Genomic DNA, 57,084 nt, shown 5'->3' on the forward strand with positions numbered 1-57,084 from the left:
AAGGCTACCCCAGCCACCTTTTCAGAAATACGAAAAATGAAGAAAAGCAATATAGAAAGGCTTGTGGCAGAGGCTGCCAGTATGGGGATTGATACTTCTGCGGAAAATGTGAGAAATTTATTGGAAAGACAAAAACAAAAACTTCATAATTTTGAAAATGAAAATCTGATAGAAAAAACAGAACATTGATTGTTCAAAAAAAAGGCTTATACGGAAAAAAGTATAAGCCTTTTTCTTTATGAAAAATATTTACTTTGAAAGTAGTGCGTCCCAGCCTTGTGCGGTAAGTGGCGTGAGCTGTTCGCTCCCTCTTAGTACCAAATAATTGCCTTGTTCTAACTCCGTAGCATGACCAATAATAGTAAAATCTGGGTGGTTTCTTATCTTTTCATAATCGTTTGGAGAAATGGTGAATAAGAGTTCATAGTCTTCACCACCGTTAAGGGCTGCCATTGCAGGGTTTAGATTAAACTCATCTGCCGTAGTTATAGTAAGAGTATCCATAGGAATTTTCTCTTCGTACAGCCTAAAACCTACTTTGCTTTGATCTGACAAGTGCAGTATCTCCGAAGCCAATCCGTCAGAAATATCTATCATTGAGGTTGGAGTGATGTCCAGTTCGGTTAAAGTCTTTTTGATGTCTGTTCTTGCTTCGGGCTTTAGTTGGCGTTCTAGGATATAGTCGTAGCCTTCCATTTCGGGTTGCATATTAGGATTAGTTAAGTACACCGAATGTTCTCGTTCTAGAATTTGAAGCCCCATATATGCACCACCTAAATCTCCCGTAACTACTAATAAGTCGTTAGGTTTAGCACCGCTTCGTTTGGCTAATTCATTTTCGTTTGCGAGTCCTATGGCTGTAATGTTCAATATAAGTCCTGCTTGGGAGCTGGTAGTATCGCCCCCCACAAGGTCCACATTGTAGTGTTCGCAAGCTAAAGCGATACCTGCATAAATTTCGTCAAAAGCCTCTACAGGAAAACGGTTGGAAGCCGCCATAGAAACCAATATTTGTGTAGGTGTGGCATTCATAGCGGCAATATCACTTAGATTGACTACAACAGCCTTATACCCTAGGTGCTTTAGTGGAACATAACCTAAATTAAAATGTACGCCTTCTGCTAAAACATCGGTGGAAATAACCACTTTTTTATTTTCTGGATTGATGATAGAAGCATCATCCCCTATGCCCAGTTCCGAAGAGGAGTTTTTTAAACTAAATTTATCGGTTAAATGTTTTATCAGTCCAAACTCTCCTAATTGAGAAACTGGAGTAAGTGCCATTTTCTTTTCTTCTAACATAATGAAGTTTAAAAATTAAGATTGAAAAACAGAAGGGTTTATATTTTCTGGTCTGAAAGGAAGATTTTTGATGTCTTCTCTACTTAGCGTTTTGGTGTTTTCTGTTTTATACGGTGTTAAACTTACCAAAATATCATCAGGTGGTGTAGTGGTTTTTCGTAGCATAGTGTCTATCCATACGCCCACTACTTCCGAAGTTGCACAATGGGTGCCGTCAGGCAGATAAAACTTGTGAGTAAAAGCATAGATGCTGGCATCTTCTGACACGCCCGAAACCTCCAACGAAACATAAACCGTTTGGTCTGCGTAAATTTCTTTAAAAAACGAATACTTTTCGTGAAGAAGTACGGGGCCAATTCCCCAACGATTAAGCTGTGCAAGTCCCATTTTATGTTGGTTCATAAAAGCCATTCTCGTTTGGGCACAATACTGCACATAGGCGGAGTTGGCAAGGTGTCTGTTGGCGTCTATATCGCTCCAACGCACTTCAAATTTATGGTAGAATACTGACATTTTTAATTTTTTAAGGTCAAAGGTAAGAAAATTTAAAGTAAAACGGTTTTTAGCAATACTTCGTATAAAGGTATTTTATAGTACAACTACTGTTGTATTTGCTTTAAAGTTTTTGAATTGTAATAAGCTCTATATTCGCATAGGTTACTTCTTCTTTTTCAACATTATAATCAATACGGTTAATGTATATCGTTATACGGTAGCCCTCAAGGTTTTTTGTGAATGCCATTTCTTCCACTTCGCCCGAAGGAGTGTTTTTAGCAAACTCAGTAATATCTGGTGCAAAATTTACTTCTTTGTTATCTAGGCTTATGAGTAGGCTACTATTTACTTTTAATGATTTGTTTTCTATTGTTAGTTCGGCATTGTTATCATATTCAGTACTTAGAATCCAGCCTTTGCCGTCAAAAGGTATCGCTTGTGTTCTGTCTTTTAAGTTGAAGTATTTATATTCATTACCTCTTTCAGTAATGCTTCCTGTTTCATCATTTATAGTGGTAAAATCGTCATATTCTACAAAAGAAGGGTACTCTTTGTTTAGGTTTTTAATGTGTTTTTCATCAAGGTATTGGGCGAGTTCATCTTTTGCATTTCGGTTAATTAAGTACCTTCCTGCATCACTAATTTCATAAAAAACAGAACGCTTTATCACTTTATTAAAATTGATTTTGCCATTCACGAGCAGTCCGTTTTCAGACAATACCTGATGTAAACGGTTTAGCTGGCTTCTCTTAGATGCTGAAAATACATTGAAGTAAGGGAAAATTAACGCAAAGATTAAAAATGCCATCAAACTTTTAGGGATAAACGATATGGAAGTCTTCTTTCTAAAAATGAAATAAAAGGTGCACAAGGTAATCCATATCGCCATTAAAAGGACAAAATATCTAGACTCTGTAACTCCATAATCAAACAAACGAGTGAAAATCGCCACAAATAGTAATACTAGCATTGGCACAAGCGAGAAGTAAAATATTTTGGAGAACCATTTAACCCACGATTTACTATTTTCATTTTTTAGTGGGTGTACCAAAAGTAAGGCGAATATCCCCACTAAAGAATAGCTAATCACAGTGATAGATACCAAGCCTTTAGGGAGTTCCCATAAGAAAATAATTTTAGCAGCATACAGGTACATCATCACTAAATAGATGAACAGAAGAGGGATAAGTATGTATTGGGTGAAGAATTTGAGTGCGATAGGGAATTCTGTTACAGTATTAGTGTGCTCTTCTTCTCTGCTTCTTTCTTCAAAAAGAAGGAAAATAATGGTATTCCCTAAAATGGATATGCCAGAAAATAAGATAGGATATATTTTATAATTACCATTGATGCCAAATAAACTATTAAAGATATTGATAGCTGAAAGAATTCCAGCCGCTAGAACACCACTAAAAATAGAGGACAGTACGAAGTTAACAAACAAATTTTTGTTATAGTTCCAGAAGGAGTATTCATTTTTAACTTTTGGTAAAAAAGGAGCCACCGAAATAAATAAATGGATAATCACAGCCACCGGAATGATTGTAAAGGTGAAGTTTTCGAACTGAGAGTAATCATCGGGAAATGTAGCGTAATATCCCACTAATAGCACAACACCCAAGATATTAAGAAGCCTTTTTTTACCTATAACATCACTTAGCTTTTTTAGAGAAAAGAACAAACCTATCCCCGTGGCAGAAACAAAGGCAATAACTGTCATATTATAAACAAAATCGGACTTTGTATCCCAAATAATAGCCGTAATGATAGCAATATAAGAAATGAGTGCCGAAAGTAGTACCATTGGGTAGTTGGCAACTACTTTCTTTAAATTTTTGAGAGCGTTATTAAGTAGTTTCATAATTAGATTAAATTAGATAACAAATGTATTATTTTTGTTTTTAGTGGCAAAGTCTGATAATTCACAGGTTTGTTACTGCCGAATTTAATCTGTATTTTTGAGCAAAATTCACAAAAGATGTTATTTACAGGGCAAGTACTCAAGATGTCTGCACAGCTGGCAGAACCTATCCAATATTACCTTAATCTATCTAATGATTTACTGCATATCAACGCTTTGTTTAATCGCAGGTTGAGTATAAAACATATAGGGTTTCAGTGTGTGGAATGTGGGAACGATGAGCCTGTGTACCAGATGGGGTTTTGTAAAAAATGTTTTTTTGAAAGCCCTTACGCTAGTGAAACTATCCTAAAGCCTGAACTTTCTAAAGCCCACTTAGATATAGAAGAAAGAGATATAGAGGTGGAGCGGAAAATACAGCTACAACCACATTTGGTTTATTTGGCTTATACGGGAGAGGTTAAAGTAGGAGTTACCAGACAAACACAAGTGCCTACCAGATGGATAGACCAAGGGGCAACAAAGGCTCTACCCATAGCAAAGACGGAAAACCGCTACGAAGCAGGAGTTATAGAAGTAGCTCTTAAAACTCATTTATCCGATAAAACCAATTGGCGAAAAATGCTCTCTGATGATGGTGCTAGCGAAGTGGATTTGTTTGCGTTAAGAGAGGAAGTTGTTGGTTTATTCCCAAAAGAGAGTCAAAAGTTCGTGATAGAGTCTGAGCTTTATAGTTTAAAGTATCCTTATACGCCCTTAGAAAAAATTACCTCTATAAATTTAAGTAAGGCAAGAGAATATCAAGGTATTTTAAAAGGAGTTAAAGGGCAGTACTTGGCATTTGAAGATGGTAGTGTAATGAATGTTCGTTCCCACGAGGGCTATGTGGTAGAACTTGAAATAAAAGATTAGCTTAAAAAAGGTTTGAAAAATAAAGTGTCGTCTTCAGTTGAAAGCAACCGAGTTGTATTTCTCATGATATGATAGTTTTTATCTGCCATTTTGTCATAATAATTAGTATATTTGCGGATTAGATTATCCTGAGGGTAATATTTAATACAATAGACTATGCAAGAGAAATATATAGACGAAAGTCGTCAGGGAGAGGCTTACGCCATAGCAGAAAAGGAGGGTAATTCCAAGAAACTTTTTTTAGAAAGTTATGGTTGTCAGATGAATTTTTCTGATAGCGAAATCGTGGCTTCTATTTTAAATGATGAAGGCTACAATACCACTCTAAAGGTAGAAGAAGCAGATTTAATTTTGCTTAACACTTGCTCTATTAGAGAAAAAGCAGAGCAAACAGTAAGAATGCGTTTGTCTCAGTTCAAGAATTTGAAAAAAGAAAAACCAAGTCTTACGGTGGGGGTTTTGGGCTGTATGGCAGAAAGGCTTAAAACCAAATTTTTAGAAGAGGAGCAGCTGGTGGATTTGGTAGTTGGTCCCGATGCATACAGAGATTTACCAAACCTACTTAAAGAAACCGAAGACGGTAGAGATGCTATCAATGTGATTCTTTCTAAGGAAGAGACTTATGCAGATATTAACCCTGTGAGGTTGGGTGGCAATGGAGTTACGGCTTTTGTAACCATTACTAGAGGTTGTGATAATATGTGTACTTTCTGTGTGGTGCCGTTCACTAGAGGGCGAGAAAGGAGTAGAGACCCACATTCTATTATTAAAGAATGTCAAGAGTTATGGGAAAACGGCTATAAGGAAATTACTTTACTAGGGCAGAATGTAGATTCTTACCTTTGGTACGGTGGCGGTCCTAAAAAAGATTTTGATAAAGCCACAGAGATGCAGAAAGCTACGGCGGTGGATTTCTCTCAACTCTTAGAGATGGTGGCAAAGGCGGTGCCAGAGATGCGTATCAGATTTTCTACTTCTAACCCTCAAGATATGAGCTTGGAGGTGTTTAGGAAAATGGCTCAATATCCTAATATTTGTAAGTATGTGCATTTGCCCGTTCAGACGGGAAGCAACAAAATGCTAGAACTAATGAACAGACAGCATACTAGAGAAGAGTACCTAGAGCTTATTAGAGAAGCCAGAAAAATAGTGCCTGATGTGGCTTTCTCTCAAGATATGATAGTAGGTTTCTGTAATGAGACGGAAGAAGACCACCAAGATACTTTATCTCTTATGAGAGAGGTAGAGTACGATTACGGTTATATGTTCGCTTATTCAGAAAGACCAGGGACGCCTGCTCATAAGAAGATGGAAGACAATGTTCCTGCAGAGGTTAAAAAACGCCGTTTGCAGGAAGTAATAGATTTGCAGGGAGAGCTTTCTAGAAAGAGAATGAAAGGTTATGTAGGGCGTCATCATGAAATTCTGATAGAAGGAGAAAGTAAAAAGGATAAAAACCAATGGAAGGGAAGAAACTCCCAAAACGCGGTTTGTGTGTTTGATAAGAAAGAAGGGCAGAAGATAGGAGACATAGTTTCTGTTTTTGTCTACGATAATACGCAAGGCACACTTTTGGGGAGAGTGAACTAAGTTTTTTAACCTTTAATTTTTATCAGAGATGTCAGAGCTACAAAATATAAAGAATAGATTTGGGATTATAGGCAATTATCCCGTACTCAATAGAGCCTTAGAAAAGGCCATACAGGTAGCACCCACGGATATTTCGGTTTTGGTGATTGGAGAAAGTGGGGTTGGTAAAGAGTTTATTCCTAAAATCATTCACTCCGAATCACGCCGGAAGCATCAACCTTATATCGTGGTAAACTGTGGGGCTATCCCAGAGGGTACTATAGATTCCGAGCTTTTTGGACACGAAAAAGGGGCTTTTACAGGGGCAACTTCCACACGAAAAGGCTATTTTGAAGTGGCAGACGGCGGAACTATCTTTTTAGATGAGGTAGGAGAGTTACCTTTACAAACACAGGTTCGTCTGTTGCGTGTATTAGAAAGTGGAGAGTTTATGAAGGTAGGGTCTTCCCAAATACAGAAAACTAATGTGCGTATTGTGGCGGCAACCAATGTTAATATGTTGAGTGCAATACAAGATGGGCGTTTCCGTGAGGATTTATTTTACCGTCTGAATACGGTGCAGATAGACATGCCACCACTTAGAGAACGCAAGGGAGATATCCATTTGCTTTTTAGAAAATTCGCAATTGACTTTGCAGAAAAATACCGTATGCCTGAACTTAAACTTACTGATGATGCGGTAAATTATTTAGAACAATATCCTTTCCCTGGGAATGTGAGACAGTTGAGGAATTTGGTAGAGCAGATGACGGTGGTGGAGCAAAAAAGAGAAATAGATGCTGTAAGATTGGCAGAGTATATTCCTACGGAAAATAAATTACCTGCTTTAGTTCAGAAGAATACAATGGGTGGTTCGGGTTCCGATTTTAGTTCCGAGAGAGAGATTATGTATAAAATACTCTTTGACATGAGGAACGATATCAATGATTTGAAATCATTAACTTCGGAGCTGATAAAAAATAGAGGAAATTCTGATTTTAGCCATCACGAGAAGAGCCTTATCAATAGAATTTATACACCAGATACAGCGGCGGTTAATACGGGGTCTTTACTTTATTTTGAAAATCAAAATAGTGGTATAGAGTCTGGTATGGTAGCCCCCGTGCAAAATGATGTGGAAATTGAAGATATAGAGGTAGAAGAAGCTAAGCCAGAATCTTTATCTTTGCAGAACAATGAGAGAGAGCTTATTGTAAAAGCACTAGAAATGCATAACGGAAGACGAAATAAAGCGGCGGAAGCATTAGGTATTTCTCAACGAACACTTTATCGTAAGATTAAACAATATGATTTAGAAGACTAAATTATGAATATTATCTATCATCAAATGAGATTGAGTAAAATATTATTTTCATTTTTGAGTTTCTTGTTCCTAACAAGTTGTTATAGCTTTACGGGGAATTCTTTGACACCGGAAATGAAAACAATACAGATAAAAACATTTCCTAACAATGCGGCTTTGGTTAATCCAGAGTTAAGTCAGCAGTTTACCATAGCTTTACAAAACAGGTTTTTGCAGAGAACCACCCTTAAAGGAGCCACTCAAAATCCTGATTTGATGATAGAAGGAGAGATTGTAGATTATCGCCTTAACGAGCCAACTACAATATCTACAGGAGTGTCCACACAAGGTGGAGTGATGCAAGCAGCTCAAAACAAACTAGTAATTAGTGTTAAGGTAAGGTATGAAAATAAAATAGACCCTCAGCTTAGTTTTGATAGAACTTATACCGATGAAGCGGTTTATAATAGTGATTTAGATATTACTCAGATAGAAAGTTCTCAGGTTCAAATCGTGAATGAGAGAATCATCAATAAGATATTTAACGACATAGTAGCCAACTGGTAAAATTATGAATGCTAGAATTTTAGAACTTATAAAACAGCCTCAGCTTATTCAGAAAGACGATGTGGCTTTGCTAGATAAAGAGCTTAAAAATCAACCTTATCTACAGTCGTTAAGGGCTTTGAAGTTGATGGGTACTCACAAGTTTTTCCCTGAAAATTACAATTCGGTTTTATCAGAAACAGCCGCTTTTACCACAGATAAAAAGATATTATATCAGTTGATTTTTGGTAAACCGAAAAAAGTAGAGGAGGCTCAACCTTTGGTTTCTGAAGAAGTATCTGTTGAGAAGGTAGAAGAAGCGGTAACTCCGAGTGAGACCAATGTTTTATCTGAAAACACAGAGGAAATACCTGTGGCTATGGGGATTGTTTTAGAGGAGGAAGAGTTAGAAGTGGTAAATTTTGATGAAGCTACGGAGTTACAATCATCATTCACTGATGAGGTTCAGAATGATGAAAAAATAGAGATTGTAGAAGAAGTCAATGCTCAAAAAATAGAGGTAGATAAAGAGGAAGTTTTTGAGACAGATAGAAAAGAGGAAGAAGCTACAAGTTTAAGTTTTCAAGAAATGGAAGCATTTTTACCAAACATTAAATTTAAAACACCCGATACCGAATTAAAGATTGAAAGCAACATAAAAAGCGAAGTGGTTAAAGGAAACATAGTAGAAGAACAAAAATCTGTTGTAACGGAGGAAACACCCTTAGAAGTTTTAGTAGAATCTATGGAAGATAAGTTAAACGACAGCCGCCCTCAGCTAGAAGAAAATTTAGTTTCAGAGTGGAAGCCTATGTCTATTGAAACGCATTTGCCCGATGCTTTGATAGGTAAATCCAAACCATCTCTAGAATTTAAGGAGGAGGTGAAAGAAGAGCCTATCTTGGTGGAAAACAATAATACAGAAATTCTGGTAAAGGAGGAAACTCTAGAAGATTTAGGGGAAGAATCGGAAGAGAGACAAGCTTTAAATGTTTCCTTTTTTAGCGATACTCCAGCTCCGATAGATACTGTTATTGCTGCTGAAAATCAACAACTAAAGGTTGAAGAAAGTAATATCCCAAGTTTCATCAATACTTGGCAAAATTGGCTCAAAATAGATAGGACGGCGGTTTCTGAAGTTGATAAAAAATCTCAAATTATAGACAAGTTTATAGAGACTAATCCTAGCATTGCTAAGGTAGATAAACACACACCTATTAAAGAAGAAAAAGAGTTTGTAATCAAAGAAAAAGGTGATGATATTTCTCATCTAATGACGGAAACCTTAGCTCAGCTTTATGTAGAACAACATCTTTATACTAAGGCTATTGAGGCTTATGGTATTTTACAAAATAAATATCCAGAAAAGGTTGATATTTATGCAGAAAAAATAGAAGAAATTAAACAAATGAGAATGGGTGGAAGAGCTTAGATTTCTCTAAGTATTACTTTTTGCAAAGTTTTATAAAATCTTCTTCTACCAACTGATATTTTTTAGGCATTTCTGCAGATACCCAAAATATCATAGCATGAGGTGTAGCTCCAAATTTTTGATGAAATAATTCTTTATTAAGGCGATAGCATTCTCTTAGGAGTCTTTTCACTCTGTTTCTATCGGTAGCTTTTTTGAAATAGCGTTTAGATACAGAAACCCCTATTTTACTTGCTTCTGCATCAGTAAAAATAAGCCTAATGTTTCCACAAGTTTGCCATTTTCCTTTTTCAAAAAGAGTGGTAATATCTTTTTTAGACTTTAATTTTTCAGATTTAGGGTAGGTGTAACTCATGCGTCTTTTTTAGTAAGGTGATTGATAACTTCAGCTGCTGCGTGGAGACCAAATAATGCAGGCATAAAGCTAATAGTGCCATAAAAAGATTTTTTGAAATTAGCCCCATCAGTCATTTTAAGGCTGTCCTCTTTTTGTAATTCGGTAGAGAATACACATTTAATACCTTTATTGATTTTCTCCTTGCGAAGTCTTTTTCGTATTTGCTTGGCTAAAAAACAGTTATTGGTTTTACTAATATCTCTCACCATTACTTTGGAAGGGTCTGTTTTGCCACCAGCTCCCATAGCACTCACTATTTTTATTTTATTTCTTTTAGCAGCTAGGATAAGAGAAAGCTTTGGCGAAACACTATCAATGCAGTCCAAAACATAATCAAACTTTTCTTTGGTGAGAATGGACTCCATTCGTTCAGGAGTGAGAAACTCATTGATGGCTGTAAGGTCTAAGTTAGGATTGATGTCTTTTAATCTCGCATAAACCAATTCTACCTTAGGCTGGTTTACGGTAGAGTGTAACGCTGGAAGTTGCCTGTTGATGTTGGTAATATCTACTGTATCTCCATCTATTATCGTCATTTTTCCTACGCCAGCTCTTGCCAAAAATTCTGCAGCAAAAGAGCCTACGCCCCCCAACCCTACTACTAAAATATTGGCGTTTTGTAGTTTATTTAGTCCGTCTTGTTTTATTAAAAGTTCTGTTCTTTCCAGCCAGTTATTTGTCATAAATTTAATTTTAAAACATTTAGAATGTTGTCTTCAATCCTACTTTTAAGTTCTTGTATAGAAAGCTGTTTAAGCTCTGCAGCTTTTATATAAACTTGCTCTATATTATCAGAAGAGTCATCGGTTTCTAAAAAAATCCTTTCTAAGGGAGTTTCTATAAAAACATTTTGCAAAGATAAATTTTTAAAAAGAGCTGTGCCAAAAGAAAGATAAAAACCTTTTTCTAAAAGCATATCTGCAATATTTTTATTCTTATTAAACCCGTGGAAAATAACAGGAATATCAAGGTTTTTACAGAGTCTAGCAATTTCATTATGGCGTTTTACACAGTGGATAATTAGAGGCTTCCTTAGAGTTTTTGCTAGTTCTATATGAAGTTTAAAAACCTCGGTTTGTAAATGTTCATCAATGGGAACTAAAGCATCAAGTCCGCATTCTCCTATGGCGATACATTTCTCATGTTGAGCAATTATTTTTATGTTGAGCAATGTTTTTTCATAATCAGATGTAATATCCATTGGGTGAATTCCTGTAGAAAAATAATCTTGATGAGAATAATTTTCTTTAGGAAGATTGTAAATACCAAATTTGGTTGGGTTATGGTGATGAAAATTGAAAAACATGCCAACGAAGATACTAAAATGAGAATATATCTAATATATTTTTTCTAATTTTGTAGTAAATGAGCTGTGTATGAATCAAAACTTTACTCAAAAACAAATTAATATTCTTAATGCTGCAGAGGAGCTAATAGCAAAGAAAGGATTTGATGGAGTATCCGTTAGGGAAATAGCAAAGAAAGCAGGAGTAAATGTGGCTATGATTTCCTATTATTTTGGGTCAAAAGAAAAAATGATGGTTTCTCTTTATCAGTACAGGGTAGAGAAGACGCGAGAGATGTTTAGCCTTTTTACCCAAACTATCGCCAAGGCAAGTCCAGAAGTTCAGATTTCAGAAATGGTCTCTTTTATTGTAAAGCAGATGCTGAAGTTTAATTACTTTCATGGATTTGCAACCCAAGAGATTGGTTTTAATTCTAATTTAGCTGTTTTTTTACAAGATTTTTATGAGTTATGTACGCATAGGCTAGAGGAGGCAATACAAAAAGGCATTGCTATAGGAGTATTCAAAAAAATAGCTAAGCCAGAAGAAATATTAGCAAGTCTTATTGGGACGGTATTGTTTGCTATTAGAAATCAGTTTTTTTATAGAAGTTACTTACCAAAAGGAGAAGCGTATTTACCTGCATTGGAGAAAAAAATGGAACATCATCTTAAGACAATGCTTTACGCAATTTTAGGTTATGAAGAATAAAAAAATCCCTATCTTAAACAAGATAGGGATTTTTACTGTATAATATTTTGAAATTTGGTTTAGAAAGAAACTTCACTAGTATCATTTCCTCTAGAGAAATTCATGTTCTTTTGATTACCCTTGTAGGATATATTAACAAGGTTAAGTTGTTTAGGATAGGCTTCCAATAGTATGGCATTCTTTATTTTAATTGTACTGATGGAAGCTACATTATTTATTTCATAGTAAATCCAAACGCTTTCACCACTTACTTGGCTACCAGTAAAGGTAATTGCTTGAGGCTTACCATTGATAGAAATAGCAACCTTAGAGTTGATGTATTTTTTCAATTCAGCTTCAAAAGCGGCTGTTCTTGCATCTACTTTAATTACATCAGTAATGTGAGATGTATTTAGTTTTGTAGTAAACTTTAAAGTGTTGTTACCATCTATATAGTCTACTTTAGTCATTGTAGAGTAAAACTCACTAGGGAAGAAACTCATTACAAAACTCACTAAAGCGAAAATACCTAATATGTTTAAAAACTTTTTCATTATAATTGTTTTTTGTTATGTACTATAATCTCAATAATTATGCCAATACTAGAAATTGACACTAATGGCATATTTCTCATAAAAAGCTTTAATGTGTGCTACAGCTTCTTCGGCAGTATCTACCATACGGAATAGGTTGAGGTCTTCTGGAGAGATGAGTTTATTTTCGAGTAAAGTATCTTTAAACCAGTCTAATAATCCGCTCCAAAACTTAGAACCTACTAAAACGATAGGAAACCTTCCTATTTTTCGAGTTTGTATTAATGTAAGTGCTTCGGATAGTTCGTCTAGTGTTCCAAAACCTCCAGGCATTACGATGAACCCTTGTGAGTATTTTACAAACATTACCTTTCTTACAAAGAAATAATCAAAAGTCATGTTGTAATCTTTGCTGATGTAAGGATTAAAGTGTTGCTCAAAAGGAAGTTCAATGTTTAGCCCAATAGATTTTCCATTTGATTCAAAGGCACCTCTATTCCCCGCTTCCATAATCCCAGGTCCGCCACCCGTGATAACTCCAAACCCTAGTTCTGTTATTTTCTTCGCAATATCTACGGTCATTTGGTAATAAGGGTCGTCTTCTTTTAGTCTGGCAGAGCCAAATATAGAAACACAAGGTCCTAATTTTACCATACTTTCGTAGCCGTTTACGAGTTCGGCCATTACTTTAAATACCATCCAACTGTCTTTGGTAATACTTTCGTCCCAAGTTTTAGGGCGGAAACTATCACTTATACGGTTGTCGGTAGAGTCGTTATTATTACTATTATTGTCTATCATAAAAAATATTTTTCTGCTTCTGTTATGGCTTCAGGCTTGCCTACATCTATTAGTAGAGCATCATGCTCATAGCCTATAATTACTTTTTCATTCATTAGGTCTAAATACTCATCAATAATAGAGAATTTGCCTTTTCGTTTAATTCTTGAGAAAATCTCCGAGGAAATACAATGTATTCCACTAAATGCCAACTCTTTGAGTGTATTATTGGTTTCAGAAAGTTTTAGTTCTCCAGTATTTTTGTTAGTCCAACCACACAAAATTTTATTTTGGTCAAAAAGGAGTTTTCTAGAACTTTTTCTATCTGATACGGCAAGAGTTACCATTCGGTTTGACGATAAATGAAAATCTACAAACTTTGTAATATCAAGATTGGTTAGAATATCTGCATTCATCACCAAAAAGTGAGACTCTTTCTCTAAGAAGGGTCTTGCAAACATCATACCACCGCCAGTTTCTAAGAGTTCATTGGTCTCATCAGAAATTTCTATGTTGGCGTCAAAATAATTATTTTCTTTGAGAAAGTCTAAAATTTGATTTCCAAAATGGTGTATGTTAATCACAAAATCATTGATGCCAAATGATTGCAAATATTTGATATTTCGCTCCAAAAGTGGAATACCATTCACTTTAGCGAGTGCTTTTGGATGCTGGTCTGTAAAGGGTTTTAATCTTGTGCCTTTGCCTGCTGCAAAAATCAGTGCCTTCATATAAAGTTATATTAGTTGGTTTTCTATAAAATCTAGAATATCATTGGCTACTTCTTTTTTTGATTTTAAATCAAAGGAGCTGGTTGAATTTGAAGTAATAATGCTGACTTTATTGGTGTCTTTTTTGAATCCCGCCCCACTATCTTTAAGGGAGTTGAGAACAATCATATCTAAGTTTTTCTTTTCCAATTTAGCTTTGGCGTTTTCTTCTTCATTTTGTGTTTCTAAAGCGAAACCTACCAAAATTTGATGTTTTTTCTGTTCTCCCATTGTTTTGAGAATATCAGGGTTTTTAACCAATTCTATAGTAAATTGCTCTTCTTGTTTTTTTATTTTTTCGGAAGCCACAACTTTGGGAGTGTAATCGGCAACGGCGGCACTCGCAATGGCAATATCTACATTATTATAGTGTTTAAAAACTTCTTGATACATTTCTTTTGCGGAAGTTACCGAGTGTAGTTCTATATCAGGGTGATGTGCGATTTCGTTAGAAGGTCCAGAGATAAGAATAACCTTTGCACCTCTTTGTGCGGCAGTTTCGGCTAAAGCGTAGCCCATTTTTCCAGAGGAATGATTGCCTATAAATCTTACGGGGTCTATAGCTTCGTAGGTTGGTCCAGCCGTGATGAGTACTTTTTTCTGATTGAATTTTGAAGCAGAGTTTTGATTCTCAAAATACTGATGGATATGATTGAAAATAGTGCAAGGTTCGGCTAATCGTCCAATACCAACCAAACCACTTGCAAGTTCGCCTTCTTCTGCAGGAATGATGTGGTTACCAAATGTAGTTGCTAAATCTAAATTTCTTTTAGTAGAAGGGTGTTGATACATATCCAAATCCATTGCAGGAGCAATAAATACAGGGCATTTAGTCGACAGATAAGTGGCGATTACAAGATTATCACAAATCCCGTGAACCATTTTGGCTAAAGTGTTTGCGGTACATGGGGCAATAATCATAATGTCAGCCCAAAGTCCTAGTTCTACATGGTTGTTCCATTCTTCGTCTTCCGAAATAAGTTCAGATAAAACTTCATTCTTGGATAAAGTGGCTAAAGTTAATTTAGAAACAAACTTTTCAGCAGAGGGAGTTAAGATGACTTTTACATCGGCTCCTGCTTTAATGAAATCTCTGACTAATAAATTAATTTTATAAGCAGCTATTCCTCCTGAAATAGCTATTAGGATTTTTTTGTTATTCAAAATCATGTCATATTTCCGCTTAGAACAACGAATATAGTTTTTTTATTTCAATGTAGAAAATGCAAATAAAAAAAACGCTTCCTTGTTGTAGGAAGCGTTAGCGTATGTAACCCATTTTTAAGATTTTTCTTCTCTCTTTCGGAAATAAACTTCGCCATCTAACCATTCTCTCACAGCAATAGAGGTAGGCTTAGGTAGTTTTTCGTAAAGTTTAGAGATTTCTATCTGTTCTCTATTTTCAAAAACTTCTTCCAAAGTAGCATTGTGTACAGCAAATTCGTCTAACTTATTGTGAAGTTCAGTACGAATTTCCGCATTTATTTGCTCGGCTCTTTTACCCATAATTACTATAGCTTCGTAGATAGAGCCTACTTTTTCTTCTATTTTATCACGGTTATAAGTAATAGTGTTTACTTCTGCTTTAGAATCTTTTACACTCATTTTCAGTGGGTATTTTTATGGTTTAAGTCCGCAAAGATAAATAATTATATATAACAAAAAAAATGTTTTTTGAGGAAGCCTTATTTAGTTGCTTTTTCCTTTTCTTCTCTTTCCTTTTCTTTAGCCTTTAGTTCCTCCCTTTTCTGTTCTACTAACTTTTCTAACTTGGCAAAGTTTTCTAGTTCAGCATCTAGCTTTTTTCTTAGGGTTACGGCTGTTTTAGCAATATCGGTATCAGGATAATTTTTTTCCATAAGATGGGTGTAAGCTACCGCATGCTCTAACCTTTCTCTTTTAAGTTCAAATTTAGAGTCTATCGCTAGTTTGGCTTTTGCGTCCATAAGCATGGTTTCTATTTTTGGACGAAGTTTTGTAGATGGGAAATCATCCAATACATTTTCAAAACTAATAATAGCTGATTTTAGTTCTAGCATTTTGTAGTATTGACGAGCATTTTCATAAGCCTTAAATTCTAGCTTGTAAGAAAGTTCATCAATAAGCTCGTTGATGTTTTTAGCTCTTTCGGAATTAGGGTAGTTATTTAAGAAGCTTTGTAATTCGTTTATTGCTAGTTCTGTATCTTTTTGGTCTAGGTTGTAGTCCATAGAGCCTTGGTAGTAACATATCGCAGACATATAAGCGGCTTCTTCCTTTCTAGGGTCGGTAGCCAAAGCACTATTTACCGAAAACTTTTTAAATTGATGTCCTGCAATTCTGTATTGCTTGTCGTAATAGTTAGCGTAGGCAGATTTGAATAAAATATCGGAAGCTTCATCTGTACCAGAAATTAGATTCTGAACTCTTTCGTATAAACTTAGAGCTTCTTTCCATTTCTTTTTGGTGTACATTTCATTAGCCGTTTTTAGAATCAGATCTTTATCAGCACTTTTCATTGCTAGGTCGTATTGTCTGTTACAAGATACCGAAAGCAGAGCTAATGAGAGTATGAGAATGTATTTCTTCATTATTTATTTAAATTATATAATTTGCAAAAATAAACCTTTTTTACTAAATCCTTCCTTTTTATGAAAATTTAACATAAGGCAATAAAAATGACTATTTGTAGAGTTTTTTGATAATAAAATACAGCAATTATGTACCTTTGTACTCAATTAAAATTGAATAAATGGAGAAGAAAACTTACCTTGTTACAGGAGGAAGCGGTTTTATTGGTTCTCATCTTGTGGAAGCTTTATTGAAAAACGGACATTTTGTCATCAATGTTGATAATTTTGATGATTTCTACAACTATAAAACAAAAATAAATAATACTCTAGAATCTTTAGGAATAACAACAAATTTTGACTTTGAAAATAAAAATTTGGATATTAAAAAGTTAGCTTCTTTGGTTAATAAAGGTAATTATAAGTTTTATTATCAGGATATTAGAGATAAAGAAGGACTAGAAAAAATCTTTAAAAATCATCGTCCCGACGTGGTGATTCACTTGGCGGCTTTGGCAGGTGTCCGTCCTTCCATAGAAAGACCTTTGGAATATCAAGAAGTAAATATTAAAGGTACGATGAATATTTGGGAAGTGGCTAAAGATTTAGGTATTTGTAAATTTGTAATAGCTTCTTCTTCTAGTGTTTACGGTAATAATGAAAAAATTCCATTTTCGGAAGAGGATAATGTGGATAGACCAATTTCGCCTTATGCAGCCACTAAAAAATGTGTGGAGGTTTTAGGGCATACTTACCATCATTTGTATGGTATGGATATGGTTCAGTTGAGGTTTTTTACAGTCTATGGTCCTAGGCAACGACCTGATTTAGCAATACATAAATTCGCTAAAATAATTAAAGATAATAAGCAAGTGCCATTTTACGGCGATGGCAATACGGCTAGAGATTATACCTTTGTTGATGATATTATTGATGGTATAATGAAATCTATAAAGTATGTAGAAGAGAATGCAGGAGTGTATGAAATTTTCAATTTAGGTGAAAGTGAGGTAATTCCTCTACATAAGATGCTGTCAACCATAGAGGAAGAGCTAGGCGTTAAGGCTACTCTTAATAAATTACCAATGCAGGCAGGAGATGTGCAAAAAACCAATGCAGATATTAGAAAGGCACAACAGAAAATAGGCTATGCACCAACTACAAACTTCCAAAATGGCATAAAAAAGTTTGTGGAATGGTTTTTGAGAAAGTAGTCGCAAGTATTTATAAATTAACCTTTAATTATAACTTTAAAGATAAAGAATAATTCACTTTATTTTTTATTTTTGCAAAAAATATAGAATATTATGTACTGGACATTAGAATTGGCATCTTATTTAAGTGATGCCCCTTGGCCAATGACAAAAGCGGAGCTTATAGACTACGCTATTAGAACAGGTGCTCCAATGGAAGTAGTAGAAAACCTTCAGGCGATAGAAGACGAAGGCGAAATCTACGAGAGCATAGAGGAAGTATGGAGCGATTATCCTACGGACGAAGACTTCCTTTGGAACGAAGACGAATATTAAAATTAAACACAATTGTGAAACTTGCAGCATTACGGCTGTAAGTTTCCTTTTTAAGTTACTATCAAAAAAGCACCAGCATTATAGCTGAAAAATGAACAATTAGATTATGAGTTTTTTAAACACAATCCTTAAAAGTTTCCTCGGAAATAAAAATGAAAAAGACCTTAAAGAGGTAAAGAAAGTAGTTGCTAAAATAAAAGCTGTTGAACCAGAAGTAGGAAAACTTTCGGACGATGGTTTGAGACAAAAAACAGAAGAATTTCAAAATAAAATTAAAGAAGCAACTTCTAAAATAACCTCTCAAGTAGAAGAGCTTAAGGAGAAAATTAAAACCTCTAAAGATGTTGATGAAAAAGAAGCTTTATTCAACAAAATAGAAGAGCTTAAAAAAGAAGCCTATCAGATAGAAGAGAAGGTACTTACAGATATTCTTCCTGAAGCCTTTGCGGTTTTAAAAGAGACGGCACGAAGATGGGCTCAAAATGGAGAAATTAGAGTAAAAGCTAACGACAGAGATAGAGCTTTAGCGGCAACTAAAGACTTCGTTGTGATAGAAGGTGATGAGGCGGTTTGGTTAAATCATTGGGATGCTGCAGGGACTAAGGTGCAGTGGGATATGGTTCATTACGATGTTCAGTTTATAGGAGGTGTGGTGTTACACGGTGGTAAGATAGCAGAGATGGCGACTGGGGAGGGTAAAACTTTAGTAGGTACGCTACCTATTTACCTTAATGCCTTACCAGGAAGAGGTGTGCACGTGGTAACAGTAAATGACTATCTTGCGAGAAGGGATTCCGCTTGGATGGGACCATTGTACGAATTCCACGGACTTAGTATAGATTGTATTGATAACCATCAGCCTAACTCTGATGCTAGAAGAAAGGCTTATCAATGTAACATTACTTACGGAACTAATAACGAGTTTGGTTTCGACTACCTAAGAGATAATATGGTAAATTCGCCTAACGAAATGGTACAGGGTGAACTTAACTATGCTATCGTAGATGAGGTGGATTCGGTATTGATAGATGATGCTAGAACGCCTTTGATTATATCAGGTCCAGTGCCTCAGGGAGATAGACAAGAATTTGATGTACTTAAGCCTTCCGTAGATAGGATTGTAGATGTTCAGAAGAAAACGGTTTCTGCAATATTCCACGAAGCAAAAAAACTAATTGCTCAAGGAAATACTAAAGAAGGTGGGTTTAAACTTTTACAAGCGTACAGAGGTTTACCTAAAAATAGACAACTGATAAAATTCCTTTCAGAAACGGGTAATAAAGCTCTTTTACAGAAAGTAGAAGCGCAATATATGCAAGATAACAATCGTGAAATGCCAAAGGTAGATAAAGACCTTTATTTCGTGATTGATGAAAAAAATAATCAGATAGACCTTACAGACAAAGGCGTTGAATATATGTCTCAAGGAAACTCTGACCCTAATTTCTTCGTTCTACAAGATATAGGAACTGAATTGGCAGAATTAGAAGCACAAAACTTACCTAAGGAGGAAGAGTTTGCCAAGAAAGAGGAGTTATTTAGAGATTTTGCTGTAAAATCAGAGAGGATACACACGCTTAATCAACTTCTGAAGGCATACACCCTTTTTGAAAAAGACGACCAATATGTGGTGATGGACGGCGAGGTGAAGATTGTAGATGAGCAAACAGGGCGTATTATGGAAGGTCGCCGTTATTCGGACGGGTTACACCAAGCCATAGAAGCCAAAGAAAATGTAAAGATAGAAGCCGCCACTCAAACTTTCGCTACAATTACCCTTCAGAACTATTTCCGTATGTATAACAAGCTAGCGGGTATGACGGGTACTGCCGAAACAGAGTCAGGCGAATTCTGGGAAATCTATAGATTAGACGTGGTGGTTATCCCAACCAACCGTCCGATACAAAGAAATGATAAACACGATTTAGTATATAAAACCAATCGTGAAAAATATAATGCTGTAATAGAAGAAGTGGAGAAATTAACTTCAGCAGGAAGACCTGTTTTAGTAGGTACGACTTCGGTAGAAATTTCGCAACTACTTTCTAAAGCATTACAATTAAGAAAAATTCCGCACCAAGTTCTTAATGCTAAACTTCACAAAAAGGAGGCAGAGATTGTAGCCGAAGCAGGAAGGGCAGGTGTTGTAACCATAGCAACTAATATGGCTGGTCGTGGTACCGATATTAAACTAAGCAAAGAAGTAAAAGATGCTGGAGGTTTAGCCATTATTGGTACAGAAAGACACGATTCTCGCCGTGTGGATAGACAGTTGAGAGGTCGTGCAGGAAGACAGGGAGACCCAGGTAGCTCACAGTTTTATGTGTCGTTAGAGGATAATTTAATGCGTCTTTTCGGTTCAGAGAGAATTGCAAAGATGATGGATAGGCTTGGGCATAAAGAGGGCGAAGTAATACAGCACTCTATGATTACGAAGTCTATTGAAAGGGCACAGAAGAAAGTAGAAGAAAACAACTTTGGCATTCGTAAAAGGTTGTTGGAGTACGATGATGTAATGAATAAGCAGAGAGATGTGATTTATAAGAGAAGAAAGAATGCACTCTTTGGAGACCACTTAAAGTATGATATTGCTAATATGATATTTGATGTGTCTCACTCTATTGTTAATCAAACCAAGATGCACGGAGATTACAAAGATTTTGAGTTTGAAGTTATTAAATACTTTACTATGGAGGCTCCTGTATCCGAGGCTGATTTCAAAAATAAAACAGTTAAGGAACTTACCGATGTTGTCTTCAAAAAGGCTCAAGAAGATTATGAAATGAAACTTAATCTACTTAAAGAAAAGTCGTTCCCTATTATCGAAAATGTGTACCAAAATCAAGGTAATATGTTTAAGATGATACAAGTACCTTTTAGTGATGGTACTAAGACAATGACTATTCTCGCAGATCTTAAAGAAGCATACGAAACGCAGTGTGATAGTCTTATCAACGATTTTGAGAAAAACATCTGCTTATCTATTATTGATGAGAATTGGAAACTTCACCTAAGAGAAATGGACGATTTACGCCGTTCTTCCCAAGGAGCAGTTTATGAGCAGAAAGACCCATTGGTGATTTATAAACAAGAGTCTTTCCACTTGTTTAGTGAGATGGTAGATAAAATCAATAAGGAAATTATTTCTTTCCTTTATAAGGGAGAAATACCAGCATAGAGCACTTGGTATTACCATTAAAATGGGACTATATATTATATGTAGTCCCATTTTGTTTTGTTCATGCTTTATTGAAGAAGAAAAGATTTATAGCCAATATTTGCTACTATCATGAGGTGCATCAAATGATTCATCCCAATCTTTTTCAGCTTCTTCGTAGCTAATATTAAATTCTTTTGCAATATCCTTGATAAGGTCATCAATTTCATAATCGCCTTCAGGATGTGCAGCGTATACTCTTATGGGAATATTTAAATTGAGGTCTTGTACTCCTAAAATTCTTTTGCTAGGATTATGGAAGGGATAAGGATTACCTTCGTCATCTAGTTTGCTTCCTTTAATAACATGAATCAGGACAACATTTAGATCAAAATTGATGTATTTTTCCTTGATATGAAAATAGCCCTTTAATCCTATAGGATCTTTAGCGTCTCTTAATTCTCCTCCATAACGTATCATTTTATCCCAAGGTACAGTATCTCTATAGGTATAGTTGAATAGGTCTAAAGTTTGTAGATTAAGAGGGTTTCCTTGTAGGGATTTAGTATTCTTAGCCATAAAAAAGTGTTGATGTATTGGTGCCATTTTTTCAGAAACAAACTCTTGGTTAACGACTTCCCCTTTTTTATTATAATAAGTTATCTCAAGACCATATTCGTTTCCTTGTATGAAACGAATGGGTTCTTGGGTACTAGGGACGACATCTCCCTTTTCATTAATTTCATAAGAAATTTCTTGTACAGATTTGAAATATTTGGTTTTAGGATTTATAGGATCTCCGTGAAAATTTGCTCCATGGAGGTGCCCTTTGGTGAACTTAAAAGTTACTTTAGCCCATTCTTCGTGCCCTTTATCAGTAGTTTCGTCGGTTGGTGCAAGTGGAGAGTCGTCCCTATTACAGGATTGTACATTTATCACACTAACGATAAAAATCAATACCATAACTAAATGGTTGAATGAAAATTTCTTTTTCATAAAAAATAAAAATTAAATGGTTAAAAATTAATAATGGTTTTTAATTGGAAATCTATTCCTTTAGCATGAACAAAATATCTAAAATGGTCAGTATAATTTTTATATTGTTGGTTGGTAAGATTGCTAATGCCTAGTGCTACAAAACAGGTGTTCTGTTTGGTGTAGTAGAATTCGGTTGCAATATTAAATCCAAATGTATGATAAGCACTAGGAGGTGGCATTAGATCTTGTTTGGGATTGTATCTTTTCTGCTGTGTGGTGTACTGATGTTCAGCAGTAATGTATAGATAATTGAGTAGGTTAGAGGGTATTTGCCATTTCCACTGTTGGTAAAGAGTAAGAGGAGGAATCATTGGCAAATAGTCTTTAGTCTTAGCATCATTAGCATAGACTACAGATACATTTGTTTTATAACGCAAATGAGATGATATTTTCCAGTCTAGGGAAATGTCCCCACCTCTAAAAAAAGCATTACTCTGAACCATCTGGAAGATAATAGAGGGTCCAGAAAAAAGATATTTATAGTTACCACTAGGGATACTGTAAATATATCCATTTATTGGTTGTAAAAAAGTAGATACATCAATTTTGAGATTTTTGTGGAGGTAGCCTATTTTTTGAGATATTTTAAATCCTTTTTCAGATTCTAAATCTTCTTTGCCAATATAAAAAATAGGGATACCGTGTTGCTTGCCATTTACATACATTTCATAAGGTTCTGGACTTCTCCACGCTAAACCAAAATCTAAAGAATAGTTCCATCTTTCAGCCAGCTTTTTTTCTACCAATAGATTGTATGAAAGGTTAGAAAAAGTTCTTTTACTACCGTATAAGTTTCCTAAAAAATTATAGCCTAGTGCATTTGTTTTGCGGTAGTCATATCTTAGTCCCAATTCTGCTCTCCAAGAGTTTTTAAAATATTCTGAAGTAAAGAAAGCTGCATAATTATGAAGAAGATAATTAGGAATAGTTGGAGGGACGCCCGTTCCTGGAATATTGGTGTTTTCTTGATAATGATATTGTAGTCCAATGCTTCCTTTTAGATTTTTGAAATAAGTTGTATTCCACATACTTTCAATTAAGTGTGAGTCTAAATTAAGATGTTGAGTAGGAATACTTGTTCTGTCTAGTCGCCTAACATCAAATTCCTTTCGGTAGTTGTTTTGATAGCTGTAATCAATAGTTACAAAATTTTCTGTATCAAAATTTAATTTTGAATCAAACTTTAGTGTAAGGTGAGTTGTATTTTGTTTAGGGGCATTGATGTTGTAAGAAAAAGCACTGGTTTTTTCGGGGGCACTATCGTTAATTTTTTGACTAAACTCTTCTATATTTCCTGTTAATGAACCATAAAAGACACCCATTTCGGTATAAAATCGGTTGAAACTTAATTCTCCAGAAAAGATGCCCTTTTTGTAACCTATCATTCCCAAAGTATTAAGTTGTCGGTAGCCTGTATTGTTCACATAATAATTAGCTGTTTTATAGTCGCCAGAATAGTGGTAGCTCTGTTGTATTTGCCATGCCCAAGTATTTTTTATAGAACTCCTAACAATGGTATTGATAATAGACTTCCCGTCATTAGAGTTTCCAGAAATACTTACGGAGCCATTCAAGCCATTATGAAAAGATAATGGTTTAGGGGATAATAGAATAACGCCACCTAAAGCTCCACTACCATAGCGAACGCTCCTTGCCCCTTTTATAATTTTTACATCTTGGTAAGCCGTAATATCTACCTCTGGTGCATGATGATCTGACCAGTCCTGATTTAATAATTTTACGCCATTATGTAGTATCAAGACACGATTACTAGATAGCCCTTCTATAATTGGTTTAGAAACATTAGCACCAGTTTGTACGATGCTGACGCCAGGAGTATTTTTTAACATTTCGGCTAGATGACTTCCTGTATATTCTTTTATTTTCTGTATTGGGGCGTTTAGAGCTGCTTGTTTTCTATTTTCGTTGATACTAACTGTATCTATTGTTTTTTCTTTTGGGGTTTGGGCAATGCCTACCACCCACGAAAAGAAACATAAAAGGAGTATTCCTCTCATTTTTTCTAAATTCATTTGGAATGATTTACCGTAATACAAACCACCATAAAATAATGGTAGCTTATACCCAAAGTTTTACAAAATTTGATTAAAACCGATAGGGGCTACCTTTATAGAAAAGGTAACACACTGTAATAACTAAGCTAGTTTTAGATGAGGAGGTCCTCTATTAGAATGAGTGAAAGTATATTTTACTATCTGCCACTTTCTATAATCTGCTATTTTTTTCTCCCTTTTATGTTTTAGGAGTGAGGGGATATTTACCAGCTTAGGCAAAACAAAGTAAGAGGCAGAGAAAAAAGATTTGTAATGTTTCTGTGTGCTAAAATGAGAGTGATGATTGCAGATCCCTTTTAAGCACTCGTTGTCTTCTTGATTTCTTTCTTGATGATTACTGATGTTATGAATATAGGTATCCAAAGACCACTCTCCACCGAAAATCAGAATTTTTGTGGAGAGTGTAAAAATTAGTATTAAGTAGATAAATGGATACTTTTTTAACATTCCTGTCCGCAAATATATAAATTCTTTTGCGATATTCAGGAGTCGGTTTAGCTAATAGATATATGTTAAATGGCAGGCTGTAGAGTGATTATACTTTTAGGGTAAGTTATGATTTAAAATGTGATTTTGTTTTAAGTATTTGATTTTTAATTAATTTTAATTGATGGTTCTTTGTTTCCTGAATTTCGTATGCTGTAATTGTCAGTAAAAAAATAAAATTGTACTTTTATCCTCCTAAAAATATAAATTATGACAGTTTCGGATTTGTCTAGCCGTATGGCTTTGGGAATAGATATAGGAGGTACTGATACTAAGTTTGGTTTAGTAAATCATAGAGGAGAAATCCTAGGAAAGGGTAGAATAAAAACAGACTATGATGAGATAGATGATTTTATAAACGCTCTTTATAAAGAAATAGAACCTATACTAGAACAGCATAATGCTAAAAGCCAATTAGAAGGTATAGGCATAGGAGCGCCTAATGGCAACTACTATAAAGGCACCATAGAAAATGCCCCCAACCTTAAATGGAAAGGGATAGTGCCTTTGGCAGAGAAAATGACAGCAAAGTTTGGTGTGCAGTGTAAGGTAACCAACGATGCTAATGCAGCAGCTTATGGCGAAATGATGTTTGGGGCCGCAAGAGGGATGAAAGATTTTATCATGATAACTCTAGGCACTGGGGTCGGGAGTGGAGTTATTGCTAACGGTCAGCTAGTGTACGGTCACGATGGTTTTGCGGGGGAACTAGGGCATACCATCGTAAAGCCAGGGGGAAGAAAGCACTGGAGCACAGGCTCGGAAGGGAGCTTAGAGGCTTACGCATCTGCAACAGGCATTGCGATAACGGCTAAAAAGATGAGGGCGGAGTTTCCAGAATCTATACTTAATAACTACCCAGAAGAACAGATTAACGCTAAAACAGTACACGAGTGTGCTTTGGCAGGAGACCCTACGGCAATAGAAGTTTTTAGATATACGGGGCAAAAGTTGGGGGAAGCATTGGCTAATTTTGTAATGTTCTCTTCTCCGGAGGCTATTTTATTATTTGGTGGGGTTATAAAGGCAGGAGATTTTATCTTAAAACCAACAAGGATGCATATGGAGAGAAATTTGTTACCTATATTTAGAGGTAAAGTAAAATTAGTTTTTAGCGAACTAGACGAAGCAGATGCAGCGATATTAGGTGCGAGTTCTCTAGTTTGGGAGAAGTAGCTTCATACTACATATAGACGTTGTCAATGGATGGTTTATTATTGAGCCATCCATTATTATTTATAATTAAACTATCTTTGCAAAAAATTGGGCTCCAAAAGTTGGAGTAACCCATTAATAATTTTTTATTGAACATTTTTTGATATGTCGAATATTGTAGCCATAGTGGGGCGTCCTAATGTAGGAAAATCCACTTTATTCAATAGGCTTCTAGAAAGGAGAGAAGCTATAGTAGATTCTGTAGCGGGAGTTACAAGAGACCGCCATTACGGTAAATCCGAATGGAACGGAGTAGAATTTACCGTAATAGATACAGGAGGATATGATGTAGGCACTGATGATATTTTTGAGGAAGAAATTCGTCATCAGGTACAATTAGCAGTAGATGAAGCGACTTCTATTATATTTATGCTCAATGTGGAAGAAGGTTTAACGGATACCGACCAAGAAATTCATGAGCTGTTAAGAAGGTCTAATAAGCCTATTTATATTGTAGTAAACAAGGTGGATTCGGCTAAGGAAGAATTACCAGCAACGGAATTTTATCAGTTGGGTATAGAAAAATATTACACACTTTCTTCTGCTACAGGTTCTGGTACAGGAGATTTGTTAGATGCGGTGGTGGCTGATTTCCCAACAACTGAATACAAAGACCCTTTTGACGGCTTGCCTAGAATTACCATTGCAGGGCGTCCTAACGTAGGGAAATCTACGCTTACCAATGCTTTATTAGACAATAAAAGAAATATTGTAACAGATATTGCGGGGACAACAAGGGATAGTATAGAAACCATCTACAATAAATTCGGACACGAGTTTGTGTTGGTAGATACGGCGGGTATGCGTAAAAAGTCCAAAGTGAGCGAAAACTTGGAGTTCTATTCTGTAATGCGTTCTGTTAGAGCGATTGAGCATTCCGATGTGGTAGTCATTATGGTAGATGCAACACAAGGTTGGGAGTCTCAGGATATGAATATTTTTGGTATCGCACAGAAAAATAGAAAAGGCATTGTGATTTTGGTTAATAAATGGGATTTGGTGGAGAAAGAAACCAACACAATGAGAGATTTTGAGAATAATATCAAAAAAAGAATTGGTCAGTTTAGTGATGTGCCTATTTTGTTTATTTCTGCTCTTACCAAGCAAAGGATTTTGAAAGCGGTAGAAGTAGCTATGGAAGTCTATGAAAATCGTAAAAAGAAAATCAAAACTTCTAAGCTCAATGAGGTAATGCTACCTGTGTTTGAACATACGCCGCCTCCAGCTATTAAAGGTAAATACATTAAAATTAAATATTGTGTGCAACTTCCTACACCATCACCACAGTTTGTGTTTTTCTGTAATTTACCACAGTATGTTAAGGAGCCATACAAACGCTTTACGGAAAATCAGTTGCGTAAGGAGTTTGGTTTCACAGGGGCACCTATAGAAGTTTATTTCCGACAAAAATAAAATCATAAAAATAATAAAAAGAGTAGCGGTTATTAAATTGGCTACTCTTTTTGTGTGGAGTTAAATTTTAACATTTTTTTTAATATCAGATGATTTAAAGTGAGTCTAAATTTATATCTTTGTAAACTTAAATAATTTTATCACAAACACTACAAATAAAATGGGGTTATTTGATTTATTTACGCAGGAAATTGCGATAGATTTGGGTACAGCTAACACACTAATTATACATAATAACAAAATTGTTATAGACCAGCCTTCTATTGTGGCTATAGATCGACAGTCAGGGAGACCTATTGCTGTGGGAGAACAGGCTAAACATATGCAAGGTAAAACGCACGAAGATATTAGAACCGTGCGTCCGCTTAAAGATGGAGTAATTGCAGACTTCCACGCTTCTGAGCATATGATAAAGGAATTTATTAAGCAAATTCCAGGGATTAAAGGTAAACTATTTCAGCCTGCGTTGAAGATTGTAATTTGTATTCCATCAGGAATTACTGAGGTAGAAAAGAGAGCGGTAAGAGATTCTGCTCAAAAGGTTAATGCTAAAGAAGTAAGGTTGATTTACGAGCCAATGGCGGGCTGCAATAGGTGTGGGTATAGATGTGCAAAAGCCTGAAGGTAATATGATTATTGATATAGGTGGTGGTACTACCGAGATTGCAGTAGTGGCATTAGGAGGTATCGTTTGTGATAAATCTGTTAAGATTGCAGGAGATGTATTTACTAATGATATTGCTTACTATCTTAGAACACACCATAATTTATTCATAGGGGAAAGAACTGCAGAAAGAATTAAAATAGAAGTTGGTTCTGCTGTTGAAGAGCTTGATATAGATATAGAAGATATTCCAGTACAAGGTAGAGATTTAATTACGGGTAAACCTAAAGAGATTATGATAGGTTACAAAGAGATAGCTCGTGCCTTAGACAAATCTATCATTAGAATAGAAGATGCGGTAATGGAAACTCTTTCTATGACCCCACCAGAACTAGCGGCTGATATTTATAAAACAGGTATCTATTTAGCGGGAGGTGGAGCATTGTTAAGAGGTTTGGCGGATAGGCTTCATAAGAAAACAGGACTTCCTGTATTTGTTGCTGAAGACCCTCTAAGAGCAGTTGTAAGAGGTACAGGGATTGCTCTTAAAAATATGGATAAGTTTAATTTTCTTATTAAATAATTAAAATTTAGAGTACTTCCTCTATGGGATATCTGCTGAGGTTTTTTTCTAAAAATGCTTTATTTGTATTTTTTGTTTTTTTACAAATAGTAGCCTTATTTCTTATTTTTACTCGGAATTCTATGCAACAATCCTTTTTAGCAGGACAGGTGGCATCGTTTAATTCTTGGGTTTCAGGATATATAGATGAAGGAGCCAACTATTTAAAACTTAAACAAATAAATGATGAATTAGTAGAGCAGAATAAAGCTTTAATGGAGCAGGTATATGGTAAAAACTACAAGAGTGTCCCTAGAAATATCAGGGTGAAAGATGTGGATAAAAATTCACAGATTTATCATATTATTGATGCTGATGTGATGAGCAACACCATCATTAGAAGAGATAATTATTTCACTATCAATAGAGGAAAAAATCAAGGAGTGCAGTCTAAAATGGGCGTTATCGCCTCAAATGGAGTAGCAGGTATTGTAATTAACAGTATGAATAATTACTCTATTGTACAGTCTGTGCTTAGTGTGAACAAAATGAGGGTGAATGCGGCTCTTAAAAATACGGGTTATTTCGGAACTCTTACTTGGAGAGGAGATGACTCTAGAGTGATGCATTTATCAGATATTCCGAAGTATGTGCCTATAAAAGTGGGAGATACGGTGGTGACTGATGGAAAGTCTGATGTTTTCCCAGCAGGTGTGTCTATTGGAACTATAGCAGGTTTTCAGGTAGATACTAAAACGGGATTCTGGGATATAAGCGTAGAGCTTGGTCAGGATATGGGGAATGTTAAAAAAGTATTTGTTGTAAAAAATCTACAAAAAGTGGAATTACAACAAGTGCAGGATAGTTTAAACGCTGTGATAAAGAAAGATGATAAGTAGAAATATTTTTACAGATATACTGTTTTCGGTTATCCTAGTAACAGCTCAGATATTTTTGTTTAATAAAATCTCTATAGCGGGGGCTTATACTCCTGTGGTTTACCCTGTACTTATTATGTTTTATCCATTCTATCGAAACCTTTATGTATTTCTAATGGTAGGTTTTCTTTTAGGGTTAGGAATAGATGCTTTTTTAGGAACATGGGGTATCAATGCTTTGGCGATGACGATTATCGCTTATTTTAGAACGCTTATTTTCAAAACCTCAATAGATAACGAGGCTACAGATAGTTTTTCATTTCAAAATATACAGTGGACACAATTTTTAATGTATATTTTCTTTAGTATATTGATACATCAGCTATTGGTACAGTTTATAGAGTTTTTTAAACTGAACAGAATTTTAGAAATATCCCTTAATGTTTTAATAACTTCGGTTATTTCATTTGTGTTTATTTTGCTGTATGTTTTAATATTTAAAATCAAGCAAAAAGTTTGAAACCTTTTTACAAAATTAGTATTGCTTTATCACTTATCGCTGTCATTTTTATAGCGAGGTTGGCTTATTTACAATTATTTACAGATAGGTATGCACTAAACGCTGCGAATACCTCCATAAAGACAGAATATATTATCCCTCAAAGAGGAATTATATTCGATAGGAATGGTAAAATTTTGGTTGGGAATAAACAATCTTATGAGATTTCGTTTACCCAAGCACTTATGAGACCAGATTTTGATACTATTGGTTTCTGTAATTTGGTTAGAATTAGTAAGCAAGATTTTATAAAAAAAATCAAGGAGATAAAAAAAGAAAAATACTACTCCAAAGTACAGCCAATGACTTTTATGAAAAATCTTTCTAGAGAAGAAATGGCTAGAATTCAGGAACTTATTTTTAAATATCCAGCGTTTAATATCGTTACTCGTCCACAAAGAAAGTATGAGGTAGCTACTTCGGGTAATTTACTTGGTTTTACGAATGAAGTTAATCAGGCGGATATTAAGAAGGACTCTTTGTATTATCTCCCTGGAGACATCATAGGGAAATCAGGCGTGGAGAAATCTTATGAAAAGGAACTTAGAGGAGAAAAAGGAGTACAATACATACAAAAAGATATTAAACTAAGAAGTGTAGGACCTTACAAAGATGGGGAATTAGATAAAGAAGTAGTTACAGGAAAAGATTTAACCCTTACTATAGATTATGATTTGCAAAGGATTGCAGAGGAAATGCTGGTAAACAAGCGTGGAGCAATAGTTGCTTTAGACCCTAAAACAGGGGAAATATTAGCTTTAGCAACAGGTCCAGATGTAGATCCTTCAGCTTTTACAGGTCCAGATAAAAATAAAAATATTTATAGGCTTCAGACGGATAAGTTTGATATGCCCATGTTTGACAGGTCTATTCAAGCGGCTTATCCTCCAGGCTCAACCTTTAAATTAGTAACAGCTCTGGCAGCGATGCAAATGGGCGTGATGACTCCAAACACCGTATTCCCTTGTGGAGGAGGGTTTAATTATAGAGGATTAAGGATTAAAGGTCATGGTGGTGCAGATCCTCTGATACCGTCAATACAAGTGTCTAGTAATTGTTACTTTTCTTATGCCTATTTAGCGATGGTTAACAAATATCCAGGTAATCCATCTAAAGGGGTTGATGAGTGGAAGGAAATTATGAATAGCTTTGGGTTGGGTGTGTATCTGAATAACGATTTGGCGGTGGGAGCTAAAGGGCAAATCCCTAGTGGAGAGTTTTATGAAAAAAGAATGGCTTCTATCTACAAAGCGAGTGGTAGAACGGGAGATGCTAAAAAATGGGACCCTCTAGCTACGGGAGCTGTCTTTAATGGAATGGGGCAAGGAGATATACTTCTAACACCTTTACAAGTAGCCAATTTTACAGCAGCGATAGCCAACAAGGGTTGGTTCTACACACCTCACATTGTAAAATCAGTAGATGGTAAACCTAATCCAGACCCTAGATTTAAGAAGAAACATAAAACTCTGGTTCAAAATAAAGCCTTTTATGATGCGGTTCTCAAAGGAATGGAAGCTGTGGTACTTAGAGGGACAGGTAGAGGCTTGAAATCCAATGATTTTACTCAGATGGCAAAAACGGGTACAGCACAGGTACCTCAAGGTAAAGATAACTCTATTTATACTATGATAGCTCCTGCCGAAGATCCTAAAATTGTAGTGGCAGCAGTGATGGAGCACGCAGGTTTTGGGGCTACATGGGCAGGTCCTGCTTGTACAATTATAGCGGAAAAATATTTAACAGGAGAAATTAAAAGAGAACATCTTTATAGAAAAATGGTTTCCTCTAGCTTTATGCCAGAGTATAGAAGACAATGGATACAAGATTTAAAACGAAAAGGCTTGTATAAACCTAATACAGATAGCTTAGCAATTGTGAAGTTGCAAGATAGTCTTAAAATTAATCTTCCAGAGAAAAAGAAACAAGAACTAAAACTAAAAATAGATTCTTTAAAACTTAAAAGCGTAAAAAATGAACAAAGCAGAAGGAATAGATAAACTTGGGATAGGGCTCTACATTCTTATCTGCATTTTTGCTATATTCAATATCAATAGTGTAGATGAAGGATTAGGAAAAAAACAACTTATTTTTTTTGGAATCTCTCTGTTTGTTGGGTTTATTATTTTCGTTACAAGGTCTAAGTTTTTTGAGAATTTATCGGGCATTTTCTACATACTTGGTGTTCTTTTGTTGATAGGATTGTTTCCGTTTGGAACCGAAATTTTAGGACAAAAGAACTGGTATAAGTTTGGCGGAATAACCATGCAACCTGTAGAATTTGCTAAAATTGGTACAGCTCTGATGTTGGCCAATTATGCCTCACACCCTGATTTCAATCTTAAAGATAAACGGTCGTTTCTCACAGCATTTGCTATTATAGCAATACCAGGGGTGGTGGTGCTTATGATTCCTGATGTTGGGTCTTTACTCGTTTTTATGGCTTTTGTGATAGCACTTTATAGAGAAGGGCTTACAGGGTGGTTTTTCGGTGGTATTGGTATTTTTGCTTTAGTGTTTTTAGGTTCGTTGTATTTAGAAATAAATTTGGAAATAAACCCTATTTATGCTGTTATCATTACGTTTGTTTTTTTAGCTTTACTCCTATTTTTTAATCAGAATAAAATTAAATGGATTCCCGTTAATATTATTGCAATTGCTTTAGGATTTTTGCTGTTGGGAGGAATGGCATATTCTTCCAAAATGATACTGGAAAAATTGCCTAAACATCAGAGAGAAAGAATAGAAGTGCTTTACAAAGGCGAGCGAGCTTTTAGAGATACTTCGGGGTATAATTTGTTGTATTCCAAAACGGCTATTGGTTCTGGAGGTTTTACTGGTAAAGGCTATAAGCAAGGTTCGGTAACACAAGGTAAATTTGTGCCAGAGCAAGAGACCGATTATATCTTCTGTACCGTAGGCGAAGAATGGGGGTTTCTAGGTAGTATTTTGCTAATTATTTTTTATGCTATTTATATTGGCAGAATATATTATTTAGCAGAACAACAAAAAAGCACTTTTAATCGGGTATTTGGTTACAGTTTTGCCTCTATTTTATTGTTGCACTTTTCTATCAATATAGGGATGGTAATGGGGTTGTTCCCTACGGTTGGTATTCCGTTGCCGTATTTTAGTTATGGAGGAAGTTCTTTGCTAGCGTTTTCAATTATGACGGCAATATTCTTTAAACTCAACTATACAGATAAGAATAGCTTGGTATAGGTTTTGTTAATCTTGGTTAAAAAATCTAGGTTTCACACAAATTTTATTATCTTTGAAGAACTATTAAAAATGATTAAGATGAAGTTTACAAAAATTTTAGCTGTTGGGGCAATGGCACTTGCAATGACCTCGTGCGTCAGCAAAAAGCAGTATGATGCCTTAAATCTTAACTACAAAGACTGCCTAGAAAGTGCAGCCGAGCGTCAAAGAGAAATTCAAGATTTAAAGTCCTCTAATGCAGGATTAACAAGTCAAAATGACCTTCTGAACAGACAAAATGAAGCTCTTAAGTCTTCGCTAGATGCTTGTCTTTCTAATAGTGGAAAATCTTCTGCAAATATTGATAAATTGGTTGGAGAAATTAACGCGTCTAATGCTTATATTAAGCAACTTATTTCTACTAATGCAAGAAATGATAGTTTAAATTTAGCATTATCTAACAAACTTAAGCGTTCGTTAGATAATGTGGCTGACCAAGATGTTCAGGTAAAGGTACTTAAAGGAGTGGTAATGATTTCACTTTCTGATAAAATGCTTTACAGATCAGGAGATTATAATATTCTTCCAGCGGCACAAGAAGTGCTAGGAAAGGTAGCTAAAGTGATTAACGACTACGATAAATACTCTGTTTTAATCGAAGGAAACACGGATAATGTACCACTTAACTCTGCGAGTTTACCAAAAGATAACTGGGATTTATCAGCTTTAAGAGCAACTTCTGTGGCTAAAGTATTGCAAAATCAGTTTGGGGTAGATCCAAGTAGAATTACGGCTGGAGGACGTAGCGAGTATAACCCTAAGGCGACTAATATGAGTGTGTCTGGGCGTGCAGAAAATCGTAGAACAGAAATCATCATTATGCCTAAACTAGATGAGTTTATGAAGCTTATGGACATCGCTCCAGTGAAAAGATAAATTATCTCATATAAAATTTTTAGCACCTCACTAATTTTATCTATATTAGTGAGGTATTTTTTTAATTAAAATTAAATTATTCAGAAACTTATGGGTTTTTTTGAAGAACAATGTCCCGATATGGATCGCTATTTGGAACTGCATACATCTAGTGAACCTGAAATTCTTAGAAAATTAAGGAGAGAAACTTATCAGAAAACGACACAGCCTCATATGATTTCAGGCGTTCAGCAGGGGAGGTTGTTGTCTATTATTTCTCAACTTTTGCGTCCTAAATCGGTGCTAGAAATTGGGACGTTTACAGGATACGCTACTTTGTCAATGGCTGAAGGTTTACCTGACGAAGGTAAAATCACTACTTTAGACATCAATGAAGATTTAGCCTATATCCCAAAGAAATATTTTGAAGAAAGCATCTATTCTGACAAGATAGATTTTAGGCTAGAGAACGCTTTGGATTATCTTAATTCAACCCAAGAAATGTTTGATATGGTTTTTGTAGATGCGGATAAGGGTAATTATGTTAATTATTTCAATGCTGTGAAAGATAGACTAAATTCGGGTGGCGTTTTGATGTTTGATAATGTACTTTGGTACGGTAAGGTTTTAGAGGAAAATTCTAAAGATAAATCAACGCAAGTTATTAAAGAATTAAACGAAATCTTAGCAAAAGACCCCGATTTTGAAAATCTAATCTTACCTTTGCGAGACGGTTTAAATTTGGCAAGAAAAAAATAAAATCATGAGTAGAGCGGTTGCGAGTGTTTCGGTAGTACCCGTGCGTTCAGAAAGTTCTGATAGGGCAGAAATTATCACTCAAGTATTGTATGGAGAGTCTGTGGAGATTCTTTCTCAAGAAGGAAATTGGGTGCATATAAAAATAGATTTTGACGGCTATGAAGGTTGGGCTGATGCAAAACAGTTTAAAATAATTTCAGACGAAAATATTAATGAAAGTAAAAAAAGTCTTGTTAAACAACCCTTTTTGGAATATGGTTTTGGAGATGAAAAATTACTTTTATCCATTGGCTCCGAAATAGAGTCAGGTGTAGAGGAAACCACGATTACAAATACTAGAAATTTCATTGAAGATACTGCCCAAAAGTTCTTAAATGTACCTTACCTTTGGGGTGGGCGTAGTTTTTTTGGGATAGATTGCAGCGGTTTTACTCAAATTGTTTATAAGGTAAGTGGCATAAAAATCCCGAGAGATGCTTATCAACAAGCGGAAGTAGGGCAAGTGTTAGATTTTATAGAAGAGGCACAAGCGGGAGATTTAGCTTTTTTTGAAAATGAAGAAGGCAGAATTACCCATGTAGGCATTATGCTAGAAGACCGAAAAATAATTCACGCTCACGGTAAAGTAAGGATAGACGAGTTGGATTCCGTAGGGATTTTTAATAAAGACCAAAACAAACACACACATAAACTCAGATTTATTAAAACGCTTTTATAAATGTTGTTTAAAGGCTTAGATATTATAAATGTAATATTATTGCTACTACTCTTTGTAAGGGCAATAAAGGCTTACCCTAAACTACCTCAAAAAATACCTACCCACTTTAATTTATATTTAGAGCCTGATGCTTGGGGATCCCGTGTAATGATATTTTTCCTACCAGCTTTGGCAGGGTTTATTTTGAGTTTATTTATGGTGGTGTTGCCTGAATCTGAACCTAACCTTATCGTACCCATTACACCAGAAAATAGAGAAGTGCAGTTGTATATGGGAGATTTGATGACGAAGTTACTTTTATTGGGAATTTTGGTTTTTAAACACGTTCTTCTTTCCATTACAATTTGTACAGAACCAGCGTGTAGAAAACAGTTTAAGCCTTACATTATTATTTGCTTTATAAGTGTATTTGTTGTTCCTTTCGTTTATATGGTATTATCTTACATCTATAGATAAAAATGAAATTTTTATACTTCATATTTATACGCTTACTAATTATTGGTTTTAGGTTGGGGAGTGTTTTCAATTCAAAAATCAGAAAGGGTTGGGAGGGACAAAAAAAAAGCAATACTATTGTTAAAAATGCCTTTTCTCCAAACGATAAAGTGATTTGGATGCACGCCGCTAGTCTAGGTGAATACGAGCAAGGCTTACCTGTATTGGAAGGATTAAAGAAAAAATATCCCGATTATAAAGTATTGGTTACCTTTTTTTCTCCTTCTGGTTACGAAAATGTAATTAAAAAGAAAACTATCGCAGATGCCATTTGTTATTTACCTTTTGACACTAGAAAGGGAGTAGCCTCTTTTTTAAATCATTTCCAAGTGGAGTTTTTCTTTACTGTAAAGTACGACTATTGGTACAATCTACTTAGTGAACTTAAGCAAAAGCATGTAAAAACTTTCGTGGTTTCGGCATTATTTTATCCATCTCAAGTGTTTTTTAAACCTTATGGAAAATGGATGGTGGCGGAATTAAAAAAGAATATAGATTGGTTTTTCCATCAGACTAAAGATTCGTTGGCTTTAGCTCAGGGGATAGGTTTATCTCAATCATCTCTTTCAGGGGACACTCGTTACGATAGAGTAAAGGCGACTAAAGCTAATTTTGAAGAAATACCATTGATTAAAAAGTTCAAAGACCAAAGCCTATTACTCGTTTTCGGAAGCTCTTGGGAAGCCGAAGAAATCATCGCTGAAAAGGTTACAAAAGTTAACAATGAAGTTAAACTCATCATCGCCCCACACGATTTAAAACGAGTGTCTATACTTAAGAAAAAGTTTCCTCAAGCATTGTTATATACAGAACTAAATGAGCAAGAGTTAGAGAACAATAAAGAAAATAATATCCTTATTATAAATACTATAGGGCTACTTTCTAGAATTTATGCTTATGCGGATATAACGGTGGTGGGCGGCGGTTTTCATAGTGCGGGGCTGCACAATATTTTGGAATCGGCTGTTTTTGGAAATCCTGTTTTGTTCGGAGATAAATATCGTAAAAACCCAGAAGCCGACGCACTTATTGAGTATGGAGGAGGTAGTTTTTTTTCTACTCCAGAAGAGGTGGTTCAATTTATTCAATCTTTAATTTTAGATGAATCTTTGAGGGCAAGAATGGCTAATAATGCAGAAGTTTTCATCTCTAATCAGCCTAAAGCTACGGAACATATCCTGTCTAAATTTTAATTTATCTTGTTTTTTCGTTAAAAAATAAAGCGAGGTTTTGTTGTTTTAAATATAATTGTTAGATTTGTCTAACTTTTTAAAAAGACAAATGTAACTTTATATGAGACGAACATTATTTTTATTAGGTAGTTGCTTTAGTATAAGCGTTTTTTCTCAAGAGGTAGACTCTGCTAAATCTTCTAAAAATATAGAAGAAATCGTAATGACGGGTACGCTAAAGGCGGTAAGTAGAGATAAAAGCCCTGTGCCGGTAGAGGTATTTTCTGCAAAATTTTTTGAAAAGAATCCCACTCCCAGTATTATGGAATCGGTGGAAATGATTAACGGTGTGCGTCCGCAACTTAATTGTTCCGTTTGCAATACGGGAGATATTCATATCAATGGGTTAGAAGGACCATACACTTTGATTTTAATTGATGGAATGCCGATTGTAAGCTCTCTTTCCACAGTTTACGGGCTTAATGGTATCCCAAATAGTATGATAGAACGGGTGGAAGTGGTTAAAGGTCCCGCTTCGTCCCTTTACGGTTCGGAAGCAATGGGAGGTATCATCAATATCATTACTAAAAACGCACTTACTGCACCGCGTTTAACGCTTAATCTTAACTCCACTTCTTGGGGCGAACACAATACAGACATTGGCGGTAAATTTAGATTAAACGATAAGGTGTCCTCTTTATTAAGCCTTAATTATTTCAATTTTCAAAATAAAATAGATAAGAATAAGGACAACTTTACCGATGCGGCATTACAAAACCGAATTTCAGTATTCAATAAATGGGATTTCCAAAGAAATGAAGGAAGAGTGGCGAGTTTGGCTTTAAGGTATCTTAACGAAGACCGTTTTGGAGGCGTTTTAGAATGGGAGAAAAAACACCGAGGGAGTGATGATGTTTATGGTGAAAGTGTTTATACCAAAAGATTTGAAGCGATAGGAACTTATCAACTTCCAATAAAAGAAAAAGTGGTTACTCAATTTTCGTATAACTATCATCATCAAGATTCGTTTTATGGCGATGTGCCTTATTTGGCGAAGCAATCTACGGCGTTTGGACAAATCTATTGGGATAAGACTTTGGGTAAATCTGATTTTTTATTGGGAGCTACCGTCAAAAATGTATATTACGACGATAATACGCCAGGGACACTTTCTAAAGACGGAAAAATTAATCAGCCTCAAAATGATTGGCTGCCAGGGATTTTTGCTCAAAACCAATGGAATATCAACGATAAAAATACTTTATTGGTAGGCTACCGATTAGATTGGTCTAAAATTCACGGAGCGATACATTCACCAAGAGTGGCGTATAAATGGAGTTTGGCTCCTCAAACCAATTTGAGGGCGAGTTTTGGGACGGGGTTCCGAGTAGTTAATCTTTTTACGGAAGACCACGCTGCCCTTACAGGGTCTCGGGAAGTGGTGATTTCGGAAGCCTTGAATCCTGAACGCTCCTACAACGGAAATTTTAATCTTACGCACAAAATTTATACCTCTGGCGGTTACGTTAATTTTGATGTGGTCGGGTTTTACTCTCATTTCACTAATAAAATCATTGGGGATTTTGATACCAATCCCAACCAAATTATTTATCAAAATTTGAAAGGCTATGCGGTGAGTAAAGGCGTTTCACTGAATACAGAATTAAAATTAGGGTCGCCACTTACAGTTAATTTGGGAGCGTCTTATATGGAGGTGTATCAGAAATACGAAGAAGATGGGCAAACGGAAACCCTACAGCAGCTATTTGCTCCCAGATGGTCGGGAACTTATACTATCAGCTATAATTTTCCAAAGGAATGGAGCGCCGATTTTACGGGGGCTTTTTATGGACCGATGCGTTTGCCTGTGTTGCCTGATGATTTCAGACCAGCCCATTCGCCTTGGTACACTTTAGCGAATATTCAGATTAGAAAACATTTTTCTAAACTCGGCATAGAGGTGTATGGTGGTGTGAAAAACTTGTTTAATTTTACACCTAAAAATCCTATTATGCGACCGTTTGACCCGTTTGATACAAAAGTTTCGGAGCCGAGTAACCCGTATGGTTATACCTTTGATACCGAATATGGCTATGCTCCAATGTTGGGCATCAGAGGGTTTGTAGGATTGAGATATAACATTAAATAAAACAGAACATCAAATGCTTAAAAACATCTTACGGATTCAAATGACACTTTTTATGATGGTGTTTTTCCCCAAGGCACAGCAGCTTCCTTTTGTGTCTTGGGAGGCATTTGATACTTTGATACTTTCTCAACCCAGAAATACTTTGGTGTTTGTTCGTACCGATTGGTGTTCGGTCTGTAAGAAACAGATTAAAGATTTAGAACAGGCTCCTACTTTACTTCGTTTACTATCGGAGCGTGTTTATCTCTTGGATTTGAATGCAGAAAAAGAGAAACGAAGTCTTTCGTTTTTTGGTAAAATCTACCGTTATTATGCCAGTGGAAGCACATCAGGGCTACACGAACTTGCGTATTATTTTTCGCCTCGCAGTCAAGTTTATCCTTTGTGGGTATTGTTGGATAAAGATGGAAATATCTTAACCACCTATGAGGGCTATTGGTCTAAGGAGCAGCTTTCGGAACTTGTGGCATCATATTGAGGGGAAGACATCGTCTAGGTGCTCCATTCTCATCATCACAGCACGAGCGTAGGAGCAATGCGGATAGATAGTCCATTGGTGTTCTCTAGCGAAGCTAATGGCTTCTCTTATTAGAGCTTTTCCTAAGCCTCGCCCTTCAAACTTCGGAAAAATGTTTACAAATGAAATGATGAGTTGTTGTTTCTCTGGTAGAATGGTGTAGGTCAGTCGTCCTATTTCTTCGGTGTCGTTAGACATACCTATAAATCCGCCATTTCCTGTTTGGTTGTTCTTAAAATTCATTGTGTTTGTTTTGGTTTCAGTAGCAGCAAAATTCATGCAAACTGTTTTTTATCCACTACATTCCTGCGGAGGCTTTCCTTTTGGTAAATAATATTTGTTTAAATTTGTAGCCAAATAAAAAGAAATATTTATGTATCCACAAGAATTAGTAATGCCAATGAAGGCAGAATTGACAGATAACGGATTTAAAGATTTAACAACTCCGGAACTAGTAAATGAGGCTCTAAAAGCTTCTGGAACTACATTGCTTATGGTAAACTCGGTGTGTGGTTGTGCAGCGGGAGCGGCTAGACCAGGGGTGTTATATTCTCTAAACGGAGATAAGAAACCAGATAATTTAGTAACCGTTTTTGCTGGGTTTGACCTTGAGGCAGTCGTGGAGGCGAGAAGGCACTTAGCTCCATTTCCGCCATCATCACCTTGTGTGGCTTTGTTCAAAGACGGCGAATTGGTACATATGATAGAAAGACACCACATAGAGGGTAATCCTGCGGAAGCTATCGCGGCTAATCTACAAGCGGCTTACGAAGAGTACTGCTAGAGAAAAAGTAAATTAAATAAAAAAAGAGCTGTACTTTTTAGTGTAGCTCTTTTTTCTGTTGAATAATATTTTATTGAAATAATTTCTCTATTCTTTCCAATCTACCACCGCACGAACAAAGGCTTCGGCGTTTTCTACTGGGATATTAGGTAAGATACCGTGCCCTAGATTTACAATGTAGCGGTCTTTGCCAAATCGGCGTATCATATTATCTACCATTTTTCTGATGGTTTCTGGGGTCGAATGCAAACGAGCAGGGTCAAAGTTACCTTGCAGTGTCATCGTGTGATTGGTGTAAGTTCTTGCCAATTCGGGAGTGATGGTCCAGTCTACTCCCAAAGCAGAGGCTTTAGAGAGCGTCATTTCCTCCAATGCAAACCAGCATCCTTTACCAAATACTACCACGTGGGTTAAAGGGCTAAGTGCCTCTACAATCTGCTGAATATACTGCCACGAAAATTCCTGATAATCTTCTGGAGAAAGCATACCACCCCAAGAATCAAATATTTGAACGGCAGACACGCCCTTCTCTACCTTTCTTTTAAGATAAGCAATGGTGGTATCCGTAATTTTTTGTAACAGCAAATGTGCCGCCTCGGGTTGTTGGAAACAGAAAGACTTAGCCACATCAAAGGCTTTACTGCCTTTGCCTTCTACACAGTAGCAAAGTATCGTCCAAGGGCTTCCTGCAAAGCCTATAAGCGGAATTTCATTATCTAGTTTTTGTAGTGTGAGTTCTATGGAATCAAACACATAGCTCAGACGCTCATTAACATCAGGTATCTCTATGGCTTCTACTTGTTCCTTAGTTCTTATAGGCGTTTCTAGCCAAGGACCCACACTTTCTTTCATTTGGAAATCTAAGCCCATCGCTTGAGGTACTACTAAAATATCCGAGAACAAAATAGCAGCATCTAGCGGAAATCTTTTAATAGGCATTAAAGTAATGTCCGACGCTAATTCTGGCGTTTGGCATCTAGTGAAGAAATCATACTTATCTCTCAAGGCACGAAATTCAGGCAAAAATCTCCCTGCCTGTCGCATCATCCACACAGGAGGTCTTTCTACCGATTCTCCACGCAAGGCTTTTAGATATAAATCGTTCTTTATCATCATATTTTTATTCATTTTTAAAGTTGGTTAGACTACCGATTTTACTAGACTAAGCAAATCGTTGAGGTTTTGCTTGGTGCTAATTATAGGTTTCTGTGAGGTGTATTTTGCCACTTCCAAAGCGGTAGTATTTCCTATACAAAAGACCATTTCATCGGTTATAGAATTATTTTTTACAAAGCTACGAACTCCACTTGGACTAAAAAAAACTAAAGCATCATATTTTTTGTTAAGAGTAGGGTATAGAAGTTCGGTTTCGTAAACTATTTTCTTTATATAATTCGCATTGTGATTAGCGATGCTTTTTTCTAAAGTATCCAATGCAAGGTTGCCACAAAAGTGAACAAAATCAGGATTATCCCATTGCTGTTGAAGTATAAACGAGGCTAATTCTTCGGCATTCTTAGCCGTATGTAGAGTTTTGATGCCTTTTTCTGCAAGTTTGCTTTCAGTTTTGCCACCTACACAAATCACAGATGAATGAGGTGCATCAAAACCGTTTTTAAAAAAGCCTTCTACCCCATTTGCACTAGTGAATATAAGTGTTTTATTACGCAGACTAATCTTTTCGGTATTGATGAATTTAATTCTAATAAAATCTTTGGTATCAACCTCTAGTCCTTCGTTTAACAGGAGTTGGCGTTTTTCAGGATTGATTTCCTTAGTCAAGAGAATAGAACTAGCCATTAAAAAAGAGTTTAAAGTTCTTTTTTAATTTGGTCCATTATGGCTTTACCTCCATTAGCTAGGAGTTTATCGGCGAGTTCATTACCGAAGTTTCTTCCTTGTTTCCACGCAAAAGTTTCGTTAAGTTCAAGGCATTCTTTTCCGTTCAATGAGCATAATCTCCCTTGGAATTTAATTTCTTCCTCATTAAACTCTGCAAAAGCTCCGATTGGTGCTGTACAACCGCCTTCTAATCTGTTCAGAAATTGGCGTTCTATTTCCACGCATACTTGGGTCTGATGGTGGTTGATGGTTTTCACAATTTCGTTGATTTCGGTATTATCAGTGTGTCCTGCTACGGTAACCACCCCTTGCGAAGGAGCCGAAATCATAAAAGGTAAATGCTCATACGGAATATCTAATGCCATTCTTTTAAGACCAGCTAAAGAAAACAGCGTTGCATCTGCGATGCCGTCTTCTAGTTTTTGCAGTCGGGTTTGTACATTACCTCTGATGTCCGAAAATTTGGTATTTGGGAATTGTTTCAACCAAAAGGCTCTTCTGCGAAGGCTGCTAGTTGCTATTGTGAGTTCTTCTAGCGACTTGTCTTTAGCGTTGCTACTTCTTACTAATACATCTTGCGGATAATCTCTTTCTAAGTAGGCTATCAGCGCTATATTTTGAGGTAATTGTGTAGGGACGTCTTTAAGAGAATGTACAGCTATATCTATTTGTTTATTGAGTAGAGCAATGTCTAAATCTTTGGTGAAAACTCCTGTAATGCCTAAAGAATAAAGCGGTTGAGTTAAATTTTTATCACCAGACGAAACGATAGGTACAATTTCGGTAGCATAGTTTTTTTGTTCCAAAGCTGCTGCCACTTCCTTAGCTTGCCATAAAGCTAAAGGTGAATTTCGGGTGCCTATTTTAATGGTGTTTTTCATTAAACTCATCTATTGGTTGTTGTACAAAAATATCGTTCATTAGCTTAGAAATTTCCTCTGCTTTCATTGGATTATCTATGATGAACTTCGCAAATCTGTTGGTGATTTTTTGGATAACCTTGTTACTTAGCTCCATATCCTCTATACCTATGTATTTGTGTTTGCGGTAGAAATGGTGCATTTCGTTTTCTTCTATTTTCTTTAAAGAAGATTTAAAATGAAGGATATTAGGAGTGTATTTTCTTTTCTTTTCCCACTCTAAAAACTCTTTTCCCATTTCCTTGATAATCCTTTCTGCTTTAGGGATTTCCTTTTTTCTAATTTCTAAGGTTTCCTGTATTTTTTCAGAAAGTTTATCCACATCTATCAGCTCCACCAAAGGAAGTTCCTCTACGGATTTATCTACATTATGAGGAATAGCAAGGTCTATGACTAGCATTTCTTTACCTTCTGGTAAATCTTCTCTGTTAATAATGGGTTTAGATGCTCCTGTAGCTACAATTAGAATGTCTGTGTTAGAAATTTCTTCTTTAACATTAGAAAAATCGGTGTACGGGATTCCAAATTTATCAGCTACTATTTTAGCATTTTCTAGAGTTCGGTTAGCTATTTTAACCTTTGGGCGGTAGAGGTGTTTCATGAGATTTTCTACCGTATTTTGTCCAATTTCGCCTATCCCTAAGAGCAAAATGTTTTTATCTTGAAGTTGCGTTTTATGGTTGAGAATATAATGTACCGCAGCGTAAGAAACCGAAGCCGCACCATTGCTAATTCCTGTCTGATTTTTAATCTTTTTTGAAATCTGAATGGCATAGTTAATGGCTCTCTCCATATAGGAGTTGGTAGTTCTTTTGTAAGTTTTAAATCTAGAATAAGCCTTTTTGATCTGAGAAATAATTTCAAAATCGCCTAATATTTGGCTTTCTAAGCCTGCTGCCACACGAAAAAGATGATTGAGGGCATCTTCTCCTTTTTTGACATCACAGTATTTTATAAACTCTACTAAATCTACTCCTACAATGTCACAAAAAAGCTGTGCTACAAACATATAGTTATGGCTAGTGGTGTAGATTTCTGTTCTATTACATGTAGAAACCACAAAAGCATCACCCATATTTTTCTCATGAATTTTATTGACAAAATCCTGTATATGTTCATCAAAAAAAGCAAATCTACCACGAGTTTCCGTATCAGCCTTTTCGAAGCTAATACTAAGCACTGTGAAGTGTGCAGTCTTATATGAGCTATTTGGGAAATGCATAAGTTTATGAGACTGCAAATTTACAGTTTTTTTCTGGTTTGGTAAAAACTTTAAAGTAGAGTAAGGAAACTAAATTTCTCTAATCAAGTTATTTGGAATGAATCTTAATTGGGGTTGTCAATTAGAATTGTTGTGGATTTTCAATTAGCTTGCTTATTGGAGTAGAATATTTTTTCAAAAAACATTATATTTGTCATACCATATTAGCCTATAGAAAGTATATAATTGTAGTTATTTGTTGTAAAGGATAATTAGTGGATAAACTTGTCAAATATTTAGAAGATAATTATAATATTTCTAATGAAGAAATAGCTTTGTTAGAGCAGTGTGTTGAAGCTTATACTTACACTAAAGGTTCTTGCATCTCGTCTGTTGGAGCTATAGTTGATAAGATATATTTTATTGACGAGGGTATAATGAGAGCATATTATACTGGTGAAACAGATCTGGAAATAACAAGAAGATTTTATTTTGAAAATGATTTCTGTACCAATTGGGTTAGTTTCCGTAATTGCATTCCAAGTGTGGAATATATTGAGGCCGTAAATGATGTTTCTGGAGTTTCTATTTCATTCTCTGATTTTATGAAACTTTTGGAGACTTCTACTAATTTTAAGAATATTTACGCACATATTTTAGAAAAATTTCAAGATTATCATTTGAAAAAATTCCATTTTATAAATAATCTTACTCTGCAGGAACAAGTAAGTGATATGGAACTTTATTTTCCGAAACTGCGACAAAAAATTTCTAATAAGCTATTAGCTTCTTTTTTACATATAACCCCGCAGCATCTATGTAGAGTGAAAAAAAAGTTAATCAAGTAATTGATTTATTAACATTTGTTCATTGATTAATTGAGTTTATTTTTTCAAATTTGTGTCATTAATGATTTTAGTAGCTACGGAATTATTGTTAGGGGTGATAATCCGAAAACGTCCCACTTTTTAAAAGTGAAGCATATTGCAAAGTAGTAGGATAATACATTTTTTATTATGAGAACAAAATTTTTTATATCTACATTCATTCTAATATTTTTATTCTCTTTCGCTAATGATAGAGGATTGGTGCAGTTTCCAAAATATTCTAAAGATATGGATAAAGGATTTGATTGTAGTGCTAAGTGTTGGTTTAATTCTTGTGCAGGGGCAGGAACCTGTTCTTGTGCTTGTGGATTTTTTAGTTGTGATTGTGCCCCTTCAAACCCTAAAGAACAACAACCTAGAAATGTTAATATTAAAGATATTTCAATTAATGAAGGACAATACAAACGTATAAGCTTTTTTGCCTCTTTGTTAAAGAGTATGAATAATGAACTAGCAGATAATGTTTATAATAACTTAGCACTAATGTTGTCTTATTATAAAAATGAAGATAACGACAAATTTAATGAATACAGAAATAAATTCGTTAATGCTTTAAATAACTTAGATGGAAATCAGAAAAAAGAAATTAACCTGTATTTCATAAAAGTAGGAGCAAAGGAAAGAATTTAGTTAGTAAATGAAAAGACTGTATCATTTCATTGATATAGTCTTTTAAATTTTATCAAAAATGAGAATTAAATTATTGCTTTTTTTTCTTGTTTTTTGGAATTTTAGTATTTTTCCTCAAAACTTAGATGTCACTTATAAGATGGTTTATAGACCAAATAAAAATAATTTATCTTATATAGAAGAAGATATTTTTGTTTTAAAAATTCGTGATCATCAATCCTTATATTTTAGTATTAAATACGATTATTTAATTAATCATCAGGGGGAGGCTATGAAGCAAGGAATTAACCCTAATAAAGTGAGTAATAATTATTTTATTATAAAAGAAGATTCTAAAATTTTTCATTTAAGACCTATTGATAATGATTTTATGAAGTATGAGGAAAAAGAATTTCCAAAATGGGATATAAAAGATAATATGAGGCAAATAGATTCCTTAAAGGCTTTTAAAGCGGAGGGAAGTTATAGAGGAAGGGAGTATATTGCTTGGTTTACAACGGATATTCCTGTTGCAGAAGGCCCGTTTAAATTTAAAAATCTTCCAGGTCTAATTTTAGAATTAAGGAGCAAAGATGGTGATTATAGCATAACTCTTAATGGGATAGAAAGGAATGAGGAAGAAATAGATTTTCCTGAAGCTATCTTGATTAAAAATAGAGAGAAATATAAGGAGTTGCTCGAAAAATTTGCCGAAAATCCAAGTTACAAAATGCAACAAAGAGATAGCTCAAACTCATTTAAGTATAAAACTTATATTGGCGGAAAAGAGGTAAATAATGCGGAAAAGTATAAAGCGTACAATAAATTTGTTTGGGATTTTATGAATAATCACAACAACTCAATAGAAAAAGATGAATTATGGATAAGATAAAGTTTTTAGGATTAACAGTGTTTTTAGTAATATCGGGAGCTATGAAAGCACAAATGAAGTTTTCTGATAAGAAAGTGGAGGTGTATATTAATTTGAATTGGACAAAGGATTCATTAGATTTTGCAAAAGAGAAATTAAAAAGTAAAAATATTACTTTTAATTTTTCAAATGTTAAATATAATCCTAATGGAACCATCAAAGGTTTGGAAATAGATGTTAATAGTAATGATGGTTTTAGCGGAAAGGCTTCAATAGAAGAAATAACTAGAAATACTAAATTCGGTTTTTTAAGAAATTATAGTCGTTTTTCACAGAATAAACTTAGAGTAGGAGCTTTTTAGTATATGGGGGGTGTTGGGAAACACTCCCCATTTTTGACTATTATAACTTTCTTTTAAACTCATCTAACCTTTTTTCTGAAGCTATTTGGTTTTTCTCTATTTTTTCCTGGGCATAGACTTTAAATTCGGTTTCGTTTTTCTCTAGTAAGAAATCATAAGGTCCAACTCCCGAGATAAGTTTCACTAAGACAGGAGAAATTTCTAGACAAATAAATAATCCCATAATAAACATCGCCGCAACAGCAATGATTGAGGTATTTTCTCCCAGTTCATCTAGTGCTTGAAGCCTTGCGGCAAAACCATTAAATCTATTTTCTGAATCCTCGGTTTGAAGACGTTCCTTTTCTACATTAGAATAAACTTTTGATATTTCTTTATCCAAATATTCTAAGCGAGTGGCAACTTGTTTTTGGTAATTTTCTAAATCTAATCGGCGTTGTTCTTTGAGTTCCGATTTTCTTTTAGCGTTGGGACCAAAGCCTTCTTTTCCGCTGGTAAGGGCAGAAGATTTCCCAAGCACCTCTTTTTCTAGTTCCACAGATGCTGAATCGTAGGCTTTTTGGTAGTTTAATATTTTTTCTTGAATTTGTTTTTTCTCGGTTTCAAAAGGCGAACTTTGGGTTAAAATTCTGCTTTGCATTTCTTGTTGAAGCTCTTTCTTATTCCTTTGGATAATGGTGTTGAGCTGTTTATTGATTTCTTTTTCAAATATCTTTAATTCCAAAGGTTTAGAGATGATGATGCCTAAAAAAGTTGCTAATATCAATCTTGGAACTGCCATTAGTATTTGTTGCCACCAAGAACTTGTCTTTTTTATAGAAGATACAATGTATCGGTCAAGGTTGAATATCATCAATCCCCAAATTAAAGCAAATATGAGGGAAATGTAGAAGTTATCAAAAATGGTATAGATAGCATATCCAGCCGATAATGTGGCAAAAACTGCTGTAAAAAAAACAATGCCTCCTATTCCAGAAAATTTATTCCATTCGCTAGGCGTTTTTTTCAAGATATGAATGTTGGCACCACTACAAACGAGAAGGAAATATTGCAATCCATTTATTTTATGATTTGTAGATAGTGGCTTCTGAAGTTTTGTTTTCATTTTTTGTTGCTAAACTTTTGTAATAAGTATTCAAAATCTGTGCTATGTTACAATTATGTTTGAAATAAAGTGATAGTAAAAAAGAAAAACCTCAGAAGCATATGCTGTTGAGGTTTTCTGTAAAAAATATTTGATTTTTAATGTTTATGGTACCGTAACGCCTTTTTTATCATATAATTTTAAAAACATTTTGGAAATACGCATTAGTACCGCCTGTATATCTCTACTTTGTAGATAAACGCTGGTTTGGAGAATACCTTGCTTGGTGCTAGGCTTGGTTTTGCTAATGATGCCTATCTGCCCCTCCAGTTTTTCGTTGATATGGGCTCTTACGGCATTTCTCATTTTTTTTATTTCGTCTAAACTTTCGTTTTCGGGTTGTTCTAGCGAGACTAAGATATGATTGAAAAACTGATTCATTTTTGTTTCTAGAATGTCAAGTTCTTTTATGAACTCAATATCAGTAAGTTGGTGTAGATTTTTAACATAAAAAAGACATTCGTTGCTTAGTGATTTGGCAGATTGCGTAAGGTCTTGAACAAAATCACTACTAAGGAGCAAGACTTCGGAAGTATCACGGTCTCCAGAGGAAAGCCCTTTGATGTATTTTATACTCTTGGATCTTAATTTGTTGCCGTGCTCTTCTAAATCTAGGACTGTTTTATGTGCTTTTTCCAGTTTTGCCATATCGGCTTGTCTAAGTCCATTAATGGTGTCATCATAGCTTTGAGCAATTTCGGAAATTACGGCACTCACTAGAGAACGGTACTTTTCTACTAGATTAAGGTCTTCTAGGTCTAATATACTGAACTTATCTTCTGCGGTTTTGTTTTTTTTCTCTTTTTTACTGAATGAAATTTGAGAAGCTATAATAAAGGTAAATACTAAAGCAACTAATATATATGTACCTATTTCTCCACCTTTATAAAGAATAAAAGCGAATAAAGCAGATACTGTAAAGGCAATGAATGCAGTGATAAACCAACCTCCAATTACTGATAATACTCCTGCAACTCTATAAACAGCCGACTCTCTTCCCCACGCTTTATCCGCCAAAGAAGACCCCATAGCCACCATAAAAGATACGTAGGTGGTGGATAGAGGTAGCTTCATAGAGGTAGCCCAAGCGATAAGTATGGAAGCAACTACTAGATTAGTAGCAGCTCTCACCAAATCAAATGCTGGTGGCTCTTGTACAATAGTGGCTTCTTCTATCTTGCTTTTTTCAAAACTTTTGTTGTAGCGTTTCGTAATAGAAGTAGGAATGATGATACTGAAAATATTACCTAAAACTAAAGATGAATTAACAATATTTCTTGAAATAGCATTGGGTTTAAACTTTTCATCACCTTCATCTTGTCTTCCCAAATTGACTTCCGTTTCTGTAACCTTTTTAGCCTTAGCACTTAGCCACACCGTAAGTCCCATAACTATTCCTGCAATAATAAGCATATAATTGGGTACAATAATATCGTTACTGGCTAGATAGTCTTGATAAAGCTCGTTGGCTGGGATTCCTGTTTCTTTCCAATGATTAAAGGCTAAAAAACCTGTGATAGGAACCCCTATAAAGTTCACTAAATCATTCCCAGCAAAGGCCATAGCAAGAGAAAAAGTGCCTGCTAAAACCACTACCTTAAGAGGATTTATTTTATATTGTTTTTGTAGTAAGAATAAGATAATAGTAGCTATTAAAAATATAGCCCCCAATATAGCCCAAGTATGACTATTTATGAAATCTCTAGATTCTGAACTGATGATAGTGGTGCCTTTGAGCCCTTTTATGAGAAGAAAGTATACAATAGAAGTAATCCCAGCTCCCGAATACAAAGCGCCATATTTCTCTAATTTGGTTTCATATTGGAAGGTAAATAATAATCTACATAAGTACTGTATAACCACACCTGCAGTAAAGGCAATCAATATGGATAGAAATATACCTGAAACAATATTAGAGGTACTTTCAAAGTTAATGTATTTGCCTACTTCGCTTAACTTATCGTCTTTAGCCATAGAAAACAAAATACCACTGATTAGTGATGCTCCTAAGAGCTCAAACACAATAGAAACAGTAGTAGAGGTGGGAAGTCCTAAGCTGTTAAAAATATCTAATAGTATGATATCTGTCAGCATTACTGCTAAGAAAACAATGAGTATAATATCAAAAGTGAAATATTGGGGATAGAATATCCCTTTTCTAGCGATTTCCATAATGCCACTAGAGAAAACAGAGCCTAATAGTATCCCGATAATGGCAGTGATAATGATGGTTTTGTAAGGAGCCGCTTTTGAACCTATCGCCGAGTTAAGAAAGTTAACGGCATCGTTACTTACTCCTACAATTAAATCCGAAATTGCCAATACAAAAAGTAGAACTACAACAAATATAAAATATTCCATTTTGTTATTATTTTTTTACAGGCAATTCTAAGAAATTTTCAGAAAATTACGCTTAATGTTAATGAAATTTAATATAACAAAAAACGCTTCCTAAAATGGAAGCGTAACCTGTCACATCTATCTAAAGTAAATGTGTATGCTTGTTTGTAAACTTAGTTAAAGATTATTAGTGGTGGCTAGTATGTGTTTCTACAACATCACCTAGGGGTCTTTTGTAAATTACCTCAACACCTTCTTGCTCATAAAGTTTCTTATATCTTACTTCTTCAGGATTAAAAGGCTTAGTTTTTCCGAAATATTCCAATAGACCTTCTGTAAGCCATAGAGGCACAATGTAAGTTGCGAACATCATGATACACCAAAACCCCGCCATCATCATGGTGAAGAAATAAATAGTCCAAAGGAACTGATAAAACGGCCAAAATGCTGATAACATCATTGTCTTAAATATTTTAGGCAAAATTAACATAAATTTCTCTTTCCACAAAAGAAATCTATGCTAATTTTTAATTTATACTCATTTTAATTTAGTGTGCAATGCTTGAGAAAAAATCGTTACCCTTATCATCGGTAATGATAAATGCAGGGAAGTTTTCTATTTCTATTTTTCTCACAGCTTCCATACCTAACTCAGGGAAATCTACCACTTCCACAGATTTAATATTCTCTTTGGCAAGTATTGCTGCAGGACCGCCAATAGAGCCTAGATAGAACCCGCCGTATTTAGCACAAGCATCGGTTACCTCTTTACTTCTGTTACCTTTAGCCAGCATAATCATACTTCCGCCATGTTTTTGGAATTCGTCTACATAAGGGTCCATTCTTCCTGCGGTTGTTGGTCCGAAACTTCCTGATGGCATTCCCTCTGGAGTTTTAGCTGGTCCAGCGTAGTAGATAGGGTGATTTTTAAAGTACTCTGGCATTGGCTGACCTGAATCTAAAAGCTCTTTTATTTTAGCATGTGCAATGTCTCTAGCAACAATAAGAGTTCCTTTAAGTTTTAATCTTGTTTTGATAGGATATTTAGAAAGCTCAGCTAGGATTTCGTTCATTGGACGGTTAAGGTCAATTTCTACTGGAGCTTCTAGATGAGGTGGTGTTTCTGGTAAGAATTTTTTTGGATTTTCTTCCAATTGTTCCAAAAAGATACCATCTTTAGTGATTTTTCCTTTTATGTTTCGGTCTGCAGAACAGGATACCCCCATGCCTACAGGGCAACTTGCTGCGTGGCGAGGTAAACGGATTACTCTTACATCATGTGTAAGGTATTTTCCACCAAATTGAGCTCCAATAGCACTTTTCTGACAAATTTCTTGTACTTTCTTTTCCCATTCTAAATCTCTAAAGGCTTGTCCACCTATATTGCCTTCCGTTGGGAGATTGTCATAATAACCCGCACTAGCTTTCTTTACAGCGGCTAAATTAGCTTCCGCTGAAGTTCCACCAATAACAAGAGCTAAATGATACGGCGGACAGGCAGCAGTTCCTAAATCCATGATTTTTTCCTTAACAAAAGCCTCTAAATTTTTCTCATTAAGTAGCGATTTGGTTTTTTGATAAAGGAAAGTCTTGTTGGCAGAACCGCCTCCTTTTGCTAAGAATAAGAAATGATATTCGCTGCCCTTGTTGGCATAAATATCAATTTGTGCAGGAAGGTTAGAGCCAGAGTTCTTCTCCTCAAACATTGTTAAAGGAACAATCTGCGAATATCTTAAATTTTTAGATTGATAAGTGTTGTAAATCCCTTTGCTTATCCATTCGGCATCATTTACACCAGTATAAACATTTTCTCCCTTTTTTGCAACGCATATTGCTGTACCTGTATCTTGGCAAGATGGTAAAGCTCCTTCCACGGCGACAGCTGCATTTTGAAGGAGATTGTATGCCACAAAGCGGTCGTTATCGGTAGCTTCGGGGTCATCAATAATGTTTTTTAATTTCTGTAAATGGGTAGGTCGTAGCATAAAAGAAACATCTGCTAAAGCATTTTCTGCTAAGAGTTCTAGACCTTTAGAATCTACGCTTAAAATTTCTCTATCACCTAATTTCTCCACTTTTACATACTCGGAAGTAAGTTTTTTATAAGGTGTATCGTCTTTTAGGATAGGGAAGGGTTCTTGGTAATGAAATTCCATTATTATATTTTTTAGCTGTTATACAATTTTCCGTAAAAATAAAAATAGCCGTGGTTTTAACGAAAAAATAAGGATATGATTTCTTCCTTTTTTGGTGTGAAAAATAGAAATTTATATTGGTTCTAAATAATTATTTCCTTAGACTTTTCGAACTTCTAAAACTCGCTAGTAAGAAATAGGCTACAAAAACAATAGAAAACCTAAGTACAGAAGGTATTGCAATCATAGGATTAAAGAATAGAAATCCTATCCCTAAAAGTAATCCGATGCCGATAAACGAAATCCCTAGTTTTTTTTGCAAGCTATAGTCTGGACGGTCTAGAAAGAATGCCATGCCCCATGCTAATCCGAATGCGAAGCCATAATATAATGCTACGGCAGGCTCTTGTCCGTTAATAAACTTGTTGCTTAGAAAACTGATGGAGGTAATTACAATAGCGTATAAAATTGCTTTTTTCATTATATCAAATCATTAAAACTTAATAAAATCTCTCCTTTTTTAAAAGAAAGGAGAGATGTAATTGGTCTTTGATTAAAGATTATTTTTCAGCTACTAGTTGGGCGATGTTTAGTATCACTTTAGTGGCTTTCTCCATACTTTCTAAAGGAACATACTCGTAAGGTCCGTGGAAGTTGAGCCCTCCCGCAAAAATATTAGGACAAGGTAATCCCATATAAGAAAGCTGAGCACCGTCTGTGCCACCTCTTATCGCTTTTATTTTTGGCTCTATATTAGCTATTTTCATTGCTTCTTCCGCAAAATCTATGATGTGCATTTTTCCTTCAAATTGTTGTTTCATGTTGCGGTATTGCTCTTTAATTTCTATTTCTGCTACTCCTTCTCCATATTGAGCATTAAATTCTTTAACCTTCTCTAGCATGAATGACTTTCTAGCTTCAAACTTCTCTGCATCGTGGTCTCTAATGATGTATTGTAGCTTAGCTTCAGAAACATCAGCATTTACTTCTAGTAAGTGATAAAAACCTTCAAAACCTCTGGTGGTAGAAGGAGTTTCGTTAGACGGAAGACGGTTTATGAAATCTGCAGCTAAAAGTCCAGCGTTTACCATTTTACCATAAGAATATCCTGGGTGAACACTTAAACCGTGTATTTTAACAACAGCACCAGCAGCATTAAAGTTTTCATATTCTAGTTCGCCCACTTCACCGCCGTCCATAGTATATGCCCATTCTGCACCAAATTTTTCTACATTGAATTTGTGAGCACCTCGTCCAATCTCTTCATCAGGATTAAAGCCTACGGATATTCTACCGTGCTTAATTTCAGGGTGAGCTATAAGATACTCGGCTGCCGTTACGATTTCTGCAATACCAGCTTTGTCGTCCGCAGAAAGTAGGGTAGTGCCGTCTGTAGTGATGAGGGTTTGACCAATATAATCTTTAAGGCTTTCAAATTTAGAAGAAGAAAGGGTAAAGCCTGTTTCTTGGTTTAGCACTAAATCTCCACCGTCGTAGTTTTTCCATATTTGAGGATTAACGCCTTTACCATTAAAGTCTGGTGTGGAATCATAGTGTGCAATAAATCCTATTTGAGGTACTTCTTTATCGTCTAAATTAGAAGGGATAAAGCCAAATACATAGCCGTGTTCATCAATGGAAACATCTTCTAATCCTAGTTCTTTAAGCTCGTTGAAGAGTAAATTCGCCATATCCCATTGTTGAGGTGTAGATGGTGTAGTTTCACTTTCAGGGTCGCTAGTAGAGTATATTTTAACATAGGTTAAAAATCTTGCGAGGAGTTTATCTTTCCATTCTTGGGTAAAATCTATGTTTATCATTTTGTATATATTTTCTACAAATTTAGGATTTTAAAATAAAGTAGGAGTTGTACTTGTTAGGTTTTAGAAAAAAGGTTAAATTGATTTTAAGGTTAAATTGTTGTACATCAATTAATTTTGGTTTTTGTGGCTTTTAAAAAGTTTTTGTTATATTTGAAACCAAAGTTTATAAAACATTAACCAATGTTTCTAACAGAATGTCCGCGTGATGCCATGCAAGGTTGGAGTGAGTTTATTCCAACAGATACAAAAATCAATTACCTTAATAGTTTAATGGAGGTAGGGTTTGATGTATTGGATTGTGGTAGCTTTGTTTCTCCTAAAGCCATTCCGCAAATGGCAGACTCTGGGGAAGTGTTGGATAATATAGATAAATCTTTATCAGATACTAAACTCTCCGTTATTGTAGCCAACATAACAGGTGCAGAAAAGGCACTTTCTCATGCCAATGTAGACATTTTGGGATTTCCTTTTTCTATATCCGAAACCTTTCAGTTTAGAAACACCAACAAAGATCAAGAAGAAGCATTCAATCAGGTAAAAACCATTTTAGAAATGGTAAAGTCTGAGAAAAAAACACTTAACCTCTACTTTTCTATGGCATTTGGTAATCCATACGGAGAAGATTGGAAATGGGAAGATGTTGCCTTTTGGGCGAACCGATTTTCGGAAATAGGAGTCAGAAATATATTACTTTCAGATACTACAGGGGTAGCCACTGCGGAAAGTATAGCTCTTTTATTTGATAAAATTCCTGCTAATCATCCTGATATTAGTTTTGGTGCTCATTTTCATAACAGGTATGAAGATTCTTACATTAAACTAAAGGCTGCGTATGATAAAGGCTGTAGACGATTTGATTCAGCTATAAAAGGGATAGGCGGTTGCCCAATGGCTAAAGATGACCTTGTGGGGAATATGCCTACGGAACAGCTTTTCAACTTTATGAATTTAGAAAAGATAGAGATTAAGCAGAATATGCTCCATTTTGAATCCGCATGGAATATTGCCAAATCTATTTTCCATTTTTAAACGTCAATCCGTTTTTATCAAATAGAATTTGATTTTACCTCAAAATTAAAATTAAAAAAGTTATTTTTGCAGGTATATTCTAAATATTATGGCTAAGCAAGAAGACGATTTTAAGAAAGTGGTATCCCACGCTAAAGAATATGGGTTTATATTTCCGTCTAGTGAAATATACGACGGACTATCTGCTGTTTATGATTATGGGCAAAATGGTGCCGAACTAAAAAATAATATTAAGCAATATTGGTGGAAAGCCATGACGCAGCTTAATGAAAATATCGTTGGGTTAGACTCTGCTATTCTAATGCACCCTACCACATGGAAGGCTTCTGGACATGTGGACGCCTTCAACGACCCTTTGATAGATAACAAAGATTCCAAAAAAAGATTTAGAGCCGATGTGCTTATAGAGGACTATTGTGCAAAACTAGAAGACAAAGCTCAGAAAGAAATAGCTAAAGCCCAAAAAAGATTTGGTGCTGATTTTGACGAGGAACAATTTGTAAATACCAACCCTAGAGTTCTAGAGTATAGAGAAAGGCAAAAAAGCATTCTTACTAGAATGGCTAAATCTCTTGATAATAATGATTTAGCTGATGTTAAAGCCCTTATAGAAGAGCTAGAAATAGCAGACCCTGATACAGGCTCTAAAAACTGGACAGAAGTAAGACAGTTTAACCTAATGTTTGGGACTAAACTAGGTGCTTCCGCGGAAAACGCCATGGAGCTTTACCTAAGACCAGAAACAGCACAAGGCATTTTCGTAAACTTCTCTAATGTACAGAAAACTTCTAGACATAAGCTACCTTTTGGGATTGCTCAAATAGGAAAGGCGTTCAGAAATGAAATTGTAGCGAGACAATTTATCTTCCGTATGAGAGAGTTTGAACAAATGGAAATGCAGTTTTTTGTAGCTCCAGGTACGGAATTGTCATTCTACGAAGAATGGAAACAAAAACGACTTAACTGGCACTTGGCACTTGGATTAGGTACGGAAAATTATAAGTTCCACGACCACGAAAAACTAGCCCATTATGCTAACGCAGCAGCGGATATAGAGTTTAAATTCCCATTCGGATTTAAAGAGTTAGAAGGTATCCACTCAAGAACAGACTTTGACCTTACAGCACACGAGAAATTCTCAGGTAGAAAGCTACAATATTTTGACCCAGAAAGAGGTGAAAGCTATGTGCCTTATGTGGTAGAAACTTCTGTAGGATTAGACAGAATGTTCCTAGCGGTGTTCTCTAGCTCTCTTAAAGAGGAGGCTTTA

56 protein-coding genes and 1 pseudogene (2 of these 57 only partly in view) are annotated in these 57,084 nt (G+C 35.4%); 31 read left to right on the top strand and 26 right to left on the bottom strand.

What is annotated here, in order from left to right; all coding sequences use genetic code 11:
• On the top strand, window positions 1–189 hold the 3' end of the coding sequence (locus RA0C_RS07655; RefSeq protein ID WP_004916304.1) for a GLPGLI family protein. Its footprint begins 669 nt before the window's first position; the window shows 189 of its 858 coding nt (coding positions 670–858); its start codon lies beyond the left edge, outside the window; the stop codon is at window positions 187–189.
• Window positions 190–249: 60 nt separating this feature from the next.
• On the opposite strand, the gene thiL is transcribed toward RA0C_RS07655, so the two are convergent.
• The 3 genes from thiL to RA0C_RS07670 form a co-directional block, all read right to left on the bottom strand.
• Window positions 250–1,302 (bottom strand): thiamine-phosphate kinase, encoded by a 1,053-nt coding sequence (thiL, locus tag RA0C_RS07660; protein WP_004916306.1) that lies wholly within the window; start codon window positions 1,300–1,302, stop codon window positions 250–252.
• Window positions 1,303–1,317: 15 nt separating this feature from the next.
• Window positions 1,318–1,815, bottom strand: a complete 498-nt coding sequence (locus RA0C_RS07665; protein ID WP_004916307.1) for an acyl-CoA thioesterase — start codon at window positions 1,813–1,815, stop codon at window positions 1,318–1,320.
• Window positions 1,816–1,918: 103 nt separating this feature from the next.
• Window positions 1,919–3,658: a DUF4153 domain-containing protein gene (locus RA0C_RS07670; protein ID WP_004916308.1), complete on the bottom strand. Its 1,740-nt coding sequence runs from the start codon at window positions 3,656–3,658 to the stop codon at window positions 1,919–1,921.
• 117 nt (window positions 3,659–3,775) lie between these two features.
• On the opposite strand from RA0C_RS07670, the gene RA0C_RS07675 reads away from it, so the two are divergent.
• The 5 genes from RA0C_RS07675 to RA0C_RS07695 all read left to right on the top strand — a co-directional run bounded on the left by RA0C_RS07675 (window position 3,776) and on the right by RA0C_RS07695 (window position 9,420).
• Window positions 3,776–4,570 (top strand): DUF2797 domain-containing protein, encoded by a 795-nt coding sequence (locus tag RA0C_RS07675; RefSeq protein WP_004916314.1) that lies wholly within the window; start codon window positions 3,776–3,778, stop codon window positions 4,568–4,570.
• A gap of 156 nt (window positions 4,571–4,726) precedes the next feature.
• Window positions 4,727–6,160, top strand: a complete 1,434-nt coding sequence (gene miaB, locus RA0C_RS07680; RefSeq protein WP_004916321.1) for a tRNA (N6-isopentenyl adenosine(37)-C2)-methylthiotransferase MiaB — start codon at window positions 4,727–4,729, stop codon at window positions 6,158–6,160.
• 28 nt (window positions 6,161–6,188) lie between these two features.
• Window positions 6,189–7,463, top strand: coding sequence for a sigma-54 interaction domain-containing protein (locus tag RA0C_RS07685; protein WP_004916323.1), 1,275 nt, complete (start codon window positions 6,189–6,191; stop codon window positions 7,461–7,463).
• A gap of 3 nt (window positions 7,464–7,466) precedes the next feature.
• Window positions 7,467–8,009, top strand: coding sequence for an LPS assembly lipoprotein LptE (lptE, locus tag RA0C_RS07690; RefSeq protein ID WP_004916326.1), 543 nt, complete (start codon window positions 7,467–7,469; stop codon window positions 8,007–8,009).
• 4 nt (window positions 8,010–8,013) lie between these two features.
• The gene (locus RA0C_RS07695; protein WP_004916329.1) at window positions 8,014–9,420 is read left to right on the top strand and encodes a hypothetical protein; all 1,407 of its coding nucleotides are present in this window, start codon (window positions 8,014–8,016) and stop codon (window positions 9,418–9,420) included.
• 13 nt (window positions 9,421–9,433) lie between these two features.
• On the opposite strand, the gene rnpA is transcribed toward RA0C_RS07695, so the two are convergent.
• The 3 genes from rnpA to RA0C_RS07710 are packed head-to-tail and all read right to left on the bottom strand — an operon-like array spanning window position 9,434 to window position 11,123.
• Entirely contained in the window at window positions 9,434–9,775 is a 342-nt protein-coding gene (gene rnpA, locus RA0C_RS07700) for a ribonuclease P protein component (protein ID WP_004916330.1), read from the bottom strand.
• Window positions 9,772–10,500 carry a tRNA threonylcarbamoyladenosine dehydratase gene (locus RA0C_RS07705; protein ID WP_004916331.1) on the bottom strand — a complete coding sequence of 243 codons (729 nt, stop codon included), beginning with the start codon at window positions 10,498–10,500 and terminating at the stop codon, window positions 9,772–9,774. The genes rnpA and RA0C_RS07705 overlap by 4 nt, the downstream gene beginning before the upstream one ends.
• On the bottom strand, window positions 10,497–11,123 hold the full coding sequence (locus RA0C_RS07710; protein WP_004916332.1) for a TatD family hydrolase: 627 nt from the start codon (window positions 11,121–11,123) through the stop codon (window positions 10,497–10,499). Before RA0C_RS07710 ends, RA0C_RS07705 begins: the two co-directional genes overlap by 4 nt.
• Before the next feature lie 70 nt (window positions 11,124–11,193).
• On the opposite strand from RA0C_RS07710, the gene RA0C_RS07715 reads away from it, so the two are divergent.
• Entirely contained in the window at window positions 11,194–11,814 is a 621-nt protein-coding gene (locus tag RA0C_RS07715) for a TetR/AcrR family transcriptional regulator (RefSeq protein ID WP_004916333.1), read from the top strand.
• Window positions 11,815–11,873: 59 nt separating this feature from the next.
• Here RA0C_RS07715 and RA0C_RS07720 read toward each other — a convergent pair whose 3' ends face one another.
• The 6 genes from RA0C_RS07720 to RA0C_RS07745 form a co-directional block, all read right to left on the bottom strand.
• Window positions 11,874–12,347, bottom strand: coding sequence for a DUF6702 family protein (locus RA0C_RS07720; protein ID WP_004916334.1), 474 nt, complete (start codon window positions 12,345–12,347; stop codon window positions 11,874–11,876).
• 48 nt (window positions 12,348–12,395) lie between these two features.
• Window positions 12,396–13,127, bottom strand: coding sequence for an LOG family protein (locus tag RA0C_RS07725; RefSeq protein WP_004916336.1), 732 nt, complete (start codon window positions 13,125–13,127; stop codon window positions 12,396–12,398).
• Window positions 13,124–13,837, bottom strand: a complete 714-nt coding sequence (locus RA0C_RS07730) for a nucleotidyltransferase family protein (RefSeq protein WP_004916337.1) — start codon at window positions 13,835–13,837, stop codon at window positions 13,124–13,126. The genes RA0C_RS07725 and RA0C_RS07730 overlap by 4 nt, the downstream gene beginning before the upstream one ends.
• A gap of 6 nt (window positions 13,838–13,843) precedes the next feature.
• Window positions 13,844–15,046 (bottom strand): bifunctional phosphopantothenoylcysteine decarboxylase/phosphopantothenate--cysteine ligase CoaBC, encoded by a 1,203-nt coding sequence (gene coaBC, locus RA0C_RS07735; protein ID WP_013447054.1) that lies wholly within the window; start codon window positions 15,044–15,046, stop codon window positions 13,844–13,846.
• Between the two features lie 111 nt (window positions 15,047–15,157).
• Window positions 15,158–15,481: a DNA-directed RNA polymerase subunit omega gene (locus RA0C_RS07740; protein ID WP_004916340.1), complete on the bottom strand. Its 324-nt coding sequence runs from the start codon at window positions 15,479–15,481 to the stop codon at window positions 15,158–15,160.
• A gap of 80 nt (window positions 15,482–15,561) precedes the next feature.
• Window positions 15,562–16,446 (bottom strand): outer membrane protein assembly factor BamD, encoded by an 885-nt coding sequence (locus tag RA0C_RS07745; RefSeq protein ID WP_013447055.1) that lies wholly within the window; start codon window positions 16,444–16,446, stop codon window positions 15,562–15,564.
• A 161-nt stretch (window positions 16,447–16,607) separates the two neighbouring features.
• On the opposite strand from RA0C_RS07745, the gene RA0C_RS07750 reads away from it, so the two are divergent.
• The 3 genes from RA0C_RS07750 to secA all read left to right on the top strand — a co-directional run bounded on the left by RA0C_RS07750 (window position 16,608) and on the right by secA (window position 21,132).
• Window positions 16,608–17,639: a GDP-mannose 4,6-dehydratase gene (locus RA0C_RS07750; RefSeq protein WP_004916344.1), complete on the top strand. Its 1,032-nt coding sequence runs from the start codon at window positions 16,608–16,610 to the stop codon at window positions 17,637–17,639.
• A gap of 93 nt (window positions 17,640–17,732) precedes the next feature.
• Window positions 17,733–17,954 carry a DUF2795 domain-containing protein gene (locus tag RA0C_RS07755; protein ID WP_002662059.1) on the top strand — a complete coding sequence of 74 codons (222 nt, stop codon included), beginning with the start codon at window positions 17,733–17,735 and terminating at the stop codon, window positions 17,952–17,954.
• A gap of 106 nt (window positions 17,955–18,060) precedes the next feature.
• Window positions 18,061–21,132, top strand: coding sequence for a preprotein translocase subunit SecA (gene secA / locus RA0C_RS07760; protein WP_004916348.1), 3,072 nt, complete (start codon window positions 18,061–18,063; stop codon window positions 21,130–21,132).
• Window positions 21,133–21,219: 87 nt separating this feature from the next.
• Here secA and RA0C_RS07765 read toward each other — a convergent pair whose 3' ends face one another.
• The 3 genes from RA0C_RS07765 to RA0C_RS07775 all read right to left on the bottom strand — a co-directional run bounded on the left by RA0C_RS07765 (window position 21,220) and on the right by RA0C_RS07775 (window position 24,671).
• Window positions 21,220–22,107, bottom strand: coding sequence for a hypothetical protein (locus RA0C_RS07765; RefSeq protein ID WP_013447056.1), 888 nt, complete (start codon window positions 22,105–22,107; stop codon window positions 21,220–21,222).
• Between the two features lie 20 nt (window positions 22,108–22,127).
• Window positions 22,128–24,182, bottom strand: a complete 2,055-nt coding sequence (locus tag RA0C_RS07770; protein ID WP_004916351.1) for a TonB-dependent receptor — start codon at window positions 24,180–24,182, stop codon at window positions 22,128–22,130.
• A 123-nt stretch (window positions 24,183–24,305) separates the two neighbouring features.
• Window positions 24,306–24,671 (bottom strand): hypothetical protein, encoded by a 366-nt coding sequence (locus tag RA0C_RS07775; protein ID WP_004916353.1) that lies wholly within the window; start codon window positions 24,669–24,671, stop codon window positions 24,306–24,308.
• Between the two features lie 249 nt (window positions 24,672–24,920).
• Here RA0C_RS07775 and RA0C_RS07780 point away from each other — a divergent pair, with 249 nt between their 5' ends.
• The 14 genes and pseudogenes from RA0C_RS07780 (at window position 24,921) to RA0C_RS07845 (ending at window position 39,828) form a co-directional block, all read left to right on the top strand.
• Entirely contained in the window at window positions 24,921–25,886 is a 966-nt protein-coding gene (locus RA0C_RS07780) for an ROK family protein (protein WP_004916354.1), read from the top strand.
• Window positions 25,887–26,030: 144 nt separating this feature from the next.
• Window positions 26,031–27,338, top strand: coding sequence for a ribosome biogenesis GTPase Der (der, locus tag RA0C_RS07785; RefSeq protein ID WP_004916355.1), 1,308 nt, complete (start codon window positions 26,031–26,033; stop codon window positions 27,336–27,338).
• A 160-nt stretch (window positions 27,339–27,498) separates the two neighbouring features.
• Window positions 27,499–28,525, top strand: a pseudogene (locus RA0C_RS07790) (rod shape-determining protein).
• 23 nt (window positions 28,526–28,548) lie between these two features.
• Complete coding sequence (mreC, locus tag RA0C_RS07795) at window positions 28,549–29,403, top strand: rod shape-determining protein MreC (RefSeq protein WP_004916357.1); 855 nt, start codon at window positions 28,549–28,551, stop codon at window positions 29,401–29,403.
• A complete protein-coding gene (locus tag RA0C_RS07800; protein WP_004916360.1) occupies window positions 29,393–29,902 on the top strand; it encodes a rod shape-determining protein MreD in 510 nt (169 codons plus the stop codon). The genes mreC and RA0C_RS07800 overlap by 11 nt, the downstream gene beginning before the upstream one ends.
• Complete coding sequence (locus tag RA0C_RS07805; RefSeq protein WP_004916361.1) at window positions 29,899–31,941, top strand: peptidoglycan D,D-transpeptidase FtsI family protein; 2,043 nt, start codon at window positions 29,899–29,901, stop codon at window positions 31,939–31,941. The genes RA0C_RS07800 and RA0C_RS07805 overlap by 4 nt, the downstream gene beginning before the upstream one ends.
• The gene (gene rodA, locus RA0C_RS07810) at window positions 31,916–33,163 is read left to right on the top strand and encodes a rod shape-determining protein RodA (RefSeq protein WP_004916364.1); all 1,248 of its coding nucleotides are present in this window, start codon (window positions 31,916–31,918) and stop codon (window positions 33,161–33,163) included. The genes RA0C_RS07805 and rodA overlap by 26 nt, the downstream gene beginning before the upstream one ends.
• Window positions 33,164–33,241: 78 nt before the next feature.
• Window positions 33,242–34,078 carry an OmpA/MotB family protein gene (locus tag RA0C_RS07815; protein WP_004916365.1) on the top strand — a complete coding sequence of 279 codons (837 nt, stop codon included), beginning with the start codon at window positions 33,242–33,244 and terminating at the stop codon, window positions 34,076–34,078.
• Window positions 34,079–34,168: 90 nt separating this feature from the next.
• Entirely contained in the window at window positions 34,169–34,816 is a 648-nt protein-coding gene (locus RA0C_RS07820) for an O-methyltransferase (RefSeq protein WP_004916368.1), read from the top strand.
• Between the two features lie 4 nt (window positions 34,817–34,820).
• A complete protein-coding gene (locus tag RA0C_RS07825) occupies window positions 34,821–35,534 on the top strand; it encodes a C40 family peptidase (RefSeq protein ID WP_004916370.1) in 714 nt (237 codons plus the stop codon).
• Complete coding sequence (locus RA0C_RS07830; protein ID WP_013447057.1) at window positions 35,535–35,990, top strand: DUF1648 domain-containing protein; 456 nt, start codon at window positions 35,535–35,537, stop codon at window positions 35,988–35,990.
• A 2-nt stretch (window positions 35,991–35,992) separates the two neighbouring features.
• Window positions 35,993–37,222: a 3-deoxy-D-manno-octulosonic acid transferase gene (locus tag RA0C_RS07835; RefSeq protein ID WP_013447058.1), complete on the top strand. Its 1,230-nt coding sequence runs from the start codon at window positions 35,993–35,995 to the stop codon at window positions 37,220–37,222.
• A 100-nt stretch (window positions 37,223–37,322) separates the two neighbouring features.
• Entirely contained in the window at window positions 37,323–39,350 is a 2,028-nt protein-coding gene (locus tag RA0C_RS07840; protein WP_013447059.1) for a TonB-dependent receptor plug domain-containing protein, read from the top strand.
• Between the two features lie 40 nt (window positions 39,351–39,390).
• Window positions 39,391–39,828 (top strand): thioredoxin fold domain-containing protein, encoded by a 438-nt coding sequence (locus tag RA0C_RS07845; RefSeq protein ID WP_026090391.1) that lies wholly within the window; start codon window positions 39,391–39,393, stop codon window positions 39,826–39,828.
• Here the strand turns inward: RA0C_RS07845 and RA0C_RS07850 are convergent.
• Window positions 39,820–40,110 (bottom strand): GNAT family N-acetyltransferase, encoded by a 291-nt coding sequence (locus RA0C_RS07850; protein WP_017686175.1) that lies wholly within the window; start codon window positions 40,108–40,110, stop codon window positions 39,820–39,822. The genes RA0C_RS07845 and RA0C_RS07850 overlap by 9 nt on opposite strands.
• A gap of 130 nt (window positions 40,111–40,240) precedes the next feature.
• On the opposite strand from RA0C_RS07850, the gene RA0C_RS07855 reads away from it, so the two are divergent.
• Window positions 40,241–40,651, top strand: a complete 411-nt coding sequence (locus tag RA0C_RS07855; RefSeq protein ID WP_004916385.1) for a BrxA/BrxB family bacilliredoxin — start codon at window positions 40,241–40,243, stop codon at window positions 40,649–40,651.
• A gap of 87 nt (window positions 40,652–40,738) precedes the next feature.
• Here the strand turns inward: RA0C_RS07855 and hemE are convergent, their stop codons facing one another.
• From hemE to hemA, 4 genes are read right to left on the bottom strand one after another with little or no spacing between them, the layout of a single operon-like run.
• Window positions 40,739–41,764, bottom strand: coding sequence for a uroporphyrinogen decarboxylase (gene hemE, locus RA0C_RS07860; RefSeq protein ID WP_004916387.1), 1,026 nt, complete (start codon window positions 41,762–41,764; stop codon window positions 40,739–40,741).
• A gap of 27 nt (window positions 41,765–41,791) precedes the next feature.
• On the bottom strand, window positions 41,792–42,451 hold the full coding sequence (locus RA0C_RS07865) for a uroporphyrinogen-III synthase (RefSeq protein WP_004916388.1): 660 nt from the start codon (window positions 42,449–42,451) through the stop codon (window positions 41,792–41,794).
• Between the two features lie 11 nt (window positions 42,452–42,462).
• Window positions 42,463–43,383, bottom strand: a complete 921-nt coding sequence (gene hemC / locus RA0C_RS07870) for a hydroxymethylbilane synthase (protein WP_004916390.1) — start codon at window positions 43,381–43,383, stop codon at window positions 42,463–42,465.
• Window positions 43,358–44,635 (bottom strand): glutamyl-tRNA reductase, encoded by a 1,278-nt coding sequence (gene hemA / locus RA0C_RS07875; RefSeq protein WP_014615061.1) that lies wholly within the window; start codon window positions 44,633–44,635, stop codon window positions 43,358–43,360. Before hemA ends, hemC begins: the two co-directional genes overlap by 26 nt.
• 254 nt (window positions 44,636–44,889) lie before the next feature.
• Between hemA and RA0C_RS07880 the strand changes: the two genes are divergently transcribed.
• From RA0C_RS07880 to RA0C_RS07895, 4 genes are all read left to right on the top strand, one after another.
• Window positions 44,890–45,462: a Crp/Fnr family transcriptional regulator gene (locus RA0C_RS07880; protein WP_013447063.1), complete on the top strand. Its 573-nt coding sequence runs from the start codon at window positions 44,890–44,892 to the stop codon at window positions 45,460–45,462.
• 168 nt (window positions 45,463–45,630) lie between these two features.
• Window positions 45,631–46,131, top strand: coding sequence for a hypothetical protein (locus RA0C_RS07885; RefSeq protein WP_004916393.1), 501 nt, complete (start codon window positions 45,631–45,633; stop codon window positions 46,129–46,131).
• Window positions 46,132–46,189: 58 nt separating this feature from the next.
• On the top strand, window positions 46,190–47,002 hold the full coding sequence (locus tag RA0C_RS07890; protein WP_004916394.1) for a GLPGLI family protein: 813 nt from the start codon (window positions 46,190–46,192) through the stop codon (window positions 47,000–47,002).
• Window positions 46,990–47,343, top strand: coding sequence for a hypothetical protein (locus RA0C_RS07895; RefSeq protein ID WP_004916395.1), 354 nt, complete (start codon window positions 46,990–46,992; stop codon window positions 47,341–47,343). The genes RA0C_RS07890 and RA0C_RS07895 overlap by 13 nt, the downstream gene beginning before the upstream one ends.
• A gap of 40 nt (window positions 47,344–47,383) precedes the next feature.
• Here the strand turns inward: RA0C_RS07895 and RA0C_RS07900 are convergent, their stop codons facing one another.
• The 6 genes from RA0C_RS07900 to pepT all read right to left on the bottom strand — a co-directional run bounded on the left by RA0C_RS07900 (window position 47,384) and on the right by pepT (window position 54,782).
• Entirely contained in the window at window positions 47,384–48,448 is a 1,065-nt protein-coding gene (locus RA0C_RS07900; RefSeq protein WP_004916396.1) for a DUF4407 domain-containing protein, read from the bottom strand.
• Window positions 48,449–48,592: 144 nt separating this feature from the next.
• A complete protein-coding gene (locus tag RA0C_RS07905) occupies window positions 48,593–50,848 on the bottom strand; it encodes an inorganic phosphate transporter (RefSeq protein WP_004916397.1) in 2,256 nt (751 codons plus the stop codon).
• Window positions 50,849–51,014: 166 nt separating this feature from the next.
• Window positions 51,015–51,287 carry a hypothetical protein gene (locus RA0C_RS07910; RefSeq protein WP_013447064.1) on the bottom strand — a complete coding sequence of 91 codons (273 nt, stop codon included), beginning with the start codon at window positions 51,285–51,287 and terminating at the stop codon, window positions 51,015–51,017.
• Window positions 51,288–51,375: 88 nt separating this feature from the next.
• A complete protein-coding gene (locus RA0C_RS07915; protein ID WP_013447065.1) occupies window positions 51,376–52,983 on the bottom strand; it encodes a fumarate hydratase in 1,608 nt (535 codons plus the stop codon).
• A gap of 130 nt (window positions 52,984–53,113) precedes the next feature.
• Complete coding sequence (locus RA0C_RS07920) at window positions 53,114–53,443, bottom strand: hypothetical protein (RefSeq protein ID WP_013447066.1); 330 nt, start codon at window positions 53,441–53,443, stop codon at window positions 53,114–53,116.
• 79 nt (window positions 53,444–53,522) lie between these two features.
• The gene (pepT, locus tag RA0C_RS07925; protein WP_013447067.1) at window positions 53,523–54,782 is read right to left on the bottom strand and encodes a peptidase T; all 1,260 of its coding nucleotides are present in this window, start codon (window positions 54,780–54,782) and stop codon (window positions 53,523–53,525) included.
• 183 nt (window positions 54,783–54,965) lie between these two features.
• Between pepT and RA0C_RS07930 the strand changes: the two genes are divergently transcribed.
• Together RA0C_RS07930 and RA0C_RS07935 are read left to right on the top strand one after the other, a co-directional pair.
• Window positions 54,966–55,814 (top strand): hydroxymethylglutaryl-CoA lyase, encoded by an 849-nt coding sequence (locus RA0C_RS07930; protein WP_013447068.1) that lies wholly within the window; start codon window positions 54,966–54,968, stop codon window positions 55,812–55,814.
• Between the two features lie 88 nt (window positions 55,815–55,902).
• Window positions 55,903–57,084 carry the 5' portion of a glycine--tRNA ligase gene (locus RA0C_RS07935; RefSeq protein WP_013447069.1) on the top strand. It continues 360 nt past the right edge of the window, so the window shows 1,182 of its 1,542 coding nt (coding positions 1–1,182); the start codon lies at window positions 55,903–55,905; its stop codon lies beyond the right edge, outside the window.

This window comes from Riemerella anatipestifer ATCC 11845 = DSM 15868 (genome assembly GCF_000252855.1).
GTDB lineage: Bacteria > Bacteroidota > Bacteroidia > Flavobacteriales > Weeksellaceae > Riemerella > Riemerella anatipestifera.

What these genes read in the sequence shown, in the direction of transcription:
- RA0C_RS07670 (WP_004916308.1), bottom strand. Translation starts at nt 3,658, where the DNA reads ATGAAACTACTTAATAACGCTCTCAAAAATTTAAAGAAAGTAGTTGCC.
- RA0C_RS07910 (WP_013447064.1), bottom strand. Translation starts at nt 51,287, where the DNA reads ATGATGTTATCAGCATTTTGGCCGTTTTATCAGTTCCTTTGGACTATT.
- pepT (WP_013447067.1), bottom strand. Translation starts at nt 54,782, where the DNA reads ATGATAAACATAGATTTTACCCAAGAATGGAAAGATAAACTCCTCGCA.
- hemC (WP_004916390.1), bottom strand. Translation starts at nt 43,383, where the DNA reads ATGAGTTTAATGAAAAACACCATTAAAATAGGCACCCGAAATTCACCT.
- RA0C_RS07850 (WP_017686175.1), bottom strand. Translation starts at nt 40,110, where the DNA reads ATGAATTTTAAGAACAACCAAACAGGAAATGGCGGATTTATAGGTATG.
- RA0C_RS07705 (WP_004916331.1), bottom strand. Translation starts at nt 10,500, where the DNA reads ATGACAAATAACTGGCTGGAAAGAACAGAACTTTTAATAAAACAAGAC.
- RA0C_RS07900 (WP_004916396.1), bottom strand. Translation starts at nt 48,448, where the DNA reads ATGAAAACAAAACTTCAGAAGCCACTATCTACAAATCATAAAATAAAT.
- RA0C_RS07755 (WP_002662059.1), top strand. Translation starts at nt 17,733, where the DNA reads ATGTACTGGACATTAGAATTGGCATCTTATTTAAGTGATGCCCCTTGG.
- RA0C_RS07855 (WP_004916385.1), top strand. Translation starts at nt 40,241, where the DNA reads ATGTATCCACAAGAATTAGTAATGCCAATGAAGGCAGAATTGACAGAT.
- RA0C_RS07890 (WP_004916394.1), top strand. Translation starts at nt 46,190, where the DNA reads ATGAGAATTAAATTATTGCTTTTTTTTCTTGTTTTTTGGAATTTTAGT.
- RA0C_RS07710 (WP_004916332.1), bottom strand. Translation starts at nt 11,123, where the DNA reads ATGTTTTTCAATTTTCATCACCATAACCCAACCAAATTTGGTATTTAC.
- rodA (WP_004916364.1), top strand. Translation starts at nt 31,916, where the DNA reads ATGAACAAAGCAGAAGGAATAGATAAACTTGGGATAGGGCTCTACATT.
- secA (WP_004916348.1), top strand. Translation starts at nt 18,061, where the DNA reads ATGAGTTTTTTAAACACAATCCTTAAAAGTTTCCTCGGAAATAAAAAT.
- RA0C_RS07830 (WP_013447057.1), top strand. Translation starts at nt 35,535, where the DNA reads ATGTTGTTTAAAGGCTTAGATATTATAAATGTAATATTATTGCTACTA.
- RA0C_RS07745 (WP_013447055.1), bottom strand. Translation starts at nt 16,446, where the DNA reads ATGAAGAAATACATTCTCATACTCTCATTAGCTCTGCTTTCGGTATCT.
- RA0C_RS07685 (WP_004916323.1), top strand. Translation starts at nt 6,189, where the DNA reads ATGTCAGAGCTACAAAATATAAAGAATAGATTTGGGATTATAGGCAAT.
- RA0C_RS07865 (WP_004916388.1), bottom strand. Translation starts at nt 42,451, where the DNA reads ATGGCTAGTTCTATTCTCTTGACTAAGGAAATCAATCCTGAAAAACGC.
- RA0C_RS07820 (WP_004916368.1), top strand. Translation starts at nt 34,169, where the DNA reads ATGGGTTTTTTTGAAGAACAATGTCCCGATATGGATCGCTATTTGGAA.
- RA0C_RS07775 (WP_004916353.1), bottom strand. Translation starts at nt 24,671, where the DNA reads ATGTTAAAAAAGTATCCATTTATCTACTTAATACTAATTTTTACACTC.
- RA0C_RS07885 (WP_004916393.1), top strand. Translation starts at nt 45,631, where the DNA reads ATGAGAACAAAATTTTTTATATCTACATTCATTCTAATATTTTTATTC.
- RA0C_RS07695 (WP_004916329.1), top strand. Translation starts at nt 8,014, where the DNA reads ATGAATGCTAGAATTTTAGAACTTATAAAACAGCCTCAGCTTATTCAG.
- lptE (WP_004916326.1), top strand. Translation starts at nt 7,467, where the DNA reads ATGAATATTATCTATCATCAAATGAGATTGAGTAAAATATTATTTTCA.
- RA0C_RS07835 (WP_013447058.1), top strand. Translation starts at nt 35,993, where the DNA reads ATGAAATTTTTATACTTCATATTTATACGCTTACTAATTATTGGTTTT.
- der (WP_004916355.1), top strand. Translation starts at nt 26,031, where the DNA reads ATGTCGAATATTGTAGCCATAGTGGGGCGTCCTAATGTAGGAAAATCC.
- RA0C_RS07800 (WP_004916360.1), top strand. Translation starts at nt 29,393, where the DNA reads ATGATAAGTAGAAATATTTTTACAGATATACTGTTTTCGGTTATCCTA.
- RA0C_RS07725 (WP_004916336.1), bottom strand. Translation starts at nt 13,127, where the DNA reads ATGATAGACAATAATAGTAATAATAACGACTCTACCGACAACCGTATA.
- RA0C_RS07825 (WP_004916370.1), top strand. Translation starts at nt 34,821, where the DNA reads ATGAGTAGAGCGGTTGCGAGTGTTTCGGTAGTACCCGTGCGTTCAGAA.
- coaBC (WP_013447054.1), bottom strand. Translation starts at nt 15,046, where the DNA reads ATGATTTTGAATAACAAAAAAATCCTAATAGCTATTTCAGGAGGAATA.
- RA0C_RS07720 (WP_004916334.1), bottom strand. Translation starts at nt 12,347, where the DNA reads ATGAAAAAGTTTTTAAACATATTAGGTATTTTCGCTTTAGTGAGTTTT.
- RA0C_RS07915 (WP_013447065.1), bottom strand. Translation starts at nt 52,983, where the DNA reads ATGGAATTTCATTACCAAGAACCCTTCCCTATCCTAAAAGACGATACA.
- miaB (WP_004916321.1), top strand. Translation starts at nt 4,727, where the DNA reads ATGCAAGAGAAATATATAGACGAAAGTCGTCAGGGAGAGGCTTACGCC.
- hemA (WP_014615061.1), bottom strand. Translation starts at nt 44,635, where the DNA reads ATGCATTTCCCAAATAGCTCATATAAGACTGCACACTTCACAGTGCTT.
- RA0C_RS07750 (WP_004916344.1), top strand. Translation starts at nt 16,608, where the DNA reads ATGGAGAAGAAAACTTACCTTGTTACAGGAGGAAGCGGTTTTATTGGT.
- RA0C_RS07895 (WP_004916395.1), top strand. Translation starts at nt 46,990, where the DNA reads ATGGATAAGATAAAGTTTTTAGGATTAACAGTGTTTTTAGTAATATCG.
- hemE (WP_004916387.1), bottom strand. Translation starts at nt 41,764, where the DNA reads ATGATAAAGAACGATTTATATCTAAAAGCCTTGCGTGGAGAATCGGTA.
- RA0C_RS07665 (WP_004916307.1), bottom strand. Translation starts at nt 1,815, where the DNA reads ATGTCAGTATTCTACCATAAATTTGAAGTGCGTTGGAGCGATATAGAC.
- RA0C_RS07730 (WP_004916337.1), bottom strand. Translation starts at nt 13,837, where the DNA reads ATGAAGGCACTGATTTTTGCAGCAGGCAAAGGCACAAGATTAAAACCC.
- RA0C_RS07920 (WP_013447066.1), bottom strand. Translation starts at nt 53,443, where the DNA reads ATGAAAAAAGCAATTTTATACGCTATTGTAATTACCTCCATCAGTTTT.
- RA0C_RS07930 (WP_013447068.1), top strand. Translation starts at nt 54,966, where the DNA reads ATGTTTCTAACAGAATGTCCGCGTGATGCCATGCAAGGTTGGAGTGAG.
- RA0C_RS07905 (WP_004916397.1), bottom strand. Translation starts at nt 50,848, where the DNA reads ATGGAATATTTTATATTTGTTGTAGTTCTACTTTTTGTATTGGCAATT.
- RA0C_RS07740 (WP_004916340.1), bottom strand. Translation starts at nt 15,481, where the DNA reads ATGAGTGTAAAAGATTCTAAAGCAGAAGTAAACACTATTACTTATAAC.
- RA0C_RS07815 (WP_004916365.1), top strand. Translation starts at nt 33,242, where the DNA reads ATGAAGTTTACAAAAATTTTAGCTGTTGGGGCAATGGCACTTGCAATG.
- RA0C_RS07675 (WP_004916314.1), top strand. Translation starts at nt 3,776, where the DNA reads ATGTTATTTACAGGGCAAGTACTCAAGATGTCTGCACAGCTGGCAGAA.
- RA0C_RS07765 (WP_013447056.1), bottom strand. Translation starts at nt 22,107, where the DNA reads ATGAAAAAGAAATTTTCATTCAACCATTTAGTTATGGTATTGATTTTT.
- thiL (WP_004916306.1), bottom strand. Translation starts at nt 1,302, where the DNA reads ATGTTAGAAGAAAAGAAAATGGCACTTACTCCAGTTTCTCAATTAGGA.
- mreC (WP_004916357.1), top strand. Translation starts at nt 28,549, where the DNA reads ATGGGATATCTGCTGAGGTTTTTTTCTAAAAATGCTTTATTTGTATTT.
- RA0C_RS07780 (WP_004916354.1), top strand. Translation starts at nt 24,921, where the DNA reads ATGACAGTTTCGGATTTGTCTAGCCGTATGGCTTTGGGAATAGATATA.
- RA0C_RS07840 (WP_013447059.1), top strand. Translation starts at nt 37,323, where the DNA reads ATGAGACGAACATTATTTTTATTAGGTAGTTGCTTTAGTATAAGCGTT.
- RA0C_RS07845 (WP_026090391.1), top strand. Translation starts at nt 39,391, where the DNA reads ATGACACTTTTTATGATGGTGTTTTTCCCCAAGGCACAGCAGCTTCCT.
- RA0C_RS07770 (WP_004916351.1), bottom strand. Translation starts at nt 24,182, where the DNA reads ATGAATTTAGAAAAAATGAGAGGAATACTCCTTTTATGTTTCTTTTCG.
- RA0C_RS07715 (WP_004916333.1), top strand. Translation starts at nt 11,194, where the DNA reads ATGAATCAAAACTTTACTCAAAAACAAATTAATATTCTTAATGCTGCA.
- rnpA (WP_004916330.1), bottom strand. Translation starts at nt 9,775, where the DNA reads ATGAGTTACACCTACCCTAAATCTGAAAAATTAAAGTCTAAAAAAGAT.